Genomic DNA, 56,566 nt, shown 5'->3' with positions numbered 1-56,566 from the left:
AGGCCCTGACCGCCGCCTGCGGCACCGCCGTACCCGTCGGCGCGCCCCTGCCGACCTCCACCGACACCGACTGCACCGACGAGATCTTCAACATCCGCGAGTCCGGAAAGACCATGAGCGGCGCCGCCGCCTTCGCCGGGGAGTGGAACCACCGCCGCACCGTGCCCCAGTACGCCTGGGTGCCGCAGCTGTTCGCCGGACACACCGTCCCCGAACTGGAGTCGTACGCCGCCCAGGCCCGCCGCGAGGCCCTCGCCGCACCCGTCGGCTCGACCCAGACGCTCGGCACGCACACCATCCCCGGATACGTGCGCTACTACGAGCAGCAGCGCGACCTCATCCGCACGCTGCAGATGGCCGGGTTCGACGTCTACATCGTGTCGGCCGGGTCCGAGCCCGTGACCGAGGTGTGGTCGGGCGGCCGGGGAGGCGTCGGCATCGACCGCGCCCACACCATCGCCATCCGTTCCGTCCTCGACAGCAAGGGCCGCATCACCACGTACAACGAAGGCTGCGGCGGGGTCGGACGCACCCAGGGCGAGGCCATCCCGTACATCGACGGCAAGCGCTGCTGGATCGACCAGGACATCTTCCACATCAAGGGCAAGTCTGCCTGGGAGAAGCAGCGTTGGGGCAAGCGCATCGCCCTCGGCGGCGGTGACGCCGACACCGACGTCACCTTCGTCGGCGACGCCACCGGCGCGCACCTCGTGCTCAACCGCAACAAGAACGAGGTGATGTGCCGCGCCTATGACAACGCCGACGGGCGCTGGGTCGTGAACCCCATGTTCATCGAACCGCTCCCGCGCAAGTCCGGCAGCTACCCCTGCTCCACGGCCGCGTACAACAAGCCCGAGGGCGGCTTCGGCCCGGTCCTGCGCCCGGACGGCTCCGTCGTGCCCGACCAGGCGGACTCGGTGTACTGACCTTCCCCGCACAATTTAGAGTGCCGGGATGAGCATGACGCCCCCGCCCGGCTGGTACCCGGACCCCACGGCCCCGCCCACCGAGCGCTGGTGGGACGGGGCCGCGTGGACCGAGCACCGGCGGCAGCCGCAGAACACCCCGGCCGCGCCACAGGCTTTCGGGCCGCCCGTCGAGCCCCCGTTCCCGGCCACGGGCCCGCAGCGCCCGCCCGCCGCACCGGGCCGCCGCGCGAAGACCATCGCCCTGGCCGCCGCCGGGATCGTGCTCGTCGCCTCCATCGCCACCGGCGCCGTCCTGCTCGGCCGCGGCGACGACGACCCCGAGACCCGCACGTCACCCACCTCGAGCGCCCCGACAGCCACGGACCCGACCGCCACCGCGAGCAGCGCCGAACCCACCCCCACCGAGGACGCGTCCACCGCCGTCGACCAGCTCAACGGCATCACGCTCCCCGTCCTCGACGGCTGGCAGAAGGCCGAGAACGTCGTCGACGACGACATGCTGATCACCACCCCGCGCACCTACGACTGCCCCGGCGACTCGGGCCTGTGCCGGCACGGCACCGTCGTCTCCCGCACCGTCACCGGGACCGACGAGACCTCACCCGAAGTCATCGCCGAACGGGACATCAAGGACGCCGCGGACGCCTCGTACGACAAGAACGGCATCAACCAGCAGCCCTTCGGCGGCATCGAGTCGCACCAGCAGATCGCCGCCCGCCAGACCGCGGTCGCCGGGCGCGCCGGCTTTCTCGTCCGCTGGAAGGTGAAGACCGCCAAGGGGCCCGGCGGTTACGTCCAGTCCGTCGTCTTCCCCTCCAGCGTCGGCTCCGAGTCCCTGGTGACCGTCCGCATCACCGTCGACGCAGGCAAGGACGCGCCGCCGCTCTCCGACATGGACCGCATCGTCAAGGGCATCAAGGCGGTCGGCGACAGCGGGTCGGACGGCGGCGTGGGCAGCAGCATCGGCCCCACCATCACGCCTTAGCGTCTTCAGGGTCCTCAGAGAAACGTGTAGCCCTCGCCGCGGTACGTCGGCACGGTCGCCGTCACCGCGTCGCTCTCCACCAGGCGCAGCACGTCGAACCGCTCGCACAGCTCGCCGGCCTTCGCGTGCCGGAACCACACCTTGTCGCCGATCAGCAGATCGTCGGCGGGCGCCCCGAGCAGCGGTGTCTGCACCTCGCCCGGGCCCTCCTGCGGGTCGTAGCGCAGGCCCTCCGGGAGGTACGGCACCGGCAGCCGGTCGGCTCCCGCGGCGCCCGACGCCGGATAACCGCCGCCGAGCACGGTCACGACCCCGACGCCCGGCCTGCGCACCACGGGCTGCGCGAACAGGGCGGCGGGCCGGCCCGTGAACGACGTGTAGTTGTCGAACAGGCGCGGCACATAGAGACCCGACCCCGCCGCGATCTCGGTCACCGCGCGCTCGGCCGCGGTGTGCTGCACGCTGCCCGTGCCGCCGCCGTTCACGAACTCCAGGTCCGGCGCCACCGTCCGCACCGCGCGCACCACTTCGGCCCGCCTGACCGCCAGCTCCTTGCGAGCCGCCGCCTGCATCAGCCGGATCGCCCGCGACCGCACCGGCCGCCCCGTGACCGCGTCCCCGACACCCGCGACATGACCCTCGTACGCCATCAGACCCACGAGCCGGAACCCCGGCCGCCGGGCCACGGAGCGCGCCATGTCGGCGACTTGGGCGGGGAAGCGGAGCGGGGAGCGGCGGGCCCCGACCCGTACGCGGCCGCCGAGTACCTGCCACGCGGTGTCCAGTTCCAGACAGACCCTGATCTCCTCGCGCCCGCCGTCCCGCGCGTCGTCGATCAGCCGCAGCTGGGCCGGGTCGTCGACCATCACCGTGACCGCCGCCGCCAGCTTCGGGTCGTGCGCGAGCTCCGCGAAAGCGGCCCGGTCCGCCGACGGATACGCGAGCAGCACGTCCTCGAAACCGGACCGCGCCAGCCACAGAGACTCCGCGAGCGTGAACGACATGATCCCGGCGAAACCGTCCCTGGCCAGGACCCGTTCGAGAAGGGCCCGGCAGCGCACCGACTTGCTCGCGACGCGGATCGGCTTTCCGGCCGCCCGCCTCACCAGGTCGTCCGCGTTGGCGTCGAACGCGTCCAGATCGACGATCGCGACCGGGGCGTCGAGATGAGCGGTGGCCCGGTCGTAGCGGGCCCTGTCGGCTGCGCGGGGTGTCATGACCGAAGCCTGCCAGACACGATTACCGCGGGGTAGGGGGAGGATCCGGGCAGATCGTCCTGACCTGCGATACGGGTTCCCTGCGAAGCCGCGTCAGCCCGTAGAGTGACGCGCACGCAGGACGAGAACGGGACGGAAACGGGGAGGCATGAGCACGCAAGCGCGCCGCGCGCCGATCCCGCCGCGCCCCTCCCAGCCGCCCACGCCGCGCGACGAGTTGGCCGATACCTCCGCCGGCCCGGACGCGTCGATATCCTCGCGCCCCGCGCACACCCCGGCGCCGGACCACACGCCTCCGCCGCCCCCGGCCTCGGCCCGCTTCCCGGACACCCCGCCCGTGCCGGGCGCGCCCGCGGCCCCCGCGTCCGACTGGCCGGCGCCCGCCACGCGCCCCGGGGCCGGCCCCCTGCCGCCCGAGCGCCCGACGGAGACCACGACCCGGCTGCGCCCGATCAGGGACACCGCCGCGCAGAGCGCCGACGGCCCGCCCCCGCCCCGCCCCGCCACACCCCCCGCGACAGCCGCCCCGGGCCGCCCGGCCACGCCGCCGCGCGCCCCCGGCGGACCGCACCCCACCGTCCCCCGCCCCGCCGCGCCCCCGCGCATCCCGAGCGAGCCCCCCGTCGGAAGGCGCCCGGTCGGAGCCGTCGACCTCACCCCGGGACCCGGCGCCGGCCGCCCCTTCGTGTTCTTCGCCCGCCCCGCCTCGTACGACGACAGCACCACCCGCCTGCGCCCCATCGGCGCCCGGATACGGCCCCGCGTCGCGGCCGCCGCGGCGTGCGCCGTGCTCGGGCTCGGCCTCATCGGCGGCGCGGCGACCGGGAGTTGGCTGACCGGGGACAGCGACGGCAGCATCGGCTCGCCGAGCTCGTACGCCGCCGCCGGAACCCTCTGGCACAGCGTCCCCGTCGACCGGCTCTTCCCGCCCGTCATCAAGGGCGACGGAGCGGGACCCGGCGGTGCCGACCGCATCTGGACACGCATCGCCGTCGCCCCGGACAGCACCTGCGAGAACGCCTTCGACCCGCTGCTGCAAAGGGCGCTCAGGCCCGCCGGGTGCCTGCGCCTCCTGCGCGCCACCTACACCGACGCCACCCGCAGCCATGTCACCACCGTCGGCCTGCTGTTCACCAAGGCGGACACCGAGGCCATGAAGGCGCTGCGCACCCGCTTCACCGAGGACGGCCTCGACCGCAGGAACGACCTCATGCCCCACCCGTACGGGGCCAAGGACACCCTCGCCGCCGGATTCGGCGACGCCCAGCGCGCCTCCTGGACCATCTCCGTCCTCGCCGACGCCCCCGTCGTCGCCTACGCCGTCTCCGGCTTCGCCGACGCCCGAACCGTCACCGACCCGCAGCCCGCCGCCGAGGCCATGAAGTCCGGCAGCGTCACGACCCCCGCGCAGGCCGGCCTCGGCTTCGAGGCACAGGGCATCACCGACCGCGTCGAACGAAGCCTGCGCGCCGCCGTCGCCAAGGCAACCGAGGAGCCGTCTTGACCCGCACGGCCGCCGCATGGCGGAACGCCGCCACTGCGCTGACCGCCGCCGCGGCCCTCGTCCTGATTCCGTCGGCCACCGCCCACGCCGACTCCATCCGCGCCCAGCAGTGGGGCCTGGACGCGATGCACACCGAGGAGGCCTGGCGCACCACCCAGGGCAAGGGCGTCACCGTCGCCGTCCTCGACACCGGCGTGGACGACACCCACCCCGACCTCAAGGGCAACGTCCTGCCGGCCAAGGACTTCGTCGGCTTCGGCGCCAAGAGGGGCGACCGCTCCTGGGCGCGGCACGGCACGGCCATGGCCGGGATCATCGCCGGGCACGGCCACGGCCCCGGTGGTGACGACGGAGTACTCGGCATCGCCCCCGAGGCGAGGATCCTGCCCGTCCGCGTGATCCTCGAGGACGGCGACCCGGCCCGCAAGGAAGCCCGCTCCAGCCGGGGCAGCGCACTCGCCGACGGCATCCGCTGGGCCGCCGACCACGGCGCCGACGTCATCAACCTCTCCCTCGGCGACGACTCCGCCACCGCCCACCCGGAAGCCACCGAGGACGCCGCCGTCCAGTACGCCCTGAAGAAGGGCTCCGTCGTGGTCGCCTCCGCGGGCAACGGCGGCAAGAAGGGCGATCACATCTCCTACCCGGCCGCGTACCCCGGAGTGATCACGGCCACCGCCGTCGACCGCTACCTCCACCGCGCCCCCTTCTCCACCCGCCGCTGGTACGCCACCGTCAGCGCCCCCGGCAACGCCATCGCGATCGCCGACCCCGACCGCACGTACTACTCGGGCTGGGGCACCAGCGCCGCCTCCGCGTTCGTCTCCGGCGCCGTCGCGCTGGTCCGCGCCGCCCACCCGGGGCTCACGCCCGCACAGATCAAGCAGCTCCTCGAGGACACCGCCCGCGACGCCCCCTCGGGCGGCCGCGACGACTCCCTCGGCTTCGGCTTCGTCGACCCGGCGGCCGCGATCCGCAAGGGCGACTCCCTCAGGCCCGAGGGCCTGCGCTCGACCACGTACTCGGAGAAGTTCTTCGGCACGGGACCCGACACCCCCGACGGCGACGCCTCGACCGGCTGGGTGGGCCCCGTCGCGGGAGGCCTCGGCGTCGCGCTCCTCGCGGCCGCCGTCTATCTGTGGCGCGGGCGTCGCACGGTCCGCTGACCTGCTGAGCCTCAGCCGGTGAGCACGGAGACGGCCGCCTTCGCTACCCCCTCCACCAGCGCCACCCCCGCCTTCTTGGTCGTATTGCCGTCGGAGAGCACCGAGACCAGATACCGCTTCCCGCCCAGGGACACCCGCCCGACGCTGTTGATGTCCCACAGCCCGGTCGCGCTGCGCGGCAGCCACCCGTTCTTCAGCGCACACACGGACACGGAGTCGGCCGCCGCCGACACACCCCACCGCTGATCCGACGCGATCCGCCCCATCAGCCCGGCGACGTACGCGCGCGACGCCTCGCTCAGCCCCGAGTCCGCGCCCTCCGCGCCTTCTGTGCCGAACACGGCCCGCAGCAAGGTCAGTTGATCCGCCGCCGTCGTCTGCGTCAGACCCCACTCGCCGCCCGCGCCGGCCCTCGTCCCGGTCAGCCCCAGCGTCAGGTTCGCCGCGTCGAGCCCGTCCGCACCGCCGATCGCCTCCCACAGGGCCGTCGCGGACGCGTTGTCACTGTTCTCGATCATCGCCGTCGCGTACGCGCGCTCCTGCGAGGTCAGCGTCCGCCCCGCGTCCTGCGCCCGCAGCAGCAGCGCAGCGAGGATGTCGACCTTGACGATGCTCGCGGTGTCGAACGCGGACGTGCCGTCGTACACGGCGCCGTCCGTCGCCCCGTCCAGCGCGGCCACCGCCACGGAGACCCGCGCGTCACCGTCCGGAAGCAGGGGCTTCAGCGACTTGGCGAGCGCGTCGTCACGGTCCACGGAGACCTCCTCGTCGGGTGCGGATGCGGACGCCTCCCCGGAAGAGGGCGCCGACGCCGTGGCGGCGACCGGAACCGCCTGCCCCGCCCCGCCCGGCGAGCAGCCTATGAGGGTTCCCACGAGCGTTCCCGTGAGAACGGCGGCCCACGCCGCGAGTCCGTTCCGGTGCATGCCTGGATGCTCGGCGCCCGTCCTGTGCGCACCGTGAGACCAGGCTCTGGGTCCGCTGAGAAGATCGCGCCGCCGGGTCGGTAGGGTCGGTGAACGTGGCGAACAAGAACATTCCCGACCCCGGCTTCTCCGACGACGACGGCTCCGCGGACCCGCGGCTGAGCGCGGCCCTCGCCGCGTGGGCCGAGGACCGCACGGCGCACGGCCCGGTCCTCACGGCGCTCAAGGAAGCCCGGCTCCTCGTCCCCGTCGTCGCCGTACTCGGCGAGGTGGAGGAGGACGAGAACGGGCTGCGCCGCGAGAAGACCAGTGACATGGCCGTGCCCACCCTCAAGGCCGGTGACCGCAAGGCCCTGCCCGCGTTCACCTCCACCGCGGCCCTTGCGCTGTGGGACCCCGAGGCGCGCCCCGTCGCCGTACCCCTGCACCAGGCGCTCCAGGCCGCCGCGCACGAGCAGGCCGACACCGTCGTCATCGACCTTGCGGGCCCGGTCGCCTACGAGCTCAGCGGCGCCGTCCTGCGCGCCGCGAACGAGGGCCGCACCAGCGCCGACCCCCTCGCCGACCCGGCCGTCACGGAGGCGATCCGCGCCGCCGTCGCCGCCGAGCCCGGCGTCCTGCGCGCCCACCTGGGCCCGGGCAGCGCCGACGGCATCCTCGCGCTCGTCCTCGACCCGTCGGCCGCCCCGGCCGAGACCGCCCGCGCCGTCGCCGGGCGCATCGCCGCCGACGAAACACTGAGGGCCCGCCTGGTGCGGGGTCTCGACCTGGCACTCCTGCCGGCCGGGACCACGCCACCCGGCGAGCCCCTCTACGTACGCGCGTGAACTACCGGGACGATCAGCCGTAGACCGGGCCCGTGTACTTCTCGCCGGGGCCCTGGCCCGGCTCGTCCGGCACGAAGGACGCCTCGCGGAACGCCAGCTGCAGCGACTTCAGACCGTCGCGCAGCGGCGCCGCGTGGAACGAGCTGATCTCGGTCGTGCTCGCGTCGAGCAGACCGGCGAGGGCGTGCACGAGCTTGCGGGCCTCGTCGAGGTCCTTGTGGGCGTCGCCCTCCTCGGTGAGGCCGAGCTTCACCGCGGCGGCGCTCATCAGGTTGACCGCGACCGTCACGATCACCTCGACGGCGGGGACCTCGGCGATGTCCCGGGTCAGGGCGTCGTAATCAGTGTTTTCGGCGTTTTCGGCAGCGGGGGTGGCGTCATTCATGTGCCCCACGATATGCCGCCCGCACACTCGGTTGGGCCCACCCCCCGAGAGCTGCTAACCTTGTGTAACGACCGGCCGGACACGCATGCCACTGGCTTGAGTGACCGGCCCACAAGTGGAGGCTCCGATCTCCCACCTTGCTGCCCCTGAGGGGCGGCGGGTCACCGGTCAGACGGCCCCCATCGTTCCGTACGGACGATGGAGCCGTCCGATGTGCGCCCCGCGGTCATACGCGTCGGTGCTCCGGTAGTCCTTGGAGCCCCGCCTGTGTACCGTTCCGGGGCATTTTTTGTGTTCCGGCGCGGTTGGTACTACTAAACAGACGTTACGCGGCGGTCCGCCAGACCGTCGTGTGGTGCTACCGAGGAGGATCCATCAGCGCCGAGCCCCGCATCAACGACCGGATTCGCGTTCCCGAAGTGCGACTTGTCGGTCCCAGCGGCGAGCAGGTCGGGATTGTTCCGCTTGCCAAGGCCCTTGAGCTTGCTCAGGAGTACGACCTCGACCTCGTCGAGGTGGCGGCGACAGCCCGTCCGCCCGTCTGCAAGCTCATGGACTACGGCAAGTTCAAGTACGAGTCGGCCATGAAGGCCCGTGAGGCGCGCAAGAACCAGGCGCACACGGTCATCAAGGAGATGAAGCTCCGGCCGAAGATCGACCCGCACGACTATGACACCAAGAAGGGTCATGTCGTCCGGTTCCTCAAGGCGGGCGACAAGGTCAAGATCACGATCATGTTCCGTGGTCGCGAGCAGTCCCGCCCCGAGCTGGGTTTCCGACTGCTGCAGCGTCTCGCTTCGGACGTCGAGGACCTCGGGTTCATCGAGTCGAACCCGAAGCAGGACGGCCGAAACATGATCATGGTTCTCGGTCCGCACAAGAAGAAGACCGAGGCCATGGCCGAGGCCCGCGAGGCCCAGGAGGCCCGCAAGGCCGAGCAGAAGGCTCTGCCGACGCACGGCCGCACGCAGCGGGCCAGCGACGACGCCGCCGAGCAGGAGTCCGAGACTCCGGCCGAGGCGTCCGACGAGGCCCCCGCTGTGGACGAGGCTCCTGCTGTGGACGAGGCCCCTGCTGCAGAGGCCCCGGCCGAGGCTCCCGCCGAGGCCTGATCCGGCCACGTACAGCCCGTACGGACCGGATGCCAATCGATACATCTGGACGTTCCGTATGCCGGTCCGCACCCCGGACCGGCAGGGAACGCCACTGACGAGGAGAGAACGGCGCTATGCCGAAGAACAAGACGCACAGCGGTGCCAGCAAGCGCTTCAAGATCACCGGCTCCGGCAAGGTGCTCCGTGAGCGCGCCGGCAAGCGCCACCTGCTCGAGCACAAGTCGTCCCGCGTGACGCGCCGCCTCACCGGCACGGTCGAGCTGGCCCCGGGCGACGCCAAGAAGATCAAGAAGCTTCTCGGCAAGTGAGTTCAGGCGCGCGCCAGCGCGCCGGAGCTCGGACCGGGACCAATTCGTTTCCGGGTCGTGTGAGTCCAACCACGGCCCCGCTACAAGGAGTTAACAAGTGGCACGCGTCAAGCGGGCAGTGAACGCCCACAAGAAGCGCAGGGCAGTCCTCGAGGCCGCCAAGGGTTACCGCGGTCAGCGCTCGCGCCTGTACCGCAAGGCCAAGGAGCAGGTCACCCACTCCCTGGTCTACAACTACAACGACCGCAAGAAGCGCAAGGGCGACTTCCGCCGTCTGTGGATCCAGCGCATCAACGCCGCTGCCCGCCAGAACGGCATGACGTACAACCGCCTCATCCAGGGTCTGAACGCCGCCAACATCGAGGTGGACCGCAAGATCCTCGCCGAGCTGGCCGTCAACGACGCGAACGCGTTCGCCGCGCTCGTCGAGGTCGCGCAGAAGGCCCTTCCGGCCGACGTGAACGCGCCCAAGGCTGCGTGACGCTCCGCTTTGAGCCGGATGCTTCTCGGACCCGCAAGCCACTTGGCTTGCGGGTCCGAGTGCGTCCGTTGTCGGCTTCGGGGTGGTGGGGGTTGTTCGCGCAGTTCCCCGCGCCCCATTCGGGGCGCGTTGCCCCGCCCCTGTTCAACTTCTGCCCCCCGAAGGTGAGTTCATGGTCGGCCCCGAGTTGATCTCCCCCAAGTCGTCCCGCGTCAGTGCCGCGCGGCGGCTTGCCAAGCGGAACTTCCGGGGCAAGGAGCGGCTGTTCCTGGCCGAGGGGCCGCAGGCCGTGCGGGAGGCCGCCGGGCACGCGGACACCCTCGTCGAGCTGTTCGCCACCCTCGACGCCGCCGAGCGCTACACCGACATCGTCGCGGAGGCGCGCGACGCCGGCGCCCGGGTGCACCTCGCCGACGAGGACGTCATCGCCGACATCTCGACGACCGTCACCCCGCAGGGCCTCGTCGGGGTCTGCCGCTTCCTGGACACCCCGTTCGAGGACGTCCTCGCCGCCCGCCCCAAGCTCGTCGCGGTCCTCGCCAACGTCCGCGACCCCGGCAACGCCGGCACCGTCCTGCGCTGCGCCGACGCCGCGGGCGCCGACGCCGTCGTCCTGACCGACGCGTCCGTCGACCTGTACAACCCCAAGTCCGTGCGGGCGTCCGTCGGTTCGCTGTTCCACCTGCCGGTCGCCGTCGGCGTACCCGTGGAGCGGGCCGTACAGGGGCTCAAGGACGCGGGCGTACGTATCCTCGCCGCCGACGGCGCGGGGGAGCACGACCTCGACACCGAGCTCGACCGCGGCACCATGGGCACCCCCACCGCCTGGATCTTCGGCAACGAGGCCTGGGGGCTCCCCGAGGAGACCCGCGAGCTGGCCGACGCCGTCGTACGGGTCCCCATCCACGGCAAGGCCGAGAGCCTGAACCTCGCCACGGCCGCCGCCGTCTGCCTGTACGCCTCCGCGCGAGCACAGCGAGCCCCCGGAGGGTGCCGCTCCGTCACCCCCAGCTAGTAGTGTGGCGAGCTCGGAGGCCACAGCGCCCTTCCGAGAGGCGGGATACGGGGATATGAGCGTCGGCACGGGCAGAGCACCGGGGGCACGGGACACCTTGCGCCGACCCGCGCCCCGATGTGGCCCCGACGACCTCACCACCCTGGCCGACAGCGGCCTCCACCCGGACGACCTGCCCGACGGACTCGTCGTCGCCGACGAGACCGGGCACGTCATCTGCTTCAACGCGGCGGCCGTCCGCATCACCGCCGTCGCCGCCGCCGACGCCCTGGGCCACCCCCTGGAGCGCGCGCTCCCCCTGGAGGACCTCGAAGGCCGCCGCTGGTGGCAGCTGACCGACCCGTACGGCGGCCTCGCCACCCGCTTCGCGCAGCCCGAGCGCAATCTGCTGCTGCCCGGGGGGCGAGAGGTCCTCGTGTCCGCGCGCTATGTCCGCACCGCGCGCACCGGCCCCGTCCGCCGCGTCGTCGTCTCCATCCGTGACACCGAGGCCCGCCGGCGCACCGAGCGCAGCCACGCCGAGCTGATCGCGACCGTCGCGCACGAGCTGCGCTCGCCCCTCACGTCGGTGAAGGGCTTCACCGCGACCTTGCTCGCGAAGTGGGAGCGGTTCACCGACGACCAGAAGCAGCTGATGCTGGAGACCGTGGACGCCGACGCGAACCGTGTCACGCGGCTCATCGCCGAGCTCCTCGACATCTCCCGCATCGACTCCGGCCGCCTCGAAGTGCGCCGCCAGCCCGTCGACATCGGCGCCGCCGTGGCCCGCCACATCCAGGCCCACGTCGCCTCAGGACAGCCGGCCGACCGCTTCCTCGTCCGGGTGGAACAGCCCCTGCCCGACCTCTGGGCCGACCCGGACAAGATCGACCAGGTGCTCAGCAACCTCCTGGAAAATGCCGTGCGCCACGGCGAGGGAACGGTCACCATCGACGTCATGCCCTCGGCATCACCCCGCGAGCGGGAGTGCGCCGGCACGTCGGTCACCGTGAGCGACGAGGGGCCCGGCATCCCGGAGGAGTCCATGAACCGCGTCTTCACCCGCTTCTGGCGGGGCAGCAAGCGCGGCGGCACCGGACTCGGCCTGTACATCGTCAAGGGCATCGTCGAGGTCCATGGCGGGACCATCACGGTCGGTCGCGCGCCCGGCGGCGGCGCCCAGTTCCGATTTACGTTGCCCGTGGGGGCCCCGGCGTACCTGAACGCCTGAGCGGGCCCCCACGGGCGCATCGGCACACCCCACCCCCGTTAGACTCGGTCTTTGGCACTTTGCGTCCCAATCCTGAGACGAATCGTCTCCGAGTCGTGGACGGGGACCATCCGCCAAACCAACCGGAAGCACGGGAAGAGATGTCGGCACCGAATAAGTCGTACGACCCTGTTGAGGTCGAGGCCTTGAAACCGGAAGAGATCGAGCGCATGCGGGACGAGGCGCTCGCCGCCTTCGCGGCCGCGGACTCCCTCGGCGCGCTCCAGGAGGCCAAGGTCGCCCACACCGGCGGCACCTCGCCCCTGTCGCTCGCCAACCGCGAGATCGGCGCCCTGCCCCCGCAGGCCAAGGCCGAGGCCGGCAAGCGCGTCGGCATGGCCCGCGGCGTTGTCAGCAAGGCGCTCGCCGCCCGCCAGTCGGAGCTCGAGGCCGAGCGCGACGCGCGCGTCCTGGTCGAGGAGGCCGTGGACGTCACGCTGCCCTACGACCGGACCCCGGCCGGCGCCCGCCACCCCCTGACCACGCTCTCGGAGCGCATCGAGGACGTCTTCGTGGCCATGGGCTACGAGGTCGCCGAGGGCCCCGAGGTCGAGGCGGAGTGGTTCAACTTCGACGCTCTGAACATCGGCCCCGACCACCCGGCGCGGGGCATGCAGGACACGTTCTTCATCGAGGGGCCCAAGGGCCGCGAGACGGAGTCGAACGTCGTCCTGCGCACCCACACGTCCCCCGTGCAGATCCGGTCCATGCTCGACCGCGAGCCGCCGGTCTACGTGATCTGCCCGGGCCGCGTGTACCGCTCCGACGAGCTGGACGCCACGCACACTCCCGTGTTCATGCAGGTCGAGCTGCTCGCCGTCGACGAGGGCCTGACGATGTCGGACCTCAAGGGCACCCTCGACCACATGGTCCAGGCGCTCTTCGGTGAGGGCATGAAGACCCGCCTGCGACCCAACTTCTTCCCGTTCACCGAGCCGTCCGCCGAGATGGACATGGTCTGCTACGTGTGCCGCGGCGAGTCCGTCGGCAACCCGGACCGGCCGTGCCGCACCTGCTCCTCCGAGGGCTGGATCGAGCTCGGCGGCTGCGGCATGGTCAATCCCAAGGTGCTGACCGCGGCGGGCATCGACCCCGAGAAGTACAGCGGATTCGCCTTCGGGTTCGGCATCGAGCGGATGCTGATGTTCCGCCACAACGTCGAAGACATGCGAGACATGGTCGAGGGTGACATCCGGTTCACCCGGCCGTTCGGGATGGAGATCTGATGCGTATCCCGCTTTCCTGGCTGCGGGAGTACGTCGATCTCCCCGCCACCGAGACCGGCCGTGACCTGCAGGAAAAGCTCATCGCCACCGGCCTCGAGGTCGAGACCGTCGAGCAGCTCGGCGCCGGCCTCAAGGGCCCCCTCGTCGTCGGTCAGGTGCTGACCATCGAGGAGCTGGAGGGCTTCAAGAAGCCCATCCGCTTCTGCACCGTCGACGTCGGCCAGGCCAACGGCACGGGCGAGCCGCAGGAGATCGTCTGCGGCGCCCGTAACTTCGCCGTCGGCGACAAGGTCGTCGTGGTCCTGCCCGGCGCCGTGCTGCCCGGCGACTTCGCGATCGCCGCGCGCAAGACGTACGGCAGGACCTCGCACGGCATGATCTGTTCCGGCGACGAGCTGGGCATGGGCGACGACGGCTCCGGCGGCATCATCGTCCTGCCGCCCGAGCACGAGGTCGGCACCGACGCGATCGAGCTCCTCCAGCTCGTCGACGAGGTCCTCGACATCGCCGTCACCGCCAACCGCGGCGACTGTCTGTCGCTGCGCGGTGTCGCCCGCGAGGCCGCCATCGCGTACGGCATCCCGCTGCGCGACCCGGCGCTCCTCGACGTGCCCGCGCCGAACGCCCAGGGCTACCCGGTGAAGGTCTCCGAGCCGGCCGGCTGCGACCGCTTCACCGCGCGCACCGTCACCGGTCTCGACCCCGAGGCCCGCTCCCCGATCTGGCTCCGGCGCCGGCTGCAGAAGGCGGGCATGCGCCCGATCTCGCTCGCCGTCGACATCACCAACTACGTGATGCTGGAGCTCGGCCAGCCCTTGCACGCCTACGACCGCTCCCTCGTCCAGGGCGCGATCGGCGTGCGCAGGGCCGAGCAGGGCGAGAAGTTCACCACCCTCGACGGCGCCAAGCGTGTGCTCGACGCCGAGGACCTGGTGATCACCGACGACCGCGGCGCGATCGGCCTCGCGGGCGTCATGGGCGGAGCCAACACGGAGATCGCCGACCACGACGCCGGCGCCGGGACTACCGACGTCGTCATCGAGGCCGCGCACTTCGACCCCGTCTCCATCGCCCGCACCGCGCGCCGCCACAAGCTGTCCTCCGAGGCGTCCAAGCGCTTCGAGCGCGGCGTCGACCCGCAGGCCGCGTCCGCCGCGGCCCAGCGCACCGTCGACCTCCTCGTGCTCCTCGCGGGCGGCACCGCCGACCCCGGCGTCACCGAGGTCATCGCGCCCTCCGGGCCGCACACCATCACGCTCCCGGCGGACCACCCCGACAAGGTCGCGGGTGTCACGTACGGCCGGGAGACCGTGGTGCGCCGCCTCCAGCAGGTCGGCTGCGACGTCTACGGCCAGGACAACCTGACGGTCACCGTGCCGTCCTGGCGTCCTGACCTGGTCGACCCGAACGACCTGGCCGAAGAGGTCATCCGGCTCGAGGGCTACGAGAACCTGCCCTCGACGCTGCCCAGGCCCCCGGCGGGCCGCGGCCTGACCGAGCGCCAGCGGCTCCACCGCCGCGCAGGCCGCGCCCTGGCCGGCGCCGGTTACGTCGAGGCGCTGAACTACCCGTTCATCAGCGACGAGACACTCGGCAAGCTCGGCATCGAGCAGGACGACCCGCGCCGCACCACGGTCAAGCTGGTCAACCCGCTCTCCGACGAGGAGCCGGCGCTCCGTACGACGCTGCTGCCGGGCCTCCTGGAGGCGCTGCGCCGCAACGACGGCCGTGGCTCGCACGACCTGGCGCTGTTCGAGACCGGCCTGGTCTTCCGGCCGACCGGTGACGAGCCGCAGGCCGTACGCCTCCCCGCCGACCGGCGTCCCACCGACGAGGAGATCGCCGACCTCGACGCCGCGCTGCCGCGTCAGCCGCGCCACGCCGCGGTCGTCCTCACGGGCGCCCGCGAGCAGGCCGGCTGGTGGGGCAACGGCCGGCCGGCCGACTGGGCGGACGCCGTCGAGGCGGCCCGCACCATCGCCCGCGAGGCCGGTGTCGAGCTGATCGTGCGCGGCGACCAGCACGCACCCTGGCACCCGGGCCGGTGCGCCGCGCTGTTCGCCGTGGTGGACGGCGCGGAGACGCTCGTCGGTCACGCCGGTGAGCTGCACCCGCGCGTCATCAAGGCGCTGCACCTGCCCGAGCGCAGCTGCGCCATGGAGGTCGACCTCGACCTCGTCGAGCGGGCCGGCACCGGCGCGCTCCAGGCGCCGCGGATCTCCACGTTCCCCGTGGCCACGCAGGACGTCGCGCTCGTCGTCGACGCCTCCGTGCCGGCCGCCGACGTGGAGAAGGCGCTGCGCGAGGGGGCGGGTGAACTCCTCGAGTCCCTCCGCCTGTTCGACGTGTTCACGGGCGAGCAGCTCGGTGAGGGCCGCAAGTCCCTCGCCTACGCGCTGCGCTTCCGTGCCGCCGACCGCACGCTGACCGTCGACGAGGCCTCCGCGGCCCGCGACGCGGCGGTGGCGCTGGCCGCCGAGCGCACCGGGGCGGTGCTGCGCGGGGCCTGATCCCGGCAGAGCGAGACGCAGTGAGGGGCACCTCCGGACCACCGGAGGTGCCCCTCACTCGTTCGGGTGAGAAGTGGCGGTGATCCGCTCCGATGGGGGCAGGCGGTCGACAGAATCATTGCGGCCGCAGGGCCGACCGCGCTGAACAGGGCCTTAGGGAGGCCGTCGGCATGATCCGTAACCATCCGAGGACGCCCTCCCGACCACTCCGCACCTCCTTCAGATCCCGGCTCACCCGTTCCCGCACCCTTCGGGTGCGCCGCGCGCTCGATCTGGCGCTGCCCACGGCCTGGGGCGCCGTGGCGATCACCTTCAAGCTGGCCTGCCCCCTTGCGCAGGAGACCGGACTCGGCGCGCGGATCGCGTCGAGCGTCGTGTTCTTCGCCGTCGGCACGGGGCTGATACTCCATGTCCGGCGCGGCCTCCAGCGCGAGCTGCGGCAGCTGCGCAGGATCGCGGGGGCCGCACAGAACGTGCTGCTGCGCCCGCTGCCGCCCCGCATCGACGGCCTGGCCATCGCGGCGGGGCAGCTCTCGGCCGACCGGGGCGCCACCGTGGGCGGCGACCTCTACGAGGTCATCGCCACCGACCACGGCGTGCGGGTCGTCATGGGGGACGTCCGCGGGCACGGGCTCGCCGCCCTCGCGACGGTCGCCGCCGTCCTCGGCAGCTTCCGCGAAGCAGCGCACGACGAGGCCGAACTGGCCTGCGTACTGAGGCGACTCGAGCGGGCCATGGCCCGGCATCTGCGCGAGCGGTCGCGGGACGAGCATCCCGCAGCCGGCGGCGCCGAGCCGGTCAGTCCGGTCGCGGAGGAGTTCGTCACCGTTCTGCTCCTGGAGATCCGGCAGGACGGGGAGGTGCTCGCGCTCAACTGCGGGCACCCGTGGCCGTATCTGCTGCGCAGCCATGTGGGTCCCGCGGCCGTGGGTGGCTACGCCGAGTTGGTCGTGGGCGGTGAACCCCTGCCGCCGCTCGGCCCGTTCCCGCTGCCGGCCGAACTGCCCGTCGTCGCGTGCGGGCGGCTTCTTCCCGGGGAGGGGCTGCTGCTCCACACGGACGGGCTCGAGGACGCGCGGGACGCCCGCGGCCGGTTCTTCCCGCTGCCCGCCGCGCTCGCCGAGGCCGTACGCGTCCAGCCGGTCGTCCCCGAGGCCGTCATCCGTGCCGTGTACGCCCAACTCCTGCGCCACACGGGAGGGTTGCCGGACGATGACGCCGCGCTCCTCGTCCTGCGCAACGACCGCAAGCGAGTCCCCTTGCAGCACGGGGAGCCCCGCGTCCACAGTGCCGCCAAGTGAACGGAGCCACCGCGTGACCTGACCCCGGGGCTCCCGCCCCCGGGGCGCGCCGTCCGCCGGCCACGGAGTGTCGGGCAGGCAGCCGGTCGGACGGCGCGAAACGGGCCGCCGCACTGTACGAGGGGGAGCCGGCGGCCCGGCCGGCCTCTTGCGAGGCAGTTCAGTCAATCGAGTTGCATCACGCCACAAAAGAGTGCGCAACGCCCGGATTCGGGCACTCCGTTCACACCCCGTGTGAAGCCCGCTCCACTACGCTGACGGCACCGAGCCACCGGAGGGCACTCCATGCAGCCCAACACCTTGCTCGACGCGATCCTCGACGAGGCCGGGATCTCCCATGCGGGCCTCGCCGCGCATGTGAACCAGGCGGGCCGCGCCAGGGGACTCGCCCTGCGCTACGAACACACCGCCGTGGCACGGTGGTTGAAGGGCCAGCGGCCACGAGGCCAGGTGCCCGACCTCATCTGCGAGGTCCTCGCCGCCCGCCTGCACCGCCCCGTCACCCTCGACGACATCGGCCTGGGCATGCCCGGCGAACCGGCCACCCCGCACGGCCAGAGCCTGTCCGGATTCGTCGAGCGGGCCACCGCCCTGTGGCGCTCGGACGAACAGCAGCGGCCCCACATACTGGGCGCCCCCGCCGTCACAGGGACCCCGGCCGTGATGCCCGTATGGGAGTGGGAGAACCCGCCCGAGGACACCGATGTGTCGCGCGGCGGGCGCCACCGGGTCAGCGCCGCCGACCTGGAGATGATGCGCTCGGCCCGCACGCACTACGAGCAGATGTACCGCAAGGCCGGCGGCATCGCGACGCGCACCCGCATCGTCGGCTTCCTCAACACGGAGGCGGCGCCCCTGCTGCGCGGCAGCTACACCGACGAGACGGGCCGCCAACTGCACCGCGCCACCGGCGGGTTGGTCGCCATCGCGGGCATCTGCGCCTATGACTCCGACGCGCACGGCCTCGCCCAGCGCTACTTCCACCAGGCCCTGCGCCTAGCCAAGGCGAGCGGTGACCGCGGTCTCGGCGCCTATGTCATCGCCCTCCTGGTCAACCAGTCGCTCCACATGCGGCAGTACCGGCAGTCGGTGGCTTTCGCGGAGGCCGCGCTGCGGGCCGCCGGACGGCACATCACGCCCGCGCTCGCCTCGGATCTGTACGCTATGCAGGCCAAGGCGTACGCACACCTAGGCGACGGCAGCAGCGCCCTGTCCTGCATCCGGCGTGCCGAGTCGGCCGCCGACCGTATCCGGCGCGGCCACGAACCGGACGAGACGGGCTATGTCCAGCCCGGACTCGTCAACGTGCAGGTGGCGGAGGCCTTGTTGAGCCTCGGCGACCTCACCTCGGCGTGTGAACACGCGGCGGCGGCCGTGCACAACCCCGCCCACGACCGGGGGCGGGTGCACCGCCTCGCCATGCTCAGCCAGATCGAGCTGAGACAGGGCAACGCCGAGAAGGCCGTCGCGATTGCCGTTGAGATGGCCGAACGGGCGCGGGGAATGGAGTCGCAGCGGCTGCGCGACAGACTCCGGGCGGTACGCGAACACCTGGTGCGCAACGGCTGTGCCGGCACAGCCGAGGCCGCCGAACTCATCGACGGGGCACTGCGCGTACCGCTCTGAGTCGGACCTGTACCGCTCTCTCACGCTCCGCTGCTGCGATATTGCCATCTAACTCGGCGGAAGGTGGCAGAACCGTGCAGTGGACGAAACAGAACGAACAAACTGTGTATGAAAACCGCTGGTTCCGGGTCAATCTCGCGGATGTCGAGCTCCCGGACGGCCGGCACCTCGACCACTTCGTCATACGGCTGCGGCCGGTCGCCGTGGCCACCGTGGTCAATGAGGCCAACGAGGTGCTGCTCCTGTGGCGGCACCGCTTCATCACCGACAGCTGGGGCTGGGAGCTCCCGGCGGGGGTGGTCGAGGACGGCGAGGACATCGCCGCCGCGGCCGCCAGGGAACTGGAGGAGGAGACCGGCTGGCGGCCGGGACCCTTACGCCATCTGATGAGCGTGGAGCCGTCCAACGGTCTCGAGGACGCCAGGCACCACGTCTACTGGGCCGAGGAGGGTTCGTACGTCGGTCATCCCGAGGACGACTTCGAGTCGGACCGCCGGGAGTGGGTCCCTCTCAAGCTCGTCCCCGACATGGTCGCCCGCGGCGAGGTCCCGGCCGCCAACATGGCGGCCGCGCTGCTGATGCTGCACCATCTCAGGCTGGGGCAGGACACCCCGGCCTGATCCGAACGAAAGACCCTAACGTCCGAACGCCTGCCAGACGGCAAGCGCGAGCGCGCCGGCCGCGGTGATCGCGGCGACGGCCTGCAGCGGCCATCGGGTGTGCTCGAGCTGGGCGACCCGGGTGCTCAGATCGTCCTGATCCTTGACGCTCTGTTCATCGCGCTGGGTGAGCAACGCCAGCTTGCCGTCGACGCGGGCAAGACCCACATCGAGGCTGCGGCGTAACTCCGCGAGTTCTTCCGGGACCACGGCACGCTCGGGGTCGGCGGTCACGGGTCGGCTCCTTTCCGTAGTGGGCAGATCCGTTGCCTTACGCACGGAAAGTCAACTCGCCTGGTGGGTACGGCGGGAGAGTGTGCGATGGGCATATGCGGGCCCGGTGCGCACACGGTGTGCGAATGGTTCGGGCCCGGCACTCCGAAGAGCGCCGGGCCCGAACTTTCGACTACGCAGAGTCAACGCGGCGTCGAACCGCGCGGGGTCACGAGTACTGGTAGAAACCCGAGCCCGTCTTGCGGCCGAGACGGCCCGCGTCGACCATCCGCTGGAGCAGCGGGGGAGCGGCGTACAGAGGCTCCTTGAACTCGGCGTACATCGAGTCGGCGACCGAGGCGACGGTGTCGAGGCCGATGAGGTCGGAGAGCTTGAGCGGGCCCATGGGGTGGGCGCAGCCGAGCTCCATGCCGTTGTCGATGTCCTCGCGGCTGGCGATGCCCGACTCGAACATCCGGATCGCGGAGAGCAGGTACGGGATCAGCAGTGCGTTGACCACGAAGCCGGAGCGGTCCTGGGCGCGGATCGCGTGCTTGCCGAGGATCTTCTCGACGAGGGCCTGGGCGCGGCTGATGGTGCCCTCGGAGGTGGTGAGGGCCGGGATCAGCTCGACAAGCTTCTGCACGGGCGCCGGGTTGAAGAAGTGGATACCGATGACGTGGTCGGGGCGCGAGGTCGCCACGGCCAGCCTGACGAGCGGGATCGAGGAGGTGTTGGATGCCAGGATGGCGTCCTGCCGGGTGACGACCTGGTCGAGCACCTGGAAGATCTCGGTCTTGACCTGCTCGTTCTCGACGACGGCCTCGATGACGAGGTCCCGGTCGGAGAACTCCCCGAGGTCGGTGGTGAAGCTCAGGCGGGCCAGGGTCTCGGCCAGCTCCTCCGCGCTGATCTTGCCGCGCTCGGCCGCCTTGGAGAGGGAGTTGTGCAGCCGGGTACGGCCGATCTCCAGGGCCTCTCCGGTGGTCTCCGCCACCATGACGTCCAGACCGGCGCGGGCGCAGACCTCTGCGATCCCGGCTCCCATCTGGCCGCAGCCCACCACTCCGACGCGCTGGATGTCCCCCATAGGGTCGGTCACCTCGTGCCTTTCGCTGTTCTCCGGCCGGCAGGACCCCCGGGTTCCGGCGCCTGCCTCGGCCCTGCACGTTACTCGGAGCCTCCCGTACACGGCGGGCCGGGTCGGGCATGCTGTCCCCAGTGCGGCCCGGGACGGCTGGGCCCGTTGGTCAGGGGGTGGGCGGATGAGGCATTTGTCACGCAGGGGCTTCACAGTCGCGGCGGCGGCCGCGCTGACCGGGCTCGCGGCGGGGGACGCGGCCGCCTCCGGGTCCCGTCACGCTCCGGTGGCCCGCGACATGCGGGGCATGTGGCTGGCGACGGTGGCCAACCGGGACTGGCCGTCGAAGCCGGGTCTGAGCGCGGCCCAGCAGCGTGCGGAGCTCATCGCCCACCTCGACACGGCGGTGGGCCGGCACCTGAACGCCGTGGTCTTCCAGGTACGGCCGACGGCCGACGCGCTGTGGCCCTCCCCGTACGAGCCCTGGTCGGAGGTCCTCACGGGGGTGCAGGGCAAGAATCCGGGCTGGGACCCTCTCGGCACGGCCGTCGCGGAGGCGCACCGGCGCGGGCTCGAACTGCACGCCTGGTTCAACCCCTACCGCATCGCGAACCACACGGACCTCTCCCGCCTCGTGTCCACGCACCCGGCCCGCCGGCACCCCGACTGGGTCGTCCCCTACGGCGGGAAGCTCTACTACAACCCGGGCCTGCCCGACGTGCGCAAGTTCGTCCAGGACGCGATGCTCGACGCCGTCCGCCGCTACGACATCGACGCCGTGCACTGGGACGACTACTTCTACCCGTATCCGGTCGCGGGCCAGGTCTTCGACGACGACGACGCCTACGCGGCGCACGGCGGGAACTTCCCCGACCGGGCCTCATGGCGGCGCGACAACACCGACCGGCTCGTGCGCGAGATGGCCGCGAGCGTGAAGCGGATCAGGCCGCGCACCCAGTTCGGGATCAGCCCCTTCGGCGTGTGGCGCAACGCCGCGACGGACCCGCTCGGCTCGGACACCCGGGCCGGGGTGCAGACGTACGACGACCTGCACGCCGACACCCGCAAGTGGGTGCGCGAGCGCTGGATCGACTACATCTGCCCGCAGATCTACTGGAACATCGGCTTCGCCGCCGCGGACTACGCGAAGCTCGTTCCCTGGTGGTCGGACGTCGCACGCGGGACGGGGGTGCGCCTCTACGCGGGCGAGGCGCTCTACAAGGCGGGCGATCCGGCGCAGCCCGCCCAGTGGCAGGATCCGGCAGAGCTCTCCCGCCACCTCACCTTCGCCGAGCGCTATCCGCAGGTGAACGGTCACGTGTTCTTCTCGGCGAAGGAGGTGGGCGCCGACCGGATCGGCGCGATGGCCCGGGTGGTCGAGGACCACTACTGACAGGGCCAGGTGTGACTAGGGGGCCGGCTCCTCGTGCTGCACGACGGAGTCGGGACCCGGTGACATCACCGCCTCGTGGCCGTCCTGGAAGCGGACCCTGAACGGCGGCTCGCCGTCGTGGCCCATGATTTCGACGATTTCCGCGACCCGGTCGTGCTCGCCCACGGTCCTGCCGTGCACCCGCAGATGGTCGCCCTTGGTGGCACGCATCGTGAGTGACCTCCTCGTCCCTCGTCGACCCGTATCTCAAGGGTAGGACCGAGTCCCGGGGTCGGGGACCCTCAGCCGCGGGACCGTTGGGTTACTGCGATGCACACGAGAACGGCCGCCGCGGTCAGGGGCGCGGCGGGGGAGAGGTGCTCGCCGAGCAGGAACACCGACCAGACCAGGGTGAGCAGCGGCTGGGCCAGCTGGAGCTGGCTCGCCTTGGGGATGCCGATGACGGCCATGCCGCGGTACCAGACGACCAGGCCCACGAACTGCGAGCCCACGGCCACCCAGAGCAGCCCCGCGACGGCGTGCCCCGTCAGGTGCACCGGCTCGTGGCTCAGCGCGACGAGCGCCCCCGGCAGGGCGAGCGGCAGGCAGATCACGAGTGCCCAGGCGATGACCTGCCAGCCCGGCATCACGCGGGCCAGGCGGCCGCCCTCCGTGTAGCCGGCGGCGCAGATGAGGAGCGCGCCGAAGAGGTACAGGTCGGCGGTCGTGAGCGTGCCGCCGCTCTGCTGCACGGTGAACGCGATCACGGCGGCGGCGCCCGCGCACGCCGCGATCCAGAAGCTGCGCGAGGGCCGCGCGCCGGTGCGCAGCGCAGAGAGCAGGGCGGTCGTCAGGGGCAGCAGGCCGACGACGACGGCGGAGTGCGCGGTGGTGGCCGTCTCCAGAGCCAGCGTCGTGAGCAGCGGGAACCCGAGCACGACGCCCGCGCCGACCACGGCGAGACCGGCCCAGTGGCGGCGCTCGGGAACGGTGACGCGCAGCGCGAGCAGACAAGAGCCGGCGATCACGGCGGCGAGGACGCTCCGCACGGTGACGAGACTCCAGGGCCCGAACCCTTCGAGCCCCCAGGCGGTGGCCGGGAAGGTGAGCGAGAAGGCGGTGACGCCGAGCGCGGCGAGGACGGTCCCGCCCCGGGTCGCCTTCGCGGTGAGGGGGGTGGGGCCAGGACGTGTCGCGGTGCCCGCGGCGGGGGCCGCGCTCGCGTCAACTGCTATCCCGGTGGCGGTAGTAGCGCTATTCTCTGTCCTCATGCATGAGCGTAGCAGTGTGGGTGAACTGGCGGAACGGCTGCGAGGAGAGCTGGATCGCTACTCTCCAGGTGGAAAGCTGCCGTCCAGTCGGGCTCTCGTCGAACGGTTCCGGGTGAGCCCGGTGACTGTGTCGCGCGCGCTCGCGCAGCTCGCCGCGGAAGGGCTCGTCGTGACGCGTCCGGGGGCCGGGGCGTTCCGCGCGGAGCCCCGCGCCGCTGCACAGCCGGCCGGTGACACCTCCTGGCAGGCGCTCGCGCTGAGCGCCGACTCCGCGACCGAGCTGGTGCCGCGGGCCGTGGACGCCTCCGGAGTCCTGGTCACGCTCTCCGCCCCGCCACCGGGAGTCGTCGAGTTCAACGGCGGCTATCTGCACCCCTCGCTCCAGCCGGAACGCGCCATGGCCGCAGCTCTGGCCCGTGCGGGCCGCCGCCCCGGCGCGTGGGGGCGGCCCCCGGTCGACGGCATCCCCGAACTGCGCGAGTGGTTCGCCCGCGGCATCGGCGGCGCCATCACCGCCGCCGAGGTGCTGATCGCGTCCGGTGGCCAGTCCGCCCTGGCCACCGCGCTGCGCGCCCTCGCCCCGCCCGGCGCCCCCGTCCTCGTCGAGTCACCCACGTATCCGGGCATGCTGGCGATCGCGCGCGCGGCGGGGCTGCGGCCCGTGCCCGTGCCGGTCGACACGGACGGGGTGCGCCCTGAGCTGCTCGCCGAGGCGTTCCGGGCGACGGGGGCGCGTGTGTTCGTGTGTCAGCCGCTGTTCCAGAACCCCACGGGCGCGGTCCTCTCCGCGCAGCGGCGCCCCGAGGTGCTGCGGATCGCGCGCGAGGCCGGCGCGTTCATCGTCGAGGACGACTTCGTGCGCCGCCTCGTCCACGAGGACGCGGGGCCGCTGCCCAGGCCGCTGGCCACCGACGACCACGACGGCGTCGTCGTTCATGTCTGTTCCCTGACCAAGGCGACCTCGCCGAGCTTCCGCATCGGCTGCCTCGCCGCGCGCGGCCCCGTCCTCGAGCGGCTGCGCGCGATTCAGGTCGTCGACCACTTCTTCGTGCCGCGCCCGCTCCAGGAGGCCGCCCTCGAACTGGTCGGCTCACCGGCCTGGCCGCGCCATCTGCGTACCGTGGCCGCCCACTTGAAGGTGCGCCGCGACATGATGACAGCGGCCCTGCGCGCCACCCTGCCCGAACTCACCGTGGCGCACGTGCCGCTGGGCGGCTATCTGCTGTGGCCGCGGCTGCCCGACGGCACGGACGAGGCGGCGCTCGTCGCGGGGGCGCTGCGCGCGGGCGTCGCCGTCGCGCCCGGGCGCCCCTACTTCTCCGCCGAGCCCCCGGCCCCGCACATCCGGCTGAGCTTCGCGGCGGTCGCCGGGCCCGCGGAGATCACGGAGGGCATCCGCCGGCTGCGGACCGCGTGCGACGAGGTACTCGAGTAGGCGACGGGAGGGATCAGCGCCCGAAACCTGCTCGACGGACACCGGCCCCGCCTGCGAATCTCGCGTCATGACCGACACACGCACCACGGCGCTCGCGCTCCCCGACGGCTACGAGATCTCGACCGACGCCGCCCGCGTCGACGCCGGCCGCGTGCACCGCTGGCTCTCCACGGACGCCTACTGGGCCATGGGCCGCGCCCGCGAACACCAGGACCGGGCGATCGCGGGATCGCTGAACTTCGGTGTGTACGACGCCGCTTCGGGTGAGCAGGTCGCGTACGCCCGTGTCGTGACCGACCACGCCACCTTCGCCTGGCTCTGCGACGTCTACGTGGACCGGGCCGTCCGCGGCAAGAACGTGGGCACCGCGCTCGTCGCCGCCGTCCGCGGCCACCTGGAGCCGCTCGGCCTGCGCCGCATCATGCTCGCCACGCAGGACGCGCACGGGGTGTACGACAAGGTGGGCTTCGCGCCCCTCGCCGAGCCGGAGAACTGGATGATGCTCACCCTGCGGTGAGCGCGCGGCGGGGCGCATGCGGCCGGCATACGCCCCGTGGACTCTTGACCGCAGCCCGGGCACGCCCCACGATCACCGCATGTCCGTTCGCGTGACGCTTCTCGCCGCCGCGCGCAGCGCTTCGCTGCTCGCCGAGCGCTTCGACGACGACCGGCCCCTCGACCACACGGGCTGGCACGAGGTGGAGCTGGCCGCGGCCGCGCTGGTGCCGCTCGCCGCGGCGGAGCTGCGCTACTGCGCGCCCACTGCCCGCAGCCGCGGCACCGCCGAGGCGCTCGGCCTCGCGCCCCTGGCCCAACTGGCCCTCCGGGACTGCGACATGGGCCGCTGGCGCGGGCGCACGCTCGCCGAGGTGACGGCCGTCGAGCCGGGCGCCGTCGACGCCTGGCTGCGTGACCCGCGTTCGGCGCCGCACGGCGGGGAGCCGCTGCTCGCGTTCATATCGCGGGTCGGCGGCTGGCTCGACACCCGGCCGAACGACGACGGCGCGACCGTCGTGGCGGTCGCCGAGCCGGCCGTCGTGCGGGCGGCGCTCGTCTACGCGCTCAAGGCGCCCCCGTCGACGTACTGGAACATCGACGTACGCCCTCTGTCGGCCGCCGTCCTCACGGGGAGCGCGGGCCGCTGGAGCGTGCGGCTCGACGCCGCGGTGTGAGTCAGGGCGCGGCGCGCGTGTACGCGGTGGCGAGCACCAGGTCCTTCGCCGGGCCCTTGACCCGCCACTCCATCCGCCAGTGGTCCGGTCCCGTCACCTCGAACTCGCCGCGGTACAGGTCCGCCGCGCAGGGGTGGTCCGCCGTGTGGCGGCCGGTGCGCAGGTCCAGGTCGTGGAAAAAGCGGCCGTCGGAGAACCGCACGACGGCCGTGCCGGGACCGTCGCCCGGCAGGAAACGCAGCGTGCGCTCGGTGGGCCGGGCGGTGCCGTGCCACACGAAGGTGCCCGACTCGTGGTGCAGCAGCCAGCCCGCGTCGTCGTACGTGAAGTCCGTGGTGCCGGAGAAGGTGCCGACCGCGTCGTCGGCCAGGTCCCGTACCGTCCGCTCGACGTGCCACCGGCCCGCCAGATGGGCCAGCACGTCGGGAACCGGCCAGGCCTCACTCATCTCGTCCCACCCATCTCGTTGCCCGTGCTCCCCATTTTGCCGCCTGCCGTGACCCCGCCCGGCGACGGGGTCACGCCGCCGGAAATCCCTTGCGCCACCCGCGCGGCCTCTGTCACGCTCTGCCGCATGACGACTGGAAAGGCGGACACCGCCACCCTCCGGTGAGCCCGGTGACGCGTCCCCGCAGGGGACCCTCGAAGATCACGTCCACCCCTCCGCACTCCTCCGGCGAGCGCGTCGAGCTGGCGCAGATCGTCGCCACCGACTGGCTCCGCCACGCACTGTCCACGCGCCCCTCCGACCGGGCGCGCGCCGAAGCCGCCGTCGCCGGCCTGTACCGCCGGCTCGGCGAACCCGCCCCCGACTTCGTCTGGGTGCCCTCTCCCGCCGCGGCGCGACCGGTTCTGCTCGGCGCCCCGCACCGCTTCCGCCCACCGCGCCTGCGCGGCACCGAGGCCCCCGCGCGCCCTGCCGACTGGCCCCTGGTCTCCCGGCTCGCGAACCTGGTCGCCGACCTCCGCGAACGCCTGGGCGAACGGACCGGGACGGCCGTCGCCTGGCAGCCCTGGCACGGAACCACCGCCCCCAGGACCATGACCGTCCCCGAGGCACTGGCCGGGGGATTCCCCGTGCGCGACGTGGTCGACGCCGTCGGACGCCACCCACTGCGCACGACCGTCGACGACGCGGTCCGCGCCCCGATCCGCGCGGAACTGATGCGCACCGAGGGGGAGGCGGCCGCCCTCACCTGGTACGGCCAGCACGACGCCGCGTGGATCGCCCACTACGACGTACGCGCCCGCGTAGGCCTCGCCACCTACGCCCACGACGACGTGGCGCATCTCGGCCTGTGGGCCGAACTCGCCCGCTCCACCGGTTGGTGGTGGCCGGGCGAGGGCGTCTGCGTCATGTCCGAGCGGCCGGCCGAGATCCACACAGAGCTCCAACCAGGCTCCCTGCACGGCGAGTTGAGGCTGCACCGTGACGACGCCCCGGCCGTCCGATACACCGACGGCGCCGCCGTGCACGTCCTGCACGGCGCCCACGTACCGGAATGGGTCCTCACCGACCCGACCCCCGAGCGCATTCACGCCGAACCGAACGTCGAGGTCAGGCGCAGCGCCATCGAGCGCATCGGCTGGGCCCGCTACATCGTGCGCGCCGGACTGCGCCTGGTGAGCTCGGCGCCCGACCCCGGCAACCCGGACTCCGAACTCCAGCTGTTCGACGTACCGCTCGCCCTGTGGGGACGGCCCACGCGGCTGCTGCTCGCGGTGAACGGATCCGTCGAACCCGACGGGCACCGGCGCCGTTACGGGTTGAGCGTGCCGGCCCACTTCGACGACCCGGTCGCGGCGGCCGGCTGGTCGTACGGCCTCTCCGGCGAGCACTACGCACAACTCCTGCGCCGCACCTGAACGTCGACCCACCCCTTCACACACCCGAGGTGATGAACATGACCACGCCCATGCCCCTGACCACCGCGCCCACCCTCGCCGACCTCACCGCCCGCACCGGACTCGACGTGCTCGACCACCTCGAACGCGAGGTGACCATCCCGGTCGTCGACGGCCTCCAGGCCCAGGGCGACCTGATCGTCATCCCCTACGCCTTCGTCGCCCGGCATCTCCGCGAGCCGTGGCGCTCCGACCGGCGGCGCGTCCCCGCGGCCGGGATCGAGCTCCTGCGCAGCGCCGCGGGCGGTAATCCGCACACCCTCGTCGCGGACGAGGGCGCCTGCGACTGGACGGCCCGCGTCGCCGACCCCACGGGCCTCGCGCTCGGCCTGATCGAGAACACCGCCGTCGCCTATCTCATCCACCCCGAACACGGCGGTACCGGCATCGCCCCCGGCCGCTACCTCGTACGCCGCCAGCGCGAGCGCGCCGCCTCACGCCAGGGTCTGCGCGGCGGGGACCAGCTGATCGCCGACTGACGGCACCGCGGCTCCGGCGATCACTCGCATTGCATAAACGTGCATTACTGCGTATAGTCATGCCATCCAAGAGGAGGGTTCCATGGCGGTACGTGTAGCAGTGGCAGGGGCAAGCGGATACGCGGGCGGAGAGCTGCTGCGTCTGCTGCTCGCTCATCCCAATGTGGAGATCGGCGCCCTGACCGGCAACTCGAACGTGGGGCAGGCCCTCGGTGCGCTCCAGCCGCACCTGGTGCCGCTGGCCGACCGCATCCTCGAGCCGACGACCGCCGAGGTGCTCTCCGGTCACCACGTGGTCTTCCTCGCGCTGCCGCACGGGCAGTCCGCCGCCGTCGCCGAGCAGCTCGGCGAGGACACGCTCGTCGTGGACATGGGCGCCGACTTCCGGCTGAAGGACGAGGGCGACTGGGAGAAGTTCTACGGCAGCGCGCACGCCGGGACCTGGCCCTACGGGCTTCCCGAGCTGCCCGGTGCGCGCGCCGCGCTGGAGGGCGCCAAGCGCATCGCGGTCCCCGGCTGCTACCCGACCGCCGTCTCCCTCGCGCTCTTCCCCGCGTACGAGGCCGGGCTCGCCGAGCCGGAGGCCGTGATCGTCGCCGCGTCCGGGACGTCCGGTGCGGGCAAGGCGCCCAAGTCGCACCTCCTGGGCTCCGAGGTCATGGGCTCCATGTCCCCGTACGGCGTGGGCGGCGGCCACCGGCACACCCCCGAGATGATCCAGAACCTGGGCGCGGTCGCCGGTGTGCCGGTCTCCGTCTCCTTCACGCCGACGCTGGCCCCGATGCCGCGCGGCATCCTCGCCACGTGCAGCGCCAAGGCGAAGCCGGGCGTGAGCGCCGAGAGCGTACGGGCCGTCTACGAGAAGGCCTTCGCCGACGAGCCGTTCGTGCACTTGCTCCCGCAGGGGCAGTGGCCCGCGACCTCTTCGGTGTACGGCTCGAACGCCGTGCAGGTGCAGGTCGCGTACGACTCGGCGGCCGGCCGGATCATCGTGATCAGCGCCATCGACAACCTCACCAAGGGCACCGCGGGCGGCGCCCTCCAGAGCATGAACATCGCCCTCGGTCTCGACGAGACCACTGGGCTCACCACGATCGGAGTCGCGCCGTGAGCGACGCACGTGCGGCCGCCGGGCCGCAGACCGGGGGCACATCCCAGGCCCTTGAGGCACTGGGGGAGAAGGCCGCGCCGCTGCGCCGCGCGGGCGGAGAAGCGAACAAGGAGTCCCAGTGAGTGTGACGGCAGCCAAGGGATTCACGGCCGCGGGCATCGCCGCCGGGATCAAGCAGAACGGCAACCCGGACCTGGCCCTCGTGGTCAACAGCGGGCCCCGCCTGGCCGCCGCCGGCGTCTTCACCTCCAACCGTGTGAAGGCCGCGCCGGTGCTCTGGTCGGAGCAGGTCCTCAAGGGCGGGCTCGTGTCCGCCGTCGTCCTCAACTCCGGTGGCGCCAACGCCTGTACGGGTCCCAAGGGCTTCCAGGACACGCACGCCACGGCGGAGAAGGTCGCGGAGGTGCTCGGCCTGAACGCGGGCGAGGTCGCCGTCGCTTCGACCGGCCTCATCGGCGAACTCCTCCCCATGGACAAGCTCCTGCCCGGTGTCGACACGGCGGCCGCCCAGCTCAGCCCGCACGGCGGTGAGAAGGCCGCCGTCGCCATCAAGACCACCGACTCCGTGCACAAGACCGCGGTGTTCGAGGGCGACGGATGGACGGTCGGCGGCATGGCCAAGGGCGCGGGCATGCTCGCCCCCGGCCTCGCCACCATGCTCGTCGTCCTGACGACGGACGCCGACCTGGAGGCCGACGTCCTGGACAAGGCCCTGCGGGACGCCACCAAGGTCACCTTCGACCGCGTCGACTCCGACGGCTGCATGTCGACGAACGACACCGTGCTGCTCCTTGCCTCCGGTGCCGCCGAAGTCGCCCCCGAATACGCCGAGTTCGCCGAGGCCGTCCGCACGGTCTGCGACGACCTCGGACGTCAGCTCATCGGCGACGCCGAGGGCGCCAGCAAGGAGATCAAGGTCGACGTCATCAACGCCGCGACCGAGGACGACGCCGTCGAGGTGGGCCGCTCCATCGCCCGTAACAACCTCCTCAAGTGCGCGATCCACGGCGAGGACCCCAACTGGGGCCGGGTGCTGTCCGCGATCGGTACGACGTCCGCCGCCTTCGAGCCCGACCAGCTGAACGTCGCCATCAACGGCGTCTGGGTCTGCAAGAACGGCGGCGTCGGCGAGGACCGCGAGCTCGTCGACATGCGCTTCCGGGAGGTCGTCATCACCGCCGACCTGGCGGCCGGCTCCGAGACCGCGACGATCTGGACGAACGACCTGACCGCGGACTACGTCCACGAGAACAGCGCGTACAGCTCATGAGCACGACACGGAAGCACACGGCGCTGCCCAAGGCGCAGATCCTCATCGAGGCGCTGCCCTGGCTCACCCGGCACCAGGGCAAGACGGTCGTCATCAAGTTCGGCGGCAACGCCATGATCGACGAGGACCTCAAGGCCGCCTTCGCCCAGGACGTCGTCTTCCTGCACCACGCGGGCCTCAAGCCCGTCGTCGTGCACGGCGGCGGACCGCAGATCAGCAAGGCCCTCGACCGGCACGGCATCGTCAGCGAGTTCAAGGCGGGCCTGCGGGTGACCACCGAGGACGCGATGGACGTCGTGCGGATGGTCCTGGCCGGCCAGGTGCAGCGCGAGCTCGTCGGGCTGCTCAACGAACACGGCCCGCTCGCCATCGGCCTCACCGGCGAGGACGCGCACACCATCACCGCCACCAAGCACAAGCCCGAGATCGGCGGCGAACTGATCGACATCGGCCGGGTCGGTGAGATCACCCAGATCGACACCGGCGCCATCGAGGCCCTGCTCGCCGACGGCCGCATCCCGGTCGTCTCCTCGATCGCCCGCTCCCAGGACGACGGACACGTCTACAACGTCAATGCCGATACGGCGGCTGCGGCACTCGCTGCGGCGCTGGGCGCCGAGACCCTGATGGTCCTGACCGACGTCGAGGGCCTCTACGAGGACTGGCCGAACTCCGACGAGGTCATCAGCAGGCTCACCGCCAAGGAGCTGGAGAAGCTCCTTCCCGAGCTGGCCAGCGGCATGGTGCCCAAGATGGAGGGCTGCCTGCACGCCGTGCGGGGCGGCGTGACGACCGCCCGCGTCATCGACGGCCGGGTCCCGCACTCGATCCTGCTGGAGATCTTCACCGACGAGGGCATCGGCACGATGGTCGTGCCGGACGCCCCCGAGGCCACCGACGTGAGCGCCATCGACGTACAGGGGGAGTCATGAGCAACCAGGAGCTGACCGCGCGCTGGCAGGGCGCGCTCATGGACAACTACGGCACGCCCAGGCTGCCCCTCGTCCGCGGCGCGGGCGCCAAGGTGTGGGACGCCGACGGCAAGGAGTACGTCGACTTCGTCGGCGGCATCGCGGTCAACGCCCTCGGCCACGCGCACCCCGCGGTCGTCCAGGCGGTCACCGAGCAGATCGCCTCCCTCGGCCATGTCTCGAACCTCTTCGTCGCCGAGCCGCCCGTCGCGCTCGCCGAACGGCTCCTCCAGCTCTTCGGCCGGTCCGGCCGCGTGTACTTCTGCAACTCGGGCGCCGAGGCCAACGAGGGCGCCTTCAAGATCGGCCGCCTGACGGGCCGTTCGCACATGGTCGCCACCCAGGGCGGCTTCCACGGCCGGACGATGGGCTCCCTCGCGCTGACCGGTCAGCCCGGCAAGCAGGAGCCGTTCGTACCGCTGCCCGGCGACGTCACGCATGTCCCGTACGGCGATGCCGAGGCGCTGCGGGCGGCGGTCACGGAAGAGACCGCGTTCGTGATCATCGAGCCGATCCAGGGTGAGAACGGCGTCGTCGTGCCGCCCGCCGGGTACCTCAGGGCGGCCAGGGAGATCACCCGGGCCACCGGCACCCTCCTCGTCCTCGACGAGGTGCAGACCGGCATCGGCAGGACCGGCCACTGGTTCGCGTACCAGGCGGAGGAGGGCATCGACCCCGACGTCGTCACGCTCGCCAAGGGGCTCGGCGGCGGACTGCCCATCGGCGCGACCGTCGCGTTCGGCGAGGCGGCCGAGCTGCTCAGGCCCGGTCACCACGGCACGACGTTCGGCGGGAACCCCGTCGCCTGCGCGGCCGGCCTCGCGGTGCTCGACACCGTCGCGGGAGAGGGCCTCCTGGACAACGTGAAGCGCGCCGAGGCGCGGTTGAGAGACGGAATCGCCTCACTCGGGCACCCGCTCGTCGGCCACGTAAGGGGCGCCGGGCTCCTCCTGGGTATCGTGCTCACCGAGCCGCTGGCGCCCCAGGTGCAGCAGGCGGCTCAGGACGCCGGCCTCCTGGTGAACGCGCCCGCCCCCGATGTCGTACGGCTCATGCCGCCGCTCAACCTCCACGACGACGAGGTGGACAGCCTGCTCCAGGCACTGCCCGGCGTTCTGGACAAGGCCCTCGAAGGGGCCGACGGGGAAGGACGATCCTGAGGAATGGGACGACGACGATGAGTCAGGCGCAGGACAACGAGCACGCCGCGGGACCCGCCGTGCCGCAGACCCGCACCGCGCGCCACCGCCGGATCGTGGACATCCTCAACCGGCAGCCGGTGCGCTCGCAGAGCCAGCTGGCGAAGCTGCTCGCCGACGACGGCCTCACGGTCACGCAGGCGACGCTCTCCCGGGACCTGGACGAGCTGGGCGCGGTCAAGATCCGCAACACCGGCGGCGAGCTGATCTACGCGGTGCCCAGCGAGGGCGGCTTCCGCACCCCGCAGGCCCCGCTCGGCGGCTCGGCCAAGGAGGAGCGGATGCGGCGGCTCGCGGGGGAGCTGCTGATCTCCGCGGAGGCCTCGGCGAACCTCGTGGTCCTGCGCACCCCACCCGGCGCCGCCCAGTTCCTCGCGTCGGCGATCGACCAGGCGGAACTCCAGGTGATCCTGGGCACGATCGCGGGTGACGACACCTTGATGCTGATCAGCCGCGACCCGGCCGGCGGGCAGGAGCTCGCCGACCATCTGCTGCGGCTCGCCCAGAACGACCACTGAGTGAGCTGAATCGTTCGGGTTCGCGCCCCGGACCGCCCGGGATTCACGGGCGGTCCGGGGCGCTTTCGCGTTCCTCAGGCCTGCTCGGCGCGGCGCGCCCGGTACGACATCCAGGCCGCGACCAGGGCGCCCGACACGTTGTGCCAGACGGAGAACACCGCCGCGGGGAGCGCCGCGAGCGGGCTGAAGTGGGCCGTGGCGAGCGATGCGGCGAGCCCCGAGTTCTGCATGCCGACCTCGAACGCCATCGCGCGGGACGCGGGTGCCCCGAGGCGGGCCAGCTTTCCGGCGCCGTAGCCGAGCGCGAGGCCGAGGCCGTTGTGGAGGACGACGGCCAGCAGGACGAGCCCGGCCGCCGACTTGATCGCCGTCGCGCTGCCCGCGACGACCACGGCGACGATGACGGCGATGGTCAGCGCCGACAGCCAGGGCAGGACGCCGAGCACCCGGTCGACGTACCGGCCGAGGACCAGGCGCACCAGCAGCCCCGCGATGACCGGCAGGAGCACGGTCTTGAGGATGTCCGTGACCATCGACCCCGCGTCCACGGGCAGGAACTCGCCCGCGAGGAGCAGGGTCAGCGGCGGCGTGACGAGCGGGGCGAGCACGGTCGAGACGGTGGCGACGGAGACGGACAGGGCCACGTCGCCGCGCGCCAGATAGGTCACCACATTGGAGGCCGTGCCGCTGGGGGCGCAGCCCACGAGGATCACGCCCGCCGCCAACTGGGGCGGCAGGTCGAGGGCGTTGGCTATCAGCCAGCCGAGCCCCGGCATGATCACGTAGTGCGCGACGAGCCCGAGGCCGACGGCCCAGGGCCGCTTCGCGACGCCCTTGAAGTCGTGCGGGGTCATCGTGAGACCCATGCAGAACATCACCACACCCAGCAGGTACGGGACGTTCGTCTTCCAGCTCACGAAGGCGTCCGGCAGGGCGAGCCCGATACCGCCCGCCGCGAGCACGAGTACGGGGAACACGGTCACGGCCAGGCGCGCCGCGCGATTGCCGGTGTCCGTCGGCTGGGGGATCAACTGTTCGGTCTGCACCGGGCGATGCAACGCCGCCGCCCGGCGTGCCCGCAACCCCGTCTCGTTATGTGGTCCCTACATCTTCATCGGATCGCCACATTTCCCTCGCGGTTCCACAGGGGCACCGGCCAGGTCCTACGGGCTCACCGACCACGTCTCCCCGTCCGCCGTCACCGCGAACGCCGTGACGCCGGGCTGCGCCTCCAGCCACGCCCGCGCCCGCGGGCCCATCGCGTACGCGGCGGTCGCCCAGGTGTCCGCGTCGGTGAGCCCCTCGTGGACCACGGTCAGGGACGCGAGACCGGCCACGGGCGCCCGCCCGGTGTGCGGGTCGACGATGTGGCAGCCGCGCTCCGCGGGACCCGACGTGGCGACCGCGAGCGCCCCCTGCAGGGACTCGACGACCGCCGCCACCTGACCCGGCCGCAGCGGATGGGCGATGCCGACTCGCCACAGGCCGCCGTGGAGCTGTACGTCGCCGCCGCCGTTCACACAGACACCGGTCGCGCCCGCGGCGCGCAGTCCCTCCGCCGCCCGCTCCACCGCCCACCCCTTGACGAGGCCGCTCGGATCGAAGCCACCCGAGTGGCCCGTCGTGAACCAGCCACCGGTGTGCTCCTCCGCCCGCGCGCAACGCCCCAGCACTTCGCGGACCTCGGGCGCGCAGTCCTCGGGCGCGAGTTCACCCCGGGCGATCCGGCTGACCGCGCTGTCCTCGCGGTACGTCGAGAAGACCGCGTCCACGTGCCGCAGCCACGCCTGGGCCTCGTCGAGCGCCCGTGGTCCCACATCGGTGCCCCGCACGGTGATCGAGAAGACCGTGCCCATGGTGTGCACGACCCGGTGAAGTTCCGCCGCGTCACCCATGGGCCTGGTCCAGCGCGCTCTGCAGCGAGGTCATGTAGCCCTCGCTGGTGAACGTGGCGCCGGAGACCGTGTCGATCCGGGCGCTCTGGGCGTCCAGGGTCTCCTGCACGAGGGTCGGCACCGAGGACGAGGCGATGTCCTGGCTGCGCCGGTCCCCGGACGGGGTCTTGACGGCACGGGCGGCGGTGATCTTCGAGCCGTCGACGGTGATCTCGACCTGGACGGGGCCGTAACGCGTCTGGACCGTCTCGCCCGTGAGGGTCCGCTTGCCGGTCCCCGTGCCGGAGGAACCGCCCGACGCGGCCGACGAATCCGCCGAGTCGGACGGCCGCGTCGGCGAGGACGTCGTGACCGGCTGTCCGTGCGGTTTCAGCGCGAGCGCCAGTGTCGTGACGGTGACGGTCGCGACGCAGGTCAGGACGGTGCGGCGGATCGGATGGGCTCTCATGGCGCGGCTCACAGCTCGAAGGACTCGTAGTGGACACGGGAAGCGGGCACCCCGGCCTCGCGCAGGGCGTCGTACGAGGCGAGGGCGAGGCCGTGCGGCCCGCACAGGTACACGTCGTGGGCCGCGAGGTCGGGGAGCATCCGGCGCAGGCCGTCCGCCGTGATCGCCGCGCGGGTGCCGTCGGCGTCGTTCAGCGCGTACACGAGACGGGCACCCCGGCCGGCGGCGATCGACTCCAGCTCGCCGCGCAGCGCCAGGTCGTCGGCGGTGCGCGCCCGGTACAGCAGCGTGAGATCGCCCGGCGCCGCCGGCAGCGTCTCGAAGAGCGTGCGCAGCGGCGTGATGCCCGTGCCGCCCGCGACCAGCAGCACACGGCGTGACCGCCGCAGCCCCGCCGTCAGAGCCCCGTACGGTCCCTCCGCCCAGACCCGCGTGCCCCGGGCGAGGCCCGCGACGGACGCGCTGTGGTCGCCGAGCGCCTTCACCGTGATCCGCAGGAACCCGCCGCGCGGCACCGCCGACAGGGAGTACGGGTGCGAGGCGCCCCACATGCCGGGCGCCAGGAACCGCCAGCGGAAGAACTGCCCCGGCTGCGCGCCCAGCCTCTCCAGCTGCCGTCCGCTCACCCACACCGACGTCACCCCCGGCGCCTCCCGCACGACGGCCTCGACGCGCAGCCGGTGCCGGAGGTTGAGCCGCACCGGTACCAGCACCCGGAACCACAGCACGAGCGCGGCCACGCCCAGATAGAGGACGTACCAGGCCGTGCGGGCGGCGGCCCCGCCCGCGAAGTCGGCCCCGAGCGCCAGCTGGTGCCCGAACGCGAGGAAGATCGCGGCATACGTCAGGACGTGCAGGTAGTACCAGGTCTCGTACCGCATCCGGCGGCGCACCGCCCGGGCCGACACGAACCCCACCAGCACGAGCACGGCCGCGCCCAGGGTGCCCTTCAGCATCTCCGGGTAGTCGAGGACGATCGTGCCGAGCTCGGACACCGGATCGGTACGGCTCTGCGCCGCGTAGCCGAGCGTGATCAGGACGATGTGGCCCAGGAGCAGGCCGACCGTCCAGCGGCCGGCCGAGGCGTGCCAACGCGCGGTCCTGTCGCTGCCGAGCCCCTTCTCCAGAAGCGGCACACGCGCCATCAGGGCGACGAGCAGCGCACACATGTAGCCGCACATCAGCCCCATGATCCGGCCCGCCCCCGTCAGCCAGCCGTCGGCGCCGGAGACGACGCCGGTGCCCTGCCACCACAGGGCGAGCACCGCGGCCCCGCCCGCGCACGCGGCGGCCAGGAGCGGCACTGCGGGGGAGTGACGGCGCACCTGGCGCGGGGCCCGGTGGCGGAGCGGCGGGGCGCTGTGCGTGGTGGTCACCGGAGCGGCTCCTCGTCGTTCGGGGTGGGGACAGAACGCAACTCTGCGGCGCGAACCTCTGAGCGGGCTCTGAACGGGCGGTCTCCGCGCCTTCTTCAGAGCGAACGCACAGCGCCGCGTCATGCAGCGCGAACACGGCAACGGGCTCCTCAGAGCGAACTCACAGCAATCTGAGAGAGGCTTGCGGCGACATGAACGAACGCCCCGCCCTCACCCGCCCCGACGGCGCCCCCGTGCGCGTCCTCGTCGTCGACGACGAACCCGACATCGCCGAGGTCGTCACCGGAGTTCTGCGCTACGAGGGCTGGGACGTCCGCACCGCCGGTACCGGCCGTGACGCCGTACGCGAAGGGCTCGACTTCCGCCCCGACGCCGTCGTCCTCGACATCATGCTGCCGGACCGCGACGGCCTGTCCGTGCTGCGCGAACTGCGCGCCGCGCAACCGCACGTCTGCGTGCTCTTCCTCACGGCCCGCGACACCGTCGAGGACCGGGTCGCCGGCATCACCGCGGGCGGCGACGACTACGTGACCAAGCCGTTCAGCCTGGAGGAACTGGTCGCCCGGCTCCGGGGCCTGCTGCGCCGAGCCGGCATGACGAGGGAGCGGGCCGAGAACGCCCTGCTCACGGTCGGCGACCTGGTCATGGACGAGGACGCGCACGACGTCACCCGGGGCGGCGAGGCCGTCGACCTGTCCCCGACCGAATTCGCCCTGCTGCGGTGCCTGATGCGCAATCCCCGCCGCGTCCTCAGCAAGTCCCAGCTCCTCGACCGCGTCTGGTCCTACGATTTCGGCGGCCAGGCCCACGTCGTCGAGCTCTACGTCTCGTACCTCCGCAAGAAGATCGACGCCGGCCGTGAACCCATGATCCACACAGTGCGGGGCGCCGGATACGTCCTGAAGCCGGCGGGCCGATGAACCGGCTGCGCCTGAGGCTCCCGCACACCCTGCGCGCCCGGCTCACCGCCGGGCTCGTCCTGCTGCTCGCCGTCAGCTGCGCGGCCGTCGGCGTGGCCGCGGTCGTCGAGCTGCGCGGCTTCCTCACCGGGCGGCTCGACCAGCAGCTCCACGAGGCGGGCAGTGCCCTGCCCGCCAGCCTCGAACACGGCGGCCGCACCCCGGACGACCATGACGGCGACGAGCACGCCGACACCCGCCGCCAGGCCACCGGCACCCTCGGCGTCCGGCTGGTCGGCCCCACCGTCACCAGCGCCGCGGTCGTGCGGGCGGGCGCGGTCTCCGACGGCGCCGCCGACCTGGGCGTGCGCCTGTCCGACGCAGACCGCAGGACCCTCGCCGCCGTGCCGGTCGACGGGCAGGGCCACACCATCCGGCTGTCGCCCCTCGATCACTACCGGGTCGAGGCCCGTGACGGGAAGGACGGCGACGTCCTCCTCACGGGCCTGCCGCTGGAGCCCGTAGAAGCGACCGTGCACCGCCTCGAACTCGTCGCGGCAGGCGTCTTCGGGATCGCGCTCGCCGCCACCGGCGTCGCCGGGGCCCTCTGGGTGCGCTGGTCCCTGCGCCCGCTGAGCCGGGTCGCCGCGACCGCCACTCACGTCAGTGAACTGCCGCTCGCCAGCGGTGAGGTGGCCCTGCCCCCGCGCGCCCCCGAGTCCGACCCGCGCAGCGAGGTCGGCCAGGTGGCCTCCGCCTTCAACCGCATGCTCGGCCATGTCGAGGACGCGCTCACCCGCCGGCACGCGTCCGAGGAGCGCCTGCGCAGCTTCTCCGCCGACGCGAGTCACGAGCTGCGCACCCCCGTCGCCTCCATCCGCGGTCACGCGGAACTGGCCCTCCTGCACCCGGGCCCCGTGCCCGCGGAGGTCCGCCGCGCCCTGGAGCGCATCGCGGCCGAGTCCGGACGGATGGGCGGCATGGTGGAAGACCTGCTCCTGCTCGCCCGCCTCGACGCGGGACGGCCCGTGGAACGCGAGCCGGTCGACCTCACGCGCCTGATCCTCGACGCGGTCACCGACGCCCGCGCGGCGGGCCCGGAACACCGCTGGGCCATGGAACTCCCGGAGGAACCGGTCACCGTCACGGGCGACGCGCACCGCCTCCACCAGGCCGTCGCCAACCTCCTGGCCAACGCCCGCCTGCACACCCCGCCCGGCACCCGCGTCACCGCCCGCATCGAGGCCGATGAGAAGGTGGTCTCCCTCTCCGTACTGGACGACGGCCCCGGTGTCCCTGAGGAGATCCGCGACGGGGTCTTCGAACGCTTCACCCATGGCGACCGGCCCAGAACGGCAGGAGCGGGCGGTGGCACAGGACTCGGCCTCGCCATCGTCACGGCGGTCGCGGAGGCACACGGCGGTGCCGCCACGCTGCGGAGCGAGCCGGGCGCGACGGTGTTCACCGTCCGGCTGCCGTCCGGGCCGTAGCGTCCGGCTGCCGTTCGCTCCGCAGTGCGTGACCGCGTCCTATGGGCGGGGTCGGCGGGGCGTCAGTAGCGCGTGATCGCCGTCGCGCCGCTCGCCGTGCCGATCGCGATGTGCGGGTCGCTCCCGGGCCTCGCCCACGCCAGGATGCGCCGCATCGCGTCCGCCGGGACCGACACGCACCCGGCCGTCGCCCCGCGCCCGTTCACGTGCAGGAAGATGCCCGCTCCGCGCCCGCGCACCGGCCGCTCGTAGTTGTAGGCGATGACGAAGGCGTGCGCGTACTGGGTCGCGTACGACACGAGGTGCTCGGACTCGGCGGCGCGGCAGTCGGCCGGACGCGGCTCGGTCCAGCGGTTGTAGGACGCCGAGTCGTTGTCCTGGCACCACCAGGAGTCCTGGTGCACGCGCCGGTAGGCGGTGGTCGTGCCGGCCGGAGCGGGCTCGATCCCGAAGGCGTAGGGCAGGCCGTACAGACCCGTGGGTGTCGTGTACGTGCCCTGCTTGCGCGAGCCGCCGTCGGTGAGGCCCTTCGATCCGAACCGCGCCGCCGCCGAACCCGCCGCGACCCACCGCCCGTCGCGCCGGTCCCACCAGGTGACGGTGCCGGTGGTGGAGCCCGTGCGCGCGGCCTGCGCGGTGACGAGCTGGGAGCCGCCGCCCGTGTCGGCCATCCGCGCGGGCAGCGGCACGGGCCCGCCGGGCGGTGCCGCGCCCAGGATCAGCAGGGCGGCCGCCGCGGCCAGGGACGCGATGGTGACGGGTCGTGAGCGCATGTGTCAGACGGTAGCCGGAGGTAGCGGGAGCGGCAGCCCCGGAAGTCCGTCGATGCTGTGCTCGATGTGTTCCTTCTTCATGAAGTACTCGCTCAGGGAGGCGTCGTCCTCGCGCGCGAAGCGCCTCCCGTGCAGATCGCGGTCCGCGTCGTACGACATGAACGGGACGGCGTATCCGCAGCTGTCGCGGATGAGCTCGGCGGTGACCATGATGATCGCGCGCAGGCCGTGCTGGGTCGGGTCGATATCGGGGAAGTGTTCGAGCAGCTCCTTGAACCTGGCGTCGTCACGGAAGACAGGTTCTCCGTGGCCGTGCACCCGGACGATGTTCGGAGGGCCCTGGAAGGCGCACCACATGAGGGTGATGCGGCCGTTCTCGCGCAGGTGGGCGATGGTCTCGGCGGTGCTTCCGGCGAAGTCGAGATAGGCGACGGTCCGCTCGTCGAGCACGGCGAAGGATCCCGTCAGCCCCTTGGGGGAGAGGTTCACCGTGCCGTCCCCGGAGAGGGGTGCGGTCGCGGTGAAGAACATGGGCTGCTCCTCTATGAAGGTGCGGAGCCTGCCGTCGATGCGTTCGTAGGTCTTTCCCATGGTTCTGGATTATCGACCCGAGGTCGTTCGCCTGTCTAAGGATTTCGCGCGCATCTCGGTCCATGGAGGGTCGATTGACGAATCATGCAGTGCAATGCATACTCATGCATACGTCGAAGACCGCGGCGAAGCGCGACCTCGCCTGGTAACCCGTTACGGGAAGGGGCGGGACGGGGAAGAGAAAACCCGCCCCGCGTCACCGCACATCTAGGAGCAACCGTGAGCAGCAACACCGGCGATGTCCGCCTCTGGGGCGGCCGGTTCGCCGACGGCCCCGCCGAGGCCCTGGCGAAACTCTCCGCCTCGGTCCACTTCGACTGGCGCCTGGCGCCGTACGACATCGCCGGCTCCCGCGCCCACGCGCGCGTGCTGCACAAGGCGGGCCTGCTCACCGAGGACGAGCTGACCCGCATGCACGCGGGCCTCGACCAGCTCGAAGCGGACGTGGCGGACGGCTCGTTCGTCGGGACGATCGCCGACGAGGACGTCCACACGGCCCTCGAGCGGGGCCTGCTGGAGCGCCTCGGCGTCGACCTCGGTGGCAAGCTGCGCGCCGGCCGGTCCCGCAACGACCAGGTCGCCACGCTCTTCCGGATGTACCTGCGTGACCACGCGCGCGTCGTCGGCGGCCTCGTCGCCGACCTCCAGGACGCGCTCGTCGGCCTCGCCGAGGCGCACGCCGACGTCGCCATGCCCGGCCGTACGCACCTCCAGCACGCCCAGCCGGTCCTGTTCGCGCACCATGTCCTCGCGCACGTCCAGTCCCTGTCCCGGGACGCCGAGCGGCTGCGGCAGTGGGACGAGCGCACGGCGGTCTCGCCGTACGGCTCCGGCGCCCTCGCCGGTTCGTCGCTCGGCCTCGACCCGGAGGCCGTCGCGAAGGACCTCGGCTTCGAGCACGGCTCGGTCGGCAACTCCATCGACGGCACCGCGTCGCGGGACTTCGTCGCGGAGTTCGCCTTCATCACCGCGATGATCGGCGTGAACCTCTCGCGCATCGCCGAGGAGATCATCATCTGGAACACGAAGGAGTTCTCCTTCGTCACCCTCCACGACGCCTTCTCCACCGGCTCGTCGATCATGCCGCAGAAGAAGAACCCGGACATCGCCGAGCTCGCCCGCGGCAAGTCCGGCCGCCTGATCGGCAACCTGACCGGCCTCATGGCCACGCTCAAGGCCCTCCCGCTCGCGTACAACCGCGACCTCCAGGAGGACAAGGAGCCGGTCTTCGACTCCTGCGACCAGCTCGAGGTCCTGCTGCCCGCGTTCACCGGCATGATGGCCACGCTCACGGTCAACCGGGAGCGAATGGAGGAGCTCGCCCCGGCCGGCTTCTCGCTCGCCACCGACATCGCCGAATGGCTCGTCAAGCAGGGCGTGCCGTTCCGTGTCGCGCACGAGGTCGCCGGCGAGTGCGTCAAGGAGTGCGAGCAGCACGGCATCGAGCTCGACCAGCTCACGGACGAGCAGTTCGCGAAGATCTCCGAGCACCTCACGCCCGAGGTGCGCACCGTCCTGAATGTGCCGGGCGCGCTCGCCTCGCGCAACGGTCGCGGCGGCACCGCTCCTTCGGCCGTCGCGGTGCAGCTCGCCGAGGTGAAGGACGACCTCGCCGTGCAGCGCGCGTGGGCCGACGCCAAGTCCTGACCTGCCTCTTGTGTGGCCCGGCCCTTCAGGGGGCCGGGCCACACCGCGTTGTCAGTGGCTGCCTCTAAGGTTTCCGGCAGTTGATCAACACCGGCTCACAACCGGTGCTCGTGACGCGTGCCTTCGGCGTGCACCCACGACCGGTGGTCGACATCTGGGGAACGGAAATCGGCTGTCGGGGAGGCAGTGGTGGGGTGGATGCGCGCGGGCGACTATGAAGTCGCTCTGGACGACGGCGGCAAGGTCGTCTGCCGCAACAGCAAGGGGCGGCTCCTGAAGTCGGTGCCGCCGAAGATCGCCGACGAGCAGGCCGTCATCGGGCTCCGACAGCTCACCGAGTGGCTGGAGCGGCACGAGCGCGACTGCCGGGAGCGGGCCGAGCGCTGGATGACCCGCTCCCTTCCCGTGCCGGTCGCGGTGCTCGCCGAGGTCTGGCCCGACCCGGCCTGGCGCGCCGCCCTGAAGGACCTGGTCGTCACCGGCGACGACGGGACGGTCGCCGGGTTCCTGCGCGACGCCGACCCCGAGCGCGGCATCGGCCTCGTCGACCTCGACGGGGACACCGTGCGCATCCGCCCGCGGCAGATCCGCATTCCCCACCCGGTCCTCCTGGGCGACCTCGGTGAACTGCGCGAATTCGCCGTCGAGTTGGGGGTCGCCCAGGGCGTCCAGCAGTTGTTCCGCGAGATCTGGACCCGCGGCGCCGACCGCGACCCGGCCGCCCAGGCGGTCGACGACTACGAGGGCGGCGTCTTCAAGGAACTCCGCTTCCTCGCCGGCCGCGCCACGTCCCTCGGCTATCGGGTGCGCGGCGGCCACGCCGTCCAGCCCGTGCTCGAAGCCGGACGCACCGTCGAGGCCCGCGTCTGGATCGGCGACTACGAGGGCTACGCCGAGACCGAGACCGGACCGCTCACCTGGACCACCGGGGGCGGACAGGCCCTGGCCCTCGCCGAAGTCGGGCCGGTGGCCTGGTCGGAGGGCATGCGCATGGCCGCCGTCCTCTACGCGGGCCGCGAGCTCGAGGACGGGGAGCAGGCGGCGTGAGCACGGCGGTGAGCGGCGCGGGCGCGGGTCCGGGCACGGCAGACACGACCAGCACAGCGGGTTCGGCGGGCGAGGCGGCAGGGGAGCGGTGCGCGATGGGTACGGGCGACGGCACGGTGGACACGGGAGCGCTCCTGGAGGCGGGCGCCGTCCTGCTCCCGGGCGCACACCGCGGCGAGGACGCCGACGACCTCACGGCCCGCGCGTACACCCACCCCGCCCTTGAAGGGCGCACCGTCGTGCGCCTCGTGCCGGGCACGCTCGGCGATGCCGAGGACCTCGCCCTGGACTTCCTCGGGCTGCGGCGCGAGAGCGTCCGTGACGGGCTCGGCCAGGTACGCCGCGAAACCCTCGGCTTCCCCGCCTGGGCCCTGGTGAACGACCCGGAGAACGGGCACCACGCCCTCGCCCTCGTCAAGGACGTCGAGCGCCTCGCCCGCATGGCCAAGACCCGCGCGGGCGCCGCCAAGGAGGGGTTCGAGGAGCTCGGCGAGCGCCTCGGACGCTCCGTCCCGCACTTCCTGCCCACGTACTACGAGGAGGCGGGCCGCGCCTTCCTCCGGCACGAGAACACCACCTACGCGGCCGCCCTCTTCGGCAAGGCGCGCGAGGCCGAGCGCGTCCACAGCCTCGTTGTGGACGAGCAGAGGCAGCGCGCGGTGTTCCTCGAGTTCGCCTTCGCCGGGGCGCTCACCGTCAAGGCGCTCAAGGACCATGTGCGGGACCTGACGCAGCGTCTCGCGCCGCAGGCGGCCTGGGAGCAGTACCGCAGGCTCCTCGTCGAGCGCTGCGGCGCCGGGATGCCGCCGTACGCCGCCTTGCCTCAGGACGCCCGCAAGCTCATCAAGGCCGCGGGCCTGGACCGGGTCGAGGAGGATTGCCGGCTGCTCGCGGACCTCCTGGCCTCCCCGGCGGTGGTACGCGCACCCGGCACGTTCTGGACGGCGTACCGGCCCACCCTCCTGGTCCTCGCGGCGCAGGAACCCGCCGTCCGTAAGCGGCTGCTGGAGATCATGCCGACGGGGTTCGGACACGACAACGGCTCCGAGGGCGACTGGCTGGAGCTGCTCGCCGAGACCGGCGCCGAACAGCTCCTCACCGACCCGGCCCCGGACGCGGCCGTAGACGCTGGGGACTGGCTGTCGCGCTGGTCCACCCACCTGAAGGGCGGCTGGCGCGGGGTGCGCCGCTCCCCGATGACGTACGACCTTGTGGAGCGCATGGCGGCCCGTCTGCACGCCGAGGGGCGGCCGGTCGACCTGTTCCGCGGGCGCGGCTGGCGCAGTTGGGCCGACCTGGACCTCATCGATGTGTGCCTCGCGTCGGGCGTCGCCGTGGTGGACCCCGCGCCCCGCATGGACGGCCACGGGATCGGTCTTGACGACTGGTTCGGCGGACCCGACACAGGCCGCAGCGACCTCGCCGCGGTGGCCGCCGACGCGCGGTTCCGGCCGCTGCTCAAGGAGGCGATCGGCGGCAACTCCCAGCGCAGCGTGGGCAGTCGCAAGACCCTCGCTGTCGCCGAGCACCCGGTGCTCCGCCCGCTCCTGGCCGAGTGGCTCACCGAACAGGCCGAGGCGTTCACCGCGGCGGCGGGCCTGCCCGGCGCCCGCTCGGCGCTCCAGCACCTCAGGCGCTTCCGGTCGGTCGCGGCGGACGTCGCACCCGACGCTGTCGCCCGCGTCCGCGCCCACGACCTCAGCGGCAACCTCGGCCGCACCCTGCGCGCGGGCATCGTCGACGAACTGGGCTGGCCCGCGCTCGAAGAGGCCATGAAACGGCTCGGGCCCGTACCCGAGGAGCGCCACGGCGACGGGCTCACCGTCCAGGAGGCCTGGCCCGCGCTGATCGTCGCCCACCGGGACAAGGCCGTCGTAGCGGGACCCGACGGTATCCTCCTCGAACACGACCTGCGCATCCCCGGCAAGCCCGACCACTGGCGCCGGCCCGCCTTCCGCTTCGTCGGCGGCGAACTTCTCGTCACCTGGTGGCACGAGGGCAAGCAGCGCGCCTACTGGTCCTCGCGCCCCGCCGACGTCTTCCACCTCGGCGGCGAGTCAGCCATCCAGTGGCGCGCACACACCCTGGACGCCTCCCTGCCCCTGCCCGACGGCGGCCGCACCACCGGCGCCCGCCCCCTGCACGCGGGCGACACCACCCTGCCCAAGGAACACCGGGTCAGCGGCGACGGGTTGAACCACTGGCGGCTGCGCACCACGAGCACGGCCAGCACATGGATCGAGTACGACCCCGCCACCGGCGCCACCGGCCGCGCCTCCCTGCCGCCGCTCCTCGCGGGCGCCGTGCGCGACGAGGGACGGCTGCGGCATGCCGACTGCCAGGTACTGCCCCTCCAGGCGGGCCTGGAGAACAGCCCTCTGGGCACCGACGGCACGGTCCTCGGCCGATGGGTCCGCAGCGACGGCCCCGGAGACGGCACGGAAGAGCGGCTGACGGCGGGCACGCCCGACGGCCGCGAGGTCGCGCTGCCCGCCCGCTTCACCAGCGGCGGCACCCCCGTGCCGCTCGGCGCGCTGCGCCTGCCCGGCGGAGCGGAGCCCGTACTCGCCCTCGACGGAATCCGGTTGGGCCTCTACGCGGGCGGCGCCGGGCCCGCCGACGGGTCCTTCGGCGACACCGTGACGTCCCGGGCGGGCGCGCAGTACGCCGCAGGCACGCCGCTCGTCCCGCCGGCATCGTTCTGGCACGCGATGCGGGCCCGCGACGAGGACGGTTCCAAGGCACTGCGCGCGTTCGCCGACGAGCAGGCCGCCGCACTGGCGGACGATGCGGCGGCCGCACTGGCGCAGCACCGGAGGAAGACCACGGGCGAGGCCAGGACCGCCCTCACGGACGAGCAGAAGAAGGCCGCGTCAGACCAGTTCGACCGCGACCTGCTCGCCGCGACCGAGCGCGCCCTGCCCGCGATCGGGCACCCGTCGCTGCACGCGGGCGTCGGCGTCATCGCGCTCGCCATGGTCCAACTCCGCGAATCCGTGGCCGAGTTCACCGATCCCCAGACGGTGGCCGCACGGCCCGTCGCGGCGCGCAGGCAGGAGATGTTCCACGACTTCTCGCCCCGCGACGGCGACGACCGGACCCTGCTCAGCGCGATCCGCGGTGTCCTCGGCCACACCGTTCACGGCTACTGGAGCCCCGACACCTGGAGCACACTGCGGCAGATCAAGTCCGTGGGCCACGTCATCGCGGGCAAGGCGGCCGAAGGCACCCCGCTGCCCGGCGGACACGACCTCGCGACGCTCACCGGCGGCTGGACCACGGACGAACTCACCATTCAGAGCTGCACGTCCACCTGGCTGAGCGTCCTGCGCCACCTGCCCGCGCTGGCGTACCGCGCCACCGTCCCCGGCCTGGACGAGACCGACAGGTCCGCTCTCCTGAACCTCCTGGACGCCGTCGCCGAAGGCGCCCTCGCGGACCCGGACCGTCAGCTGCGCAGCGTCGAACTGTGCGAGAAGGGCGCCTACCGGCCGCGCCCCGGTCAGGTCCTCCGCCTGGGCGACCGCACCGTCGCGATCCTCGCGGCGGCCCGCACGCGCAGTCACGACGACGAGGTGGACTGGCTGGCTCTGGACCACGACCCTTCGGGCGCGTTCGGGCCGGTCGCCCACTTCATCACCCGTGAGGCGCAGCGGATCCCCGGCACACTCCTCGGCGACCGGATCGCGTCACTCGCCGCCCTCGTGCGTGAGCGCGGCGCCACGCCCTGGCACGCGGAGAACGCGACCGCACTGGCGGCCGCGCCCGGCTGCGGCCCTGTCCAGGCAGCGCTGCTCCTGGCGGGACGCCCCTCGGGCGTCCTCGCCGCCGACGCCGCATCCGCCGAGTGCCAGGCCCGCTCCGGACTCACCCGCACGCAGGTGGAGGCGGGCCACGACCGCCTGACCGCGCTCACATGGCAGGGCCGCGTCGATGTCGTCACCGCGCTGCTCCCCGAGTCCGTCGCTGACCTGTGGGAGACCGGGCCGGCCGTCGAGGCCGCCCGGGAGGTATGGACGGAGCGGTTCGGCACCCTTGTACGCCTCCCCGAGGACATGGAGATCTCGCTGAACGGGGTCTCCACCATCGGTGACGCCGAGGCCGTGCTCAACCCCCGGATCACTCCGTGGCTCAGCCGCACCACCGTCCAACGACTCGGCACGGACGGCCGGTTGACGGGCGATGACGCACTTGCGGTACCGCACGTCAGGGACCTGGTGCCCGCCGTGTCGGCGCTCGGCGCGCTCGCGTACGGCCTGCCGTACGGGCATCCGCTGCGCGCCGCCCTGCCCGCCGCCCTCGACGCCCTGCGCACCCGGCTCGCCGACCCGGAGCTGCTGCTCCAGCTCGGCCTCGACTGGACCGAGAAGGGCGGCGCCACCGCGCCCGAACTGCGCAAGGCGCACGGCATGCCCGAGACGGGCGGCGCCGGAGCGGACGGGCTGACGCGCGTGGGCGAGGCGTTCGTGGTCCACCCCTGGTACCAGCAGGAGGCCGTCCTCCTGCGCCCGGCCGGCCTCACCGGCCCCGACGACCCGGCGCTCGGTCTGATCGAGGGCCTCGCCGGATACCGCGCGGACGCCCCGCTGCGGGCGATCAGGGCGGTACTGGGGGATGGGCTCGGCCGCGCGGTGACGGCGGGCGCGCCGGGTGTGGACGGGCAGAGTGCGGGTGGACCGCAGGCAGGACTTGAGGGCTACGCGCAGGACCCCACGCGCAGTGTCCCCGGCCTGGTCACCGAGGTCGCCGAAGCGCACGGCATCGGCGAGGACGCCGCCGCCCTCTACCTGCAACTGCTCGCCCTGCCCGACCCGACCGACCGCAACAGCACGCGCTGGACCGGCTGGAAGCCCGCCCGCATGAAGAAGGCCCGCGCCGAACTCGCCGGGACCGCACTGGTGGTGGAGGCGAAGCGCGCCCGCGCGGGACGCGGCCTGTTCCTGCCTGGCGCCTGGCTGGCACTCAAGGCGCCCGCGCTGCCCGTCGAGTCCTGGAAGCGGGATCTGTACGACATCCCTGGCCACACCGCGACGGTCCCGCTGCAGCCCGTCCCCGAACTGTTCACCCGCGCATGGGACCGGGTACGCGCCGGCGACGTCCCGGCCTTCGAAGAACTCACGACCCGCGCGACCCGGAAGGGGCGGCGCCGATGACGACGAGGCCGGCACGGGTCACCCCGGAGGTGCGCGGCCTGCGCTGTCGGATCGCGCAGCGGCACATGACGACCAGGGCAGCCCAGGTCACCCCGGCAGTGTCCGACATGTGCCGTCCGGTCACGCAGCCGTCGATGTCCCCCACCACCGAACCCGTCCCGGCCGCGCCGAGCGCGCGGTGCCTGGGCACGCTGCTGCGGGAGCCCCGCCCGATGACCACTACCACCACCGATTCCGTCCCGGCCGCGCAGCGCGGGACCACGCAGCCGCGGGAGCGTCGCCGATGAGTACCACGACCGACACCGTCCAGGGCACGACGCCCTCCGCGCCGCGGCAGATCGTGCCGCCCGAGGAGTTGTACGCCGACGAGCTCGCGTTCCTCGCCGCGTACGACTCCGGCCCGCGGCCTCCCGGCTGGCGGCTCACCCCGCGCGCCGTCGTCACGTTCGTGATGGGCGCCGACGAACCGCTGCGCCTGCCCGACGGCGCCGACGCCGGCGAGGGCGTGCCGCGCCGGCTCGCCGTCCGGCGGAAGTTCGTCGGCGAGCGCGCCCTCGTGGAGCGCTGCGTCGTCACGCTCGCCGGCGAGCGCGGACTGCTCCTGGTCGGCGAGCCCGGCACCGCCAAGTCGATGCTGTCGGAACTGCTCGCCGCCGCCGTCAGCGGCACCAGCGCGCTCACCGTCCAGGGCACCGCGGGCACCACCGAGGACCAGCTCAAGTACGGCTGGAACTACGCCCTGCTGCTCGCCCAGGGCCCGAGCCCCAAGGCGCTCGTACCCTCACCGGTGCTCGCCGCCATGACCCAGGGCGCCGTCGCACGCGTGGAGGAGGTCACCCGTTGCCTCCCCGAGGTGCAGGACGCCCTGATCTCCCTCCTCTCCGAACGGCGCATCGCCGTCCCCGAGCTGGCCGGCACGGACGCGGCCCAGGCCCACGCGGCCCCCGGGTTCAACGTCATCGCCACCGCCAACCTCCGTGACAAGGGCGTCTCCGAGATGTCCGCCGCGCTCAAGCGCCGCTTCAACTTCGAGACGGTCGGCCCCATCGGCGACTTCGACGCCGAACTCGACCTCGTACGCCGCCAGTCGAAGGCGGCCGTCGAACGGGCCGGCGCCGCGTACCAGCTCGACGACATGGTCCTCGACGTCCTGGTCACCGCTTTCCGCGAGCTGCGCTCGGGCCGTTCGGCCGAGGGCTGGGAGGTGGAGCGGCCGTCCACCGTGATGAGTACGGCCGAGGCCGTCTCCGTCGCGACGGCGCTCGGCGTCGCCGCCGCCTACTTCCCCGGCGACCGCGACGCCCTCGCCCTCCTGCCGGGCCACCTCACGGGCGTGGTCCGCAAGGACGACCCGGCGGACGCGGCGCGGCTGCTCGGCTACTGGGACGGCGCGGTGCGGCGCCGTGCCGAGGAGGGCTCCGCGACCTGGCGCACGCTGTGGGACCTGCGCTCCGTCCTGGAGGGCTGACCCACCATGACCACCGACGCGGGCGTGGCCATCGACGCGCTCACCGATCCCGGCGGGCCCTACCTCATCGGCGTACGCCACCACGCGCCGTCGCTGGCCGCCGTCGTCCCGAGGCTCCTCGACGAGGCGGCCCCGGACGTCCTGCTGGTCGAACTCCCCGCCGAAACACAGGAGTTGCTGCCCTGGCTGGCGCACGAGGAGACGGAGGCGCCGGTCGCGCTCGCGGCGGTGCTCGACGGGGAGGCGGAGTCGGGCCCGGCGTTCTACCCGTTCGCGGACTTCTCACCGGAGCTCGCGGCGCTGCGCTGGGCCGCACGGAACGGCGTCCCGGTGGTGGCCTGCGATCTGCCGCTGACGGAACGGGCCTGGCGGGAGCCGCGCGTAACTCGCCCCGCGGAACAGGCATCCGCTCCCGCCGGACGCAGGCTGAGCCTGCACGACGCGGTGCGTGGGCGGCTGACCGGCCGCGACGGTGACGACCTCTGGGACCGCCTCGTGGAGGCCCCCGCCCCGGGCGCCACCCCACAGGTCCTGCGCCGGGCAGCGCTCCTCACCGGCTGGGCCCTGCGCCGCGACGCACAGGACGGCCCGGGAGTCGACCCGCTCGACCTCACCAGGGAACGGTGGATGCGGGCGCGCCTGCGCGAGGCGGCACGAGGCGGGCGCAGGGTGGCGGCGGTGATCGGAGCGTTCCACGCGCCGGCGTTGAGCGCGGGGGCGCTACGGGACGAGGCGCAGGGCGAGCCGCTCGCGGGGGTGTCGGCCGGGACGCCCGCAGAGTCGCCGGCGACCGGGCCCGGCGCCGAACCGCCGGCTGCGCAAGCGGCATCGTCGGCGGCGCCCACCTGCGCCGTCTCCCTGATCCCTTACACGTACGCGCTGTTGGACGCCCGTTCCGGATATCCGGCCGGGATCCGTGATCCCGAGTGGCAGCACCAGGTCCTGGAATCGGCGGGCGACCCGGCCGCGGTCGGCGAGACGGCCCTGCGCTGCGCCGTCCGCGTCACCGGCGAACTCCGCGCCGAGGGCCACCCGTCGGGTCCGGCGGACGCCCGCGAGATCCGCCGTGTGGCGGGCGACCTCGCAAGCTTGCGCCGGCTGCCCGCGCCGGGCCGGAGCGAGTTCGTCGAGGCCGTCCAGACCGTGCTGGCCCAGGGCGAGCCGCTGGGCCGCGGACGCGCCGTCGCCCGCGCCCTGGAGCGGGTCCTCGTCGGCGAGCGCACGGGCCGCGCCGCCCCTGGCGCACCCCGCGGCGGACTCGCACCGGCCGTCGAGGCCGAGCTGGCCGCGCTCGGACTGCCCGGTCCGGCAAGTGGCGGGCAGGAGAAGGAGCTTCGGCTCGACCCCCTGCGTTCCGACCCGGACCGCAAACGTGAGGTGCTGCTGCGCCGCCTCGCGCTGTGCGGCATCCCGTACGCGCAGGAGACGTCCGTCGGCGGGGCGGGCGGGGCCGACGCGCTCACCAAGCGCTGGACCGTGCGCTGGACGCCCGCCACGGCGGCGGTCCTCACCACGGCGACCACCCGGGGCGTCACCCCGGCGCAGGTGGCGGAGGGCGTGCTCCGCGCACGCGGCCGTGCCGCCCACGCGGAGGGTGGGCCGACCGCGGCGCAGACGCTGACCACGCTCGGCGAGGCAGCCGAATGCGCACTGCCCGCACTCGCGGGCGAAGCCCTGGCAGAGGTCACGACGGTGCTGCCCGCCATCGGCACCCTCCCGGAACTCCTCACGGGCCTCGACCTCACCGACCGCCTCACCTCGGGCCACATCGCGGGCCTGACCATGACGGATCCCGCCACTGAACCTGCCGCGGACCCCACCGCCGCCCCCACCCTCTGGCTCCAAGCGCTCGCCGATTGCGCCGACCTCCTGACCGTCGCCGCCGTCCGCAGTCTCGACGGGCTTGCCGGCTCCGCGGACCCGGACGACGCCCGCGCTCTGGTCGAACTCGCGAGGCGCGCCGACGTGTTCGGGGGAATGCGGCTCGCCGACTCGCTGGCGCGGCTGGCCGACAGTGGAACGCCGCTCATGCGCGGCGCCGCAGCCGCAGTGCGCGTTCTGCTAGGGCACACCCCCGCCACCGCCCTCGGCGCACGCGCGGCGTCCTGGGTCGACACGGCCACCGACCCCGGCACCCGCGCGGAGCTCACCGCCCGGCTGACCGGCCTGCTCACCGCCGCCGGATCCCTCCTGGAGACGGCTCCCGAGGCGCTCGCCCCGCTGCTCGACCGCGTCGCCGAACTGCCCGACAGCCCCTTCCTCGAACGGCTCCCCGCCCTGCGCGGCGGATTCGACACGCTCAGCCCGGCCGCCCGCGACCGGCTGCTCACCGTCATCGAGGAACGCATCGACGGCACCCTCGATGCCGACCTCCCTCCGGACACGGACGCGCGGACATTGGCCGCGTGGACCACCGCGGACCTCGCCGCCCGCGAGGCGCTGGCCGCGCTCGGCCTCCTGCCCACGGCGCCGGACACGTCCGACCGGCCTCACCTCGCATCCCCGCCCGCCCCCGTTCCCGTCCCACCGACCGGCGGCGCCCGGATCGCCCCCGCCGAGCGGTGGCGCCTCGTCCTCGGCCGACGAGGGGATCAACTCCCACAGGGCATCGCCCCGTTGGCGACCGCATTGGACGAGCTGTACGGGAAGGGCCGCGGCGAAGGCGCGCGCGGCGATCTGCCCGGCGGCGCGGGCGGCCGGGGCGGGCGAGAGACGCCCTACCCAGGTGTACGCGAATGGGCCGAGGAACTCACGGCGCTCTTCGGCCCCGGCATCCGCGAGGAGGTCCTCGCCGCCGCGGCCACCCGGGGTCGCACGGACGTCGTGTCCGCGCTCGACCCCGAAGCCGTACGCCCCTCGGTGGAACTCCTGCGCACCGTGCTCCAGCACGCGGGCGGCCTGCCCGAGGCCAAGCTCGCCGCCTTGCGCCCCCTCGTGCGGCGCCTCGTCGACGAGCTCACCCGCACCCTCGCCACCCGCATGCGGCCCGCACTCACCGGCGCGGCGACCGCCCGCCCGACCCGGCGCCCCGGCGGCAGACTCGACCTCGCCCGCACCCTGCGCGCCAACCTCGCCACGGCCCGGCGCACCGACGACGGACGTATCCATGTCATCCCTGAGCACCCCGTGTTCCACGGCAGGGCCCAGCGCTCGGCGGACTGGCGGCTGATCATCCTCACGGACGTGTCCGGCTCGATGGAGGCCTCCACCATCTGGTCGGCGCTCACCGCGTCGGTCCTGGCCGGCGTGCCCGCGCTGTCCACGCACTTCCTGGCGTTCTCGACGACGGTCCTCGACCTGACCGAACACGTCCACGACCCGCTGGCCCTCCTCCTGGAGACCCGTGTAGGCGGAGGTACCCACATCGCCGCCGGGCTGCGCCACGCGCGCACGCTCGTCACCGTGCCCTCGCGCACCCTCGTCGTCGTGGTCAGCGACTTCGAGGAGGGCTACCCCGTCGGCGGGATGCTCGCCGAGGTACGCGAACTCGTCGGCGCGGGCTGCCATGTACTGGGCTGCGCGAGCCTCGACGACGCCGGGCGCCCCCGCTACTCCACCGGCATCGCGGGACAGCTCGTCGCCGCGGGCATGCCGGTCGCCGCACTCAGCCCGCTCGAACTCGCCCGTTGGGTAGGGGAGAAGATCCGTTGACGCCGACGCACTCTCAGCCGCGCTCTCGCCCGACGCCGCAGCTTCCTCCGGTACCGCCCGAGGTCACCGCCGTCGTCGTGGCCGCACTCTCCCCGCGCCTGCGCAAGCGCCTTGACGCGGCCGTCGAGAAGCTCGCCGCGCGACCGGTGACAACCGACGGCGGTATCTGCCGTATCGCGGTCGACGACGAGATCTTCGTCGAACTGCACGCTCCCGGCGGCACGGTCACGGCCGAGGACGCGATCCGCTGCGGCTGCCTGCTCGCCCCGGCCTGCGTCCACCGGGCCGCGGCGGCGACCCTCGCACCGATCGCGGACGACGCACCCACGCCCGCCCCCTCCGACGCGCCCGATCAGCCATCCCCACCCGCACCGGACGAGGTGGACTCAACCGCACGCACCACCGAGCCGACCGAAGCCCGCACCTCTACGCCCACCACCTCTACGCCCACCACCCCGCCCCAAGCCGCCGCCGAAGCCCTGTGGCAGGCCGCCGTTCTCGTCCTCGACGCCGGTGTCGACGGCGCCGGTGCCGTGCTCCAGGCCGGCCTGCTCAGGGCCGCCCACACGGCCCGTCTCGCGGTCCTGCCCCGCCCCGCGGCCGCCGCGATCCGTACGGTGAACGGCCTGCGCGCAGCCCGCGCCGCCGAGCCCGACCACCGCACCTCCGAACTGGCCGACGCCCTCGAGGAGTTGCTCGCCACCGCGTACGGGCTGCGCCGCCCCGGCACCCCGGACGCGCACGCCGCCCTGCGGGGAACGGCGCGCCGCGCCTATGCACCGGGCGGCTCGCTGAGGCTCTACGGACTGTTCACCGAGCCCGTCCTCACCGCGACCGGCCACGCGGGCGTGGTCACCTGGACAGCCGACGCCGCAGGCCGCCTCTACACCGTCCCCGACGTGGCCCCCGGAGGACCGGCGAGGGCCAGGACCGCCGGGGATCGAGCCGTCAGGATGGGCGACACCGCACTCACGTACCGCGACCTCGCCCGCGCAGGGCTTGTGGTCTCCGGGGCGACCGTCTCCGCCGACGGACGGCTCGGTGCGGGCCGGAGCGTGCGGGCCGCGGCCGCCGCCGGAGCCGACTGGACCGAGGAACCGCTCGCGGCCCTGTGGTCCGTCCCCCTGGCTGACCAGGCGGCGAGGGCCCTCGCCAACGGAGCCACCGGAGCCACCGGAGTCACCGGAGAGAATCTGCTGTTCCTCGACGCCACGCTCACCGGCGTGGCCCGTGAGGCGGGCGGCGACTGTCTCCTGGCCGAGTGCGACGGGCTCACCGTGCGGCTGACCGCCGCCGACGACCACCCCGAACTGGCCCACCGCGAGAACCTCGCCCTCCTCGCCACGGCCCCCGGGACCAGGGTCCGTGCGATCGCGCGCCTCGTGCCCGCCGGGCACCCCCGGGCCGCCCTCCTCGCCGTCCGTCTTCCCACGGGCCGCCACGACCTCGGCCTGGACCGTCTCCAACGCCAGGACGTACCCCCCACATCACCCCTGCCGGAACCCGCACCCGGCTCCTTCCGCCCCACCCCCTCCGCGCCCCTCCACATCCTGCGCCGCCGCACGGAACAGGTAGTCGTCGCGGGCCGCCGAGCCCTGACGCACGCAGCACCCGCCCGACCGCACACCACGGCACCGCACACCACCGCACCCGACACCGCGCTCCTGCGCCGCGCCGGCCTGTCCACCGCCGCCGAGCTCCTCGACGCGATGCGCAGATCCGCGGCCGAGCGGGGCCGCGACGGGTTCGGCCGCCTCGTTTCGGCGGACGCCGACGCCTTCGCCCGTGCCTGGCTCGCCACGGCCCGTTATCTCGGCGAGGCGTCCACAGCCCTGTGCCGCGAGGCCTGGCAGACCTGACCCGCGCCCGCGAACCCAACCGGCGCACCCACCCTCACCCGATTCATCCCTGTATATAAAGCCACCCATGAGACGTCCACGCCCTGAATGAGACAAACATGTCTCACATGGTTTACCCTCGTCTCATGCCAGTCGACCGAGACCAGGTGCTGCGCACCGCAGCCGCCCTGCTCACCCGCAAGGCCACGGCCACGATGGACGAGGTGGCCAGGGCAGCCGGTCTCAGCCGCGCCACGCTGCACCGGCACTTCGCCGGCCGGGACGCACTCGTCAGGGCCCTCGAGGAGTTGGGGATCCAGGAGTGCGAGGCGGCCCTCGACGCCGCCCGGCTCGACGAGGGCAGCGCCGACGACGCAGTACGCCGGCTCGTGGCGGAGATCCAGCCGTGCGCCGGACTCCTCGCCTTCCTCGTCACGGAGAACCAGCTCTTCGAGGGCGAGTCGCAGAACGAGGGCTGGGCCCGGCTCGACGCCCGTATCGCCGGGCTGTTCACGCGCGGCCAGGAGCGCGGCGAGTTCCGTATCGACCTGACACCCGCGTGGCTCACGGAGGCGCTCTACAGCCTGATCGGCGGGGGCGCCTGGGCCGTACAGGACGGCCGTGTGGCCGCCAAGGACTTCCAACACATGATCGTCGAGCTTCTGCTCGGCGGCGCCAGACGGAGAGTGGAACCATGACCAGCACACACCAGCGCACATTCGCGGCGGAGGTGGAGTCGAGGCCCGGACGAGGACGATGGCTCGCGCTCTCCGTCCTTGTGCTCGCGGTGCTCCTGGTCGCGGTCGACGCGACGGTGCTCGGTCTCGCGACGCCCTACATCAGCGAGGACCTGGAGCCGACCGG

52 protein-coding genes (2 of these 52 only partly in view) are annotated in these 56,566 nt (G+C 72.9%); 38 read left to right on the top strand and 14 right to left on the bottom strand.

The window, feature by feature from the left end:
* Together ACWFR4_RS10665 and ACWFR4_RS10660 are read left to right on the top strand one after the other, a co-directional pair.
* Positions 1 to 926 carry the 3' portion of a haloacid dehalogenase-like hydrolase gene (locus ACWFR4_RS10665; protein WP_453651965.1) on the top strand. 364 nt of this gene lie to the left of the window's left edge, so only the last 926 of its 1,290 coding nucleotides appear in the window; its start codon lies off the left edge, out of view; its stop codon occupies positions 924 to 926.
* Between the two features lie 34 nt (positions 927 to 960).
* Complete coding sequence (locus tag ACWFR4_RS10660) at positions 961 to 1,914, top strand: DUF2510 domain-containing protein (RefSeq protein ID WP_453652165.1); 954 nt, start codon at positions 961 to 963, stop codon at positions 1,912 to 1,914.
* Between the two features lie 14 nt (positions 1,915 to 1,928).
* Here ACWFR4_RS10660 and ACWFR4_RS10655 read toward each other — a convergent pair whose 3' ends face one another.
* Positions 1,929 to 3,131 carry an amino acid deaminase/aldolase gene (locus tag ACWFR4_RS10655; RefSeq protein ID WP_453465547.1) on the bottom strand — a complete coding sequence of 401 codons (1,203 nt, stop codon included), beginning with the start codon at positions 3,129 to 3,131 and terminating at the stop codon, positions 1,929 to 1,931.
* A gap of 148 nt (positions 3,132 to 3,279) precedes the next feature.
* Here ACWFR4_RS10655 and ACWFR4_RS10650 point away from each other — a divergent pair, with 148 nt between their 5' ends.
* Together ACWFR4_RS10650 and mycP are read left to right on the top strand one after the other, a co-directional pair.
* Positions 3,280 to 4,635 (top strand): hypothetical protein, encoded by a 1,356-nt coding sequence (locus ACWFR4_RS10650; RefSeq protein WP_453651963.1) that lies wholly within the window; start codon positions 3,280 to 3,282, stop codon positions 4,633 to 4,635.
* Entirely contained in the window at positions 4,632 to 5,801 is a 1,170-nt protein-coding gene (mycP, locus tag ACWFR4_RS10645) for a type VII secretion-associated serine protease mycosin (protein WP_453651961.1), read from the top strand. The genes ACWFR4_RS10650 and mycP overlap by 4 nt, the downstream gene beginning before the upstream one ends.
* An 11-nt stretch (positions 5,802 to 5,812) precedes the next feature.
* On the opposite strand, the gene ACWFR4_RS10640 is transcribed toward mycP, so the two are convergent.
* Complete coding sequence (locus ACWFR4_RS10640) at positions 5,813 to 6,727, bottom strand: serine hydrolase (protein ID WP_453651959.1); 915 nt, start codon at positions 6,725 to 6,727, stop codon at positions 5,813 to 5,815.
* Between the two features lie 95 nt (positions 6,728 to 6,822).
* Here ACWFR4_RS10640 and ACWFR4_RS10635 point away from each other — a divergent pair, with 95 nt between their 5' ends.
* Entirely contained in the window at positions 6,823 to 7,554 is a 732-nt protein-coding gene (locus tag ACWFR4_RS10635) for an SseB family protein (RefSeq protein ID WP_453465555.1), read from the top strand.
* Positions 7,555 to 7,567: 13 nt separating this feature from the next.
* Here ACWFR4_RS10635 and ACWFR4_RS10630 read toward each other — a convergent pair whose 3' ends face one another.
* Positions 7,568 to 7,939: a DUF1844 domain-containing protein gene (locus ACWFR4_RS10630; protein ID WP_266566358.1), complete on the bottom strand. Its 372-nt coding sequence runs from the start codon at positions 7,937 to 7,939 to the stop codon at positions 7,568 to 7,570.
* 350 nt (positions 7,940 to 8,289) lie between these two features.
* Here ACWFR4_RS10630 and infC point away from each other — a divergent pair, with 350 nt between their 5' ends.
* The 10 genes from infC (at position 8,290) to ACWFR4_RS10580 (ending at position 19,390) form a co-directional block, all read left to right on the top strand.
* Positions 8,290 to 9,051, top strand: a complete 762-nt coding sequence (gene infC, locus ACWFR4_RS10625; protein ID WP_453465557.1) for a translation initiation factor IF-3 — start codon at positions 8,290 to 8,292, stop codon at positions 9,049 to 9,051.
* Between the two features lie 116 nt (positions 9,052 to 9,167).
* On the top strand, positions 9,168 to 9,362 hold the full coding sequence (gene rpmI / locus ACWFR4_RS10620) for a 50S ribosomal protein L35 (RefSeq protein ID WP_100597076.1): 195 nt from the start codon (positions 9,168 to 9,170) through the stop codon (positions 9,360 to 9,362).
* A gap of 97 nt (positions 9,363 to 9,459) precedes the next feature.
* Complete coding sequence (gene rplT, locus ACWFR4_RS10615; RefSeq protein WP_453465558.1) at positions 9,460 to 9,843, top strand: 50S ribosomal protein L20; 384 nt, start codon at positions 9,460 to 9,462, stop codon at positions 9,841 to 9,843.
* Positions 9,844 to 10,015: 172 nt separating this feature from the next.
* On the top strand, positions 10,016 to 10,858 hold the full coding sequence (locus tag ACWFR4_RS10610) for a TrmH family RNA methyltransferase (RefSeq protein WP_266566362.1): 843 nt from the start codon (positions 10,016 to 10,018) through the stop codon (positions 10,856 to 10,858).
* Between the two features lie 55 nt (positions 10,859 to 10,913).
* The gene (locus tag ACWFR4_RS10605) at positions 10,914 to 12,068 is read left to right on the top strand and encodes an ATP-binding protein (protein WP_453651957.1); all 1,155 of its coding nucleotides are present in this window, start codon (positions 10,914 to 10,916) and stop codon (positions 12,066 to 12,068) included.
* A gap of 140 nt (positions 12,069 to 12,208) precedes the next feature.
* Positions 12,209 to 13,333 (top strand): phenylalanine--tRNA ligase subunit alpha, encoded by a 1,125-nt coding sequence (gene pheS / locus ACWFR4_RS10600; protein WP_453468615.1) that lies wholly within the window; start codon positions 12,209 to 12,211, stop codon positions 13,331 to 13,333.
* Positions 13,333 to 15,843: a phenylalanine--tRNA ligase subunit beta gene (gene pheT / locus ACWFR4_RS10595; protein WP_453651955.1), complete on the top strand. Its 2,511-nt coding sequence runs from the start codon at positions 13,333 to 13,335 to the stop codon at positions 15,841 to 15,843. The genes pheS and pheT overlap by 1 nt, the downstream gene beginning before the upstream one ends.
* 170 nt (positions 15,844 to 16,013) lie before the next feature.
* The gene (locus ACWFR4_RS10590; RefSeq protein WP_453651953.1) at positions 16,014 to 17,144 is read left to right on the top strand and encodes a PP2C family protein-serine/threonine phosphatase; all 1,131 of its coding nucleotides are present in this window, start codon (positions 16,014 to 16,016) and stop codon (positions 17,142 to 17,144) included.
* A gap of 285 nt (positions 17,145 to 17,429) precedes the next feature.
* Positions 17,430 to 18,770, top strand: coding sequence for a transcriptional regulator (locus tag ACWFR4_RS10585; protein ID WP_453468463.1), 1,341 nt, complete (start codon positions 17,430 to 17,432; stop codon positions 18,768 to 18,770).
* 74 nt (positions 18,771 to 18,844) lie between these two features.
* Positions 18,845 to 19,390, top strand: a complete 546-nt coding sequence (locus ACWFR4_RS10580) for an NUDIX domain-containing protein (protein WP_326713921.1) — start codon at positions 18,845 to 18,847, stop codon at positions 19,388 to 19,390.
* Positions 19,391 to 19,405: 15 nt separating this feature from the next.
* Here the strand turns inward: ACWFR4_RS10580 and ACWFR4_RS10575 are convergent, their stop codons facing one another.
* Together ACWFR4_RS10575 and ACWFR4_RS10570 are read right to left on the bottom strand one after the other, a co-directional pair.
* Positions 19,406 to 19,663, bottom strand: a complete 258-nt coding sequence (locus ACWFR4_RS10575; protein WP_453468462.1) for a hypothetical protein — start codon at positions 19,661 to 19,663, stop codon at positions 19,406 to 19,408.
* A 208-nt stretch (positions 19,664 to 19,871) separates the two neighbouring features.
* Positions 19,872 to 20,732 carry a 3-hydroxybutyryl-CoA dehydrogenase gene (locus tag ACWFR4_RS10570; protein ID WP_453468461.1) on the bottom strand — a complete coding sequence of 287 codons (861 nt, stop codon included), beginning with the start codon at positions 20,730 to 20,732 and terminating at the stop codon, positions 19,872 to 19,874.
* A gap of 175 nt (positions 20,733 to 20,907) precedes the next feature.
* On the opposite strand from ACWFR4_RS10570, the gene ACWFR4_RS10565 reads away from it, so the two are divergent.
* Positions 20,908 to 22,116 (top strand): glycoside hydrolase family 10 protein, encoded by a 1,209-nt coding sequence (locus ACWFR4_RS10565; protein ID WP_453651951.1) that lies wholly within the window; start codon positions 20,908 to 20,910, stop codon positions 22,114 to 22,116.
* A 15-nt stretch (positions 22,117 to 22,131) separates the two neighbouring features.
* On the opposite strand, the gene ACWFR4_RS10560 is transcribed toward ACWFR4_RS10565, so the two are convergent.
* A complete protein-coding gene (locus ACWFR4_RS10560) occupies positions 22,132 to 22,326 on the bottom strand; it encodes a DUF1918 domain-containing protein (RefSeq protein ID WP_100597064.1) in 195 nt (64 codons plus the stop codon).
* A 71-nt stretch (positions 22,327 to 22,397) separates the two neighbouring features.
* The gene (locus tag ACWFR4_RS10555; RefSeq protein WP_453651949.1) at positions 22,398 to 23,366 is read right to left on the bottom strand and encodes a DMT family transporter; all 969 of its coding nucleotides are present in this window, start codon (positions 23,364 to 23,366) and stop codon (positions 22,398 to 22,400) included.
* On the opposite strand from ACWFR4_RS10555, the gene ACWFR4_RS10550 reads away from it, so the two are divergent.
* The 3 genes from ACWFR4_RS10550 to ACWFR4_RS10540 all read left to right on the top strand — a co-directional run bounded on the left by ACWFR4_RS10550 (position 23,365) and on the right by ACWFR4_RS10540 (position 25,973).
* Positions 23,365 to 24,801 (top strand): aminotransferase-like domain-containing protein, encoded by a 1,437-nt coding sequence (locus ACWFR4_RS10550; protein WP_453651947.1) that lies wholly within the window; start codon positions 23,365 to 23,367, stop codon positions 24,799 to 24,801. The genes ACWFR4_RS10555 and ACWFR4_RS10550 overlap by 2 nt on opposite strands.
* Positions 24,802 to 24,868: 67 nt before the next feature.
* Entirely contained in the window at positions 24,869 to 25,318 is a 450-nt protein-coding gene (locus ACWFR4_RS10545; RefSeq protein WP_453651945.1) for a GNAT family N-acetyltransferase, read from the top strand.
* Between the two features lie 79 nt (positions 25,319 to 25,397).
* Positions 25,398 to 25,973, top strand: coding sequence for a histidine phosphatase family protein (locus ACWFR4_RS10540; RefSeq protein WP_453651943.1), 576 nt, complete (start codon positions 25,398 to 25,400; stop codon positions 25,971 to 25,973).
* 1 nt (position 25,974) lies between these two features.
* On the opposite strand, the gene ACWFR4_RS10535 is transcribed toward ACWFR4_RS10540, so the two are convergent.
* The gene (locus ACWFR4_RS10535) at positions 25,975 to 26,421 is read right to left on the bottom strand and encodes a DUF6314 family protein (protein WP_453651941.1); all 447 of its coding nucleotides are present in this window, start codon (positions 26,419 to 26,421) and stop codon (positions 25,975 to 25,977) included.
* Positions 26,422 to 26,591: 170 nt separating this feature from the next.
* Here ACWFR4_RS10535 and ACWFR4_RS10530 point away from each other — a divergent pair, with 170 nt between their 5' ends.
* The 8 genes from ACWFR4_RS10530 to ACWFR4_RS10495 all read left to right on the top strand — a co-directional run bounded on the left by ACWFR4_RS10530 (position 26,592) and on the right by ACWFR4_RS10495 (position 33,426).
* Entirely contained in the window at positions 26,592 to 27,839 is a 1,248-nt protein-coding gene (locus ACWFR4_RS10530; RefSeq protein WP_453651939.1) for a DUF6745 domain-containing protein, read from the top strand.
* Between the two features lie 38 nt (positions 27,840 to 27,877).
* The gene (locus ACWFR4_RS10525; RefSeq protein WP_453651937.1) at positions 27,878 to 28,357 is read left to right on the top strand and encodes a hypothetical protein; all 480 of its coding nucleotides are present in this window, start codon (positions 27,878 to 27,880) and stop codon (positions 28,355 to 28,357) included.
* 82 nt (positions 28,358 to 28,439) lie between these two features.
* Complete coding sequence (gene argC / locus ACWFR4_RS10520) at positions 28,440 to 29,468, top strand: N-acetyl-gamma-glutamyl-phosphate reductase (protein ID WP_453468522.1); 1,029 nt, start codon at positions 28,440 to 28,442, stop codon at positions 29,466 to 29,468.
* Positions 29,465 to 29,590, top strand: coding sequence for a hypothetical protein (locus ACWFR4_RS10515; protein WP_453468523.1), 126 nt, complete (start codon positions 29,465 to 29,467; stop codon positions 29,588 to 29,590). The genes argC and ACWFR4_RS10515 overlap by 4 nt, the downstream gene beginning before the upstream one ends.
* Positions 29,587 to 30,738 (top strand): bifunctional glutamate N-acetyltransferase/amino-acid acetyltransferase ArgJ, encoded by a 1,152-nt coding sequence (gene argJ / locus ACWFR4_RS10510; protein ID WP_453651935.1) that lies wholly within the window; start codon positions 29,587 to 29,589, stop codon positions 30,736 to 30,738. Before ACWFR4_RS10515 ends, argJ begins: the two co-directional genes overlap by 4 nt.
* Positions 30,735 to 31,670, top strand: coding sequence for an acetylglutamate kinase (gene argB / locus ACWFR4_RS10505; protein WP_453468525.1), 936 nt, complete (start codon positions 30,735 to 30,737; stop codon positions 31,668 to 31,670). Before argJ ends, argB begins: the two co-directional genes overlap by 4 nt.
* On the top strand, positions 31,667 to 32,869 hold the full coding sequence (locus tag ACWFR4_RS10500; protein WP_453651933.1) for an acetylornithine transaminase: 1,203 nt from the start codon (positions 31,667 to 31,669) through the stop codon (positions 32,867 to 32,869). The genes argB and ACWFR4_RS10500 overlap by 4 nt, the downstream gene beginning before the upstream one ends.
* A 17-nt stretch (positions 32,870 to 32,886) precedes the next feature.
* Complete coding sequence (locus ACWFR4_RS10495) at positions 32,887 to 33,426, top strand: arginine repressor (protein WP_453468527.1); 540 nt, start codon at positions 32,887 to 32,889, stop codon at positions 33,424 to 33,426.
* Between the two features lie 74 nt (positions 33,427 to 33,500).
* Here ACWFR4_RS10495 and ACWFR4_RS10490 read toward each other — a convergent pair whose 3' ends face one another.
* The 4 genes from ACWFR4_RS10490 to ACWFR4_RS10475 form a co-directional block, all read right to left on the bottom strand.
* Entirely contained in the window at positions 33,501 to 34,472 is a 972-nt protein-coding gene (locus ACWFR4_RS10490) for a bile acid:sodium symporter family protein (RefSeq protein WP_453651931.1), read from the bottom strand.
* Positions 34,473 to 34,589: 117 nt separating this feature from the next.
* The gene (locus tag ACWFR4_RS10485) at positions 34,590 to 35,321 is read right to left on the bottom strand and encodes an FAD:protein FMN transferase (protein WP_453651929.1); all 732 of its coding nucleotides are present in this window, start codon (positions 35,319 to 35,321) and stop codon (positions 34,590 to 34,592) included.
* The gene (locus ACWFR4_RS10480; RefSeq protein ID WP_453460444.1) at positions 35,314 to 35,769 is read right to left on the bottom strand and encodes an FMN-binding protein; all 456 of its coding nucleotides are present in this window, start codon (positions 35,767 to 35,769) and stop codon (positions 35,314 to 35,316) included. Before ACWFR4_RS10480 ends, ACWFR4_RS10485 begins: the two co-directional genes overlap by 8 nt.
* Positions 35,770 to 35,777: 8 nt before the next feature.
* The gene (locus ACWFR4_RS10475; RefSeq protein WP_453651927.1) at positions 35,778 to 37,145 is read right to left on the bottom strand and encodes a ferredoxin reductase family protein; all 1,368 of its coding nucleotides are present in this window, start codon (positions 37,143 to 37,145) and stop codon (positions 35,778 to 35,780) included.
* A gap of 191 nt (positions 37,146 to 37,336) precedes the next feature.
* Here ACWFR4_RS10475 and ACWFR4_RS10470 point away from each other — a divergent pair, with 191 nt between their 5' ends.
* Both ACWFR4_RS10470 and ACWFR4_RS10465 read left to right on the top strand, forming a co-directional pair.
* Positions 37,337 to 38,065 (top strand): response regulator transcription factor, encoded by a 729-nt coding sequence (locus tag ACWFR4_RS10470; protein ID WP_453651925.1) that lies wholly within the window; start codon positions 37,337 to 37,339, stop codon positions 38,063 to 38,065.
* Positions 38,062 to 39,534, top strand: coding sequence for a sensor histidine kinase (locus ACWFR4_RS10465; protein ID WP_453651923.1), 1,473 nt, complete (start codon positions 38,062 to 38,064; stop codon positions 39,532 to 39,534). The genes ACWFR4_RS10470 and ACWFR4_RS10465 overlap by 4 nt, the downstream gene beginning before the upstream one ends.
* A gap of 62 nt (positions 39,535 to 39,596) precedes the next feature.
* Here the strand turns inward: ACWFR4_RS10465 and ACWFR4_RS10460 are convergent, their stop codons facing one another.
* Both ACWFR4_RS10460 and ACWFR4_RS10455 read right to left on the bottom strand, forming a co-directional pair.
* A complete protein-coding gene (locus ACWFR4_RS10460) occupies positions 39,597 to 40,307 on the bottom strand; it encodes a L,D-transpeptidase family protein (protein ID WP_453651921.1) in 711 nt (236 codons plus the stop codon).
* A gap of 3 nt (positions 40,308 to 40,310) precedes the next feature.
* Positions 40,311 to 40,898, bottom strand: coding sequence for a pyridoxamine 5'-phosphate oxidase family protein (locus tag ACWFR4_RS10455; protein ID WP_453651919.1), 588 nt, complete (start codon positions 40,896 to 40,898; stop codon positions 40,311 to 40,313).
* A gap of 219 nt (positions 40,899 to 41,117) precedes the next feature.
* Here ACWFR4_RS10455 and argH point away from each other — a divergent pair, with 219 nt between their 5' ends.
* The 9 genes from argH to ACWFR4_RS10410 all read left to right on the top strand — a co-directional run.
* Positions 41,118 to 42,545 carry an argininosuccinate lyase gene (gene argH / locus ACWFR4_RS10450; protein ID WP_453651917.1) on the top strand — a complete coding sequence of 476 codons (1,428 nt, stop codon included), beginning with the start codon at positions 41,118 to 41,120 and terminating at the stop codon, positions 42,543 to 42,545.
* 189 nt (positions 42,546 to 42,734) lie between these two features.
* Positions 42,735 to 43,592 carry a DUF4132 domain-containing protein gene (locus ACWFR4_RS10445; RefSeq protein WP_453651915.1) on the top strand — a complete coding sequence of 286 codons (858 nt, stop codon included), beginning with the start codon at positions 42,735 to 42,737 and terminating at the stop codon, positions 43,590 to 43,592.
* On the top strand, positions 43,589 to 48,745 hold the full coding sequence (locus ACWFR4_RS10440) for a hypothetical protein (RefSeq protein ID WP_453651913.1): 5,157 nt from the start codon (positions 43,589 to 43,591) through the stop codon (positions 48,743 to 48,745). Before ACWFR4_RS10445 ends, ACWFR4_RS10440 begins: the two co-directional genes overlap by 4 nt.
* Positions 48,742 to 49,032: a hypothetical protein gene (locus ACWFR4_RS10435; protein ID WP_453460420.1), complete on the top strand. Its 291-nt coding sequence runs from the start codon at positions 48,742 to 48,744 to the stop codon at positions 49,030 to 49,032. The genes ACWFR4_RS10440 and ACWFR4_RS10435 overlap by 4 nt, the downstream gene beginning before the upstream one ends.
* Complete coding sequence (locus ACWFR4_RS10430; protein WP_393872872.1) at positions 49,029 to 50,213, top strand: ATP-binding protein; 1,185 nt, start codon at positions 49,029 to 49,031, stop codon at positions 50,211 to 50,213. Before ACWFR4_RS10435 ends, ACWFR4_RS10430 begins: the two co-directional genes overlap by 4 nt.
* A gap of 6 nt (positions 50,214 to 50,219) precedes the next feature.
* Positions 50,220 to 53,864, top strand: a complete 3,645-nt coding sequence (locus ACWFR4_RS10425) for a DUF5682 family protein (protein ID WP_453460418.1) — start codon at positions 50,220 to 50,222, stop codon at positions 53,862 to 53,864.
* A gap of 77 nt (positions 53,865 to 53,941) precedes the next feature.
* Entirely contained in the window at positions 53,942 to 55,723 is a 1,782-nt protein-coding gene (locus tag ACWFR4_RS10420; RefSeq protein WP_453651911.1) for a hypothetical protein, read from the top strand.
* 125 nt (positions 55,724 to 55,848) lie between these two features.
* A complete protein-coding gene (locus ACWFR4_RS10415) occupies positions 55,849 to 56,400 on the top strand; it encodes a TetR/AcrR family transcriptional regulator (protein ID WP_453460414.1) in 552 nt (183 codons plus the stop codon).
* Positions 56,397 to 56,566 carry the 5' end (the start) of an MFS transporter gene (locus tag ACWFR4_RS10410; protein WP_453651909.1) on the top strand. It continues 1,381 nt past the right edge of the window, so only the first 170 of its 1,551 coding nucleotides appear in the window; its start codon is at positions 56,397 to 56,399; its stop codon lies off the right edge, out of view. Before ACWFR4_RS10415 ends, ACWFR4_RS10410 begins: the two co-directional genes overlap by 4 nt.

The sequence above is a fragment of the Streptomyces sp. NPDC055140 genome (assembly GCF_053607285.1).
Note: the sequence above shows the minus strand (reverse complement) of the source record. Positions and strands in the feature narration are given on the sequence as shown.

What these genes read in the sequence shown, in the direction of transcription:
- ACWFR4_RS10630 (WP_266566358.1), bottom strand. Translation starts at nt 7,939, where the DNA reads ATGAATGACGCCACCCCCGCTGCCGAAAACGCCGAAAACACTGATTAC.
- ACWFR4_RS10430 (WP_393872872.1), top strand. Translation starts at nt 49,029, where the DNA reads ATGAGTACCACGACCGACACCGTCCAGGGCACGACGCCCTCCGCGCCG.
- ACWFR4_RS10500 (WP_453651933.1), top strand. Translation starts at nt 31,667, where the DNA reads ATGAGCAACCAGGAGCTGACCGCGCGCTGGCAGGGCGCGCTCATGGAC.
- ACWFR4_RS10540 (WP_453651943.1), top strand. Translation starts at nt 25,398, where the DNA reads ATGTCCGTTCGCGTGACGCTTCTCGCCGCCGCGCGCAGCGCTTCGCTG.
- ACWFR4_RS10590 (WP_453651953.1), top strand. Translation starts at nt 16,014, where the DNA reads ATGATCCGTAACCATCCGAGGACGCCCTCCCGACCACTCCGCACCTCC.
- ACWFR4_RS10535 (WP_453651941.1), bottom strand. Translation starts at nt 26,421, where the DNA reads ATGAGTGAGGCCTGGCCGGTTCCCGACGTGCTGGCCCATCTGGCGGGC.
- ACWFR4_RS10495 (WP_453468527.1), top strand. Translation starts at nt 32,887, where the DNA reads ATGAGTCAGGCGCAGGACAACGAGCACGCCGCGGGACCCGCCGTGCCG.
- ACWFR4_RS10585 (WP_453468463.1), top strand. Translation starts at nt 17,430, where the DNA reads ATGCAGCCCAACACCTTGCTCGACGCGATCCTCGACGAGGCCGGGATC.
- ACWFR4_RS10455 (WP_453651919.1), bottom strand. Translation starts at nt 40,898, where the DNA reads ATGGGAAAGACCTACGAACGCATCGACGGCAGGCTCCGCACCTTCATA.
- ACWFR4_RS10650 (WP_453651963.1), top strand. Translation starts at nt 3,280, where the DNA reads ATGAGCACGCAAGCGCGCCGCGCGCCGATCCCGCCGCGCCCCTCCCAG.
- argC (WP_453468522.1), top strand. Translation starts at nt 28,440, where the DNA reads ATGGCGGTACGTGTAGCAGTGGCAGGGGCAAGCGGATACGCGGGCGGA.
- pheS (WP_453468615.1), top strand. Translation starts at nt 12,209, where the DNA reads ATGTCGGCACCGAATAAGTCGTACGACCCTGTTGAGGTCGAGGCCTTG.
- ACWFR4_RS10610 (WP_266566362.1), top strand. Translation starts at nt 10,016, where the DNA reads ATGGTCGGCCCCGAGTTGATCTCCCCCAAGTCGTCCCGCGTCAGTGCC.
- ACWFR4_RS10640 (WP_453651959.1), bottom strand. Translation starts at nt 6,727, where the DNA reads ATGCACCGGAACGGACTCGCGGCGTGGGCCGCCGTTCTCACGGGAACG.
- ACWFR4_RS10425 (WP_453460418.1), top strand. Translation starts at nt 50,220, where the DNA reads ATGACCACCGACGCGGGCGTGGCCATCGACGCGCTCACCGATCCCGGC.
- ACWFR4_RS10555 (WP_453651949.1), bottom strand. Translation starts at nt 23,366, where the DNA reads ATGAGGACAGAGAATAGCGCTACTACCGCCACCGGGATAGCAGTTGAC.
- ACWFR4_RS10435 (WP_453460420.1), top strand. Translation starts at nt 48,742, where the DNA reads ATGACGACGAGGCCGGCACGGGTCACCCCGGAGGTGCGCGGCCTGCGC.
- ACWFR4_RS10560 (WP_100597064.1), bottom strand. Translation starts at nt 22,326, where the DNA reads ATGCGTGCCACCAAGGGCGACCATCTGCGGGTGCACGGCAGGACCGTG.
- pheT (WP_453651955.1), top strand. Translation starts at nt 13,333, where the DNA reads ATGCGTATCCCGCTTTCCTGGCTGCGGGAGTACGTCGATCTCCCCGCC.
- ACWFR4_RS10525 (WP_453651937.1), top strand. Translation starts at nt 27,878, where the DNA reads ATGACCACGCCCATGCCCCTGACCACCGCGCCCACCCTCGCCGACCTC.
- ACWFR4_RS10480 (WP_453460444.1), bottom strand. Translation starts at nt 35,769, where the DNA reads ATGAGAGCCCATCCGATCCGCCGCACCGTCCTGACCTGCGTCGCGACC.
- ACWFR4_RS10570 (WP_453468461.1), bottom strand. Translation starts at nt 20,732, where the DNA reads ATGGGGGACATCCAGCGCGTCGGAGTGGTGGGCTGCGGCCAGATGGGA.
- ACWFR4_RS10460 (WP_453651921.1), bottom strand. Translation starts at nt 40,307, where the DNA reads ATGCGCTCACGACCCGTCACCATCGCGTCCCTGGCCGCGGCGGCCGCC.
- ACWFR4_RS10485 (WP_453651929.1), bottom strand. Translation starts at nt 35,321, where the DNA reads ATGGGTGACGCGGCGGAACTTCACCGGGTCGTGCACACCATGGGCACG.
- ACWFR4_RS10605 (WP_453651957.1), top strand. Translation starts at nt 10,914, where the DNA reads ATGAGCGTCGGCACGGGCAGAGCACCGGGGGCACGGGACACCTTGCGC.
- ACWFR4_RS10655 (WP_453465547.1), bottom strand. Translation starts at nt 3,131, where the DNA reads ATGACACCCCGCGCAGCCGACAGGGCCCGCTACGACCGGGCCACCGCT.
- ACWFR4_RS10550 (WP_453651947.1), top strand. Translation starts at nt 23,365, where the DNA reads ATGCATGAGCGTAGCAGTGTGGGTGAACTGGCGGAACGGCTGCGAGGA.
- argB (WP_453468525.1), top strand. Translation starts at nt 30,735, where the DNA reads ATGAGCACGACACGGAAGCACACGGCGCTGCCCAAGGCGCAGATCCTC.
- ACWFR4_RS10660 (WP_453652165.1), top strand. Translation starts at nt 961, where the DNA reads ATGACGCCCCCGCCCGGCTGGTACCCGGACCCCACGGCCCCGCCCACC.
- ACWFR4_RS10470 (WP_453651925.1), top strand. Translation starts at nt 37,337, where the DNA reads ATGAACGAACGCCCCGCCCTCACCCGCCCCGACGGCGCCCCCGTGCGC.
- ACWFR4_RS10545 (WP_453651945.1), top strand. Translation starts at nt 24,869, where the DNA reads ATGACCGACACACGCACCACGGCGCTCGCGCTCCCCGACGGCTACGAG.
- ACWFR4_RS10415 (WP_453460414.1), top strand. Translation starts at nt 55,849, where the DNA reads ATGCCAGTCGACCGAGACCAGGTGCTGCGCACCGCAGCCGCCCTGCTC.
- ACWFR4_RS10565 (WP_453651951.1), top strand. Translation starts at nt 20,908, where the DNA reads ATGAGGCATTTGTCACGCAGGGGCTTCACAGTCGCGGCGGCGGCCGCG.
- rpmI (WP_100597076.1), top strand. Translation starts at nt 9,168, where the DNA reads ATGCCGAAGAACAAGACGCACAGCGGTGCCAGCAAGCGCTTCAAGATC.
- ACWFR4_RS10465 (WP_453651923.1), top strand. Translation starts at nt 38,062, where the DNA reads ATGAACCGGCTGCGCCTGAGGCTCCCGCACACCCTGCGCGCCCGGCTC.